This is a genomic window from Oricola sp., from assembly GCF_022763245.1.
In the GTDB taxonomy this organism is placed as follows: domain Bacteria; phylum Pseudomonadota; class Alphaproteobacteria; order Rhizobiales; family Rhizobiaceae; genus Oricola.
On record NZ_JALEGV010000030.1, the window covers coordinates 1 to 57289 of the forward strand.

Below are 57289 nucleotides of genomic sequence, written 5' to 3' on the forward strand. Positions count from 1 at the left end.
GTCGCTGTCTCCGGTGCTCGCGCTGCCGACGCCGTCATCATTCCGGAACCGGAAGTCGTCGAATACGTCCGCGTCTGCGATGCAGCCGGCACCGGCTTCTTCTACATCCCGGGCAGCGAGACCTGCCTGAAGATCGGCGGTTACGCTCGCTTCGAAATCAAGAGCGACTGGTACGACGATGGTGATGATGCCGCGACGTTCTTCAGCCGTGGTGCGCTTCAGGTTTCGTCCTGGACGGACAGCGAATACGGTCCGGTGAAGACGTTCTTCGAATACCACATGGACAGCGATCGCACCGAAGACAACGACGTCGCTGACGCGTACGTCAATCAGGTTTACTTCACCATCGCCGGCCTGAAGATGGGTTACTTCGAGGGCTTTCTCGATAACGGCATCAACGGCGAATCCGACTCTTCTGGCTTGAACTCCAAGTTCGACTCCATCCAGTACACCGGCACTGCCGGCGCCGTTTCCTTCGGTGTCGCCATCGACGAACTGTACAACGATGAAGGCGTCTGGACGGATTGGTACGGCGCAGAATTCGGTATCGAAGCCATGCTCGGCTTCTCTGCCGGCGCGATCGACGCTCAGATCATCGGCTTCTACGATGTCTACTACGAGTCCTTTGGTGTTAACGCTCGCGTGTCCGCCGATGTTGGTGCAGGCACCCTGCAGGCTCGCGGCATCTGGGTTGAGGACAAGTACAGCGGTTACGTCTCCGATTACGGCAACAACGGCTGGAGCGGTCCGGCCAAGTGGGTTGCTGAAGTGTCCTACGCCATGCCGGTTGGCGATAAGCTGACCCTGACGCCGGGCTTCTCGTACCGTGAATACTACGGTGACGACACCAAGTGGAAGGCTGGTCTGACTGCCGACTACGACATCACCGAGACCCTCGCTCTGAAGACCAGCCTGCAGTACACGGACTTCAACGACGATTGGAACTCCAATCTCGACTACAACGGCTGGGATTTCTTGGCTCGTTTCACCGCGTCGTTCTAATCTCCTGACGTAGGGTGATTTGTCTAGTGTGATTTGTTACGCAAGGTAAGCATAATCAACTAGATATGACGTTACGACAGCCCGGCGATACTTCGCCGGGCTGTTGAATTGGTCCGATTTTTCGTTTACGCGGCTTGGCTCGATGGGGAGCTCCTGCAGAAGGACTGCCGTCCGCGTTTATACGCTTGATCGGAAGGCAGGATTTGACAGTCCCATTACATAGCGTCAACACGCCAGACCTGAAGTTTCTTGCAGACCGGTATGCCGATACGCTTTGGGAACCGGGCAAGCACAGGGCCAGTTCCCTGTCCTTCGTGATGGAAATCCACGAATACATGATTGCGCATGGCCTGGCGTCTTTTGACGACAGCCTGATCGATTCTTTGATCAGCAACTTCCGCAGCAAGAAAAACAGAAATTCCACTATAAACAGAAAGCTCGCCGCGCTATACAAAGTGCTGAAAAAAGCAGAGCGCAGTGGTTTGATTACGCGGTTACCCTCATATGTTCGCCTTCAGGAGAAGAACGGACGAATCCGGTTCTTCACCAGGGACGAAGAAGCGTCCTTCTTTTCCGAGATGGCAAAGCGCAATGACGACCATTTTCGGTTGTGCGTGTTCCTGATCGACACGGGCGCGCGCGTCGGCGAGGCGCTGTCGCTGAAATGGAGCGACGTGACGCCCGACCGGGCCACTTTCTGGATCACCAAGTCGGGCCGCAGCCGCACCATTCCGCTCACCGCACGCGCAAGCGAAGCCGTCTTTTGCAGGGATTCCACCGGCGGCCCCTTTGCAATGATCAAGTATCCGAAGTTTCTCTATGACTGGAATGCGGTCAAGAAAACGATTGGACTTGAGAGCGACAAGCAACTCGTCCCGCATATCCTGCGTCACACCTGTGCCTCCCGCTTGGTCCAGGCTGGTATTGATCTGCGCCGTGTCCAGACGTTTCTCGGGCATCAGACGATCCAGATGACCTTACGCTACGCGCACCTGGCCACGAACGATCTCAATCAGTGCGTGGCTGCGCTGGAGGATTTCGGGCAGGAAAAGCCTGTCTTGTCCAGGACTTCCGACCGCGAGGGAACCTTCGATCGCCGCGCCCCGCAGCCTTCGACACCGACCGAGCCGCCTGCGAGCAACCAACGGTCCGACGACGCGATCCTGCCCCGCAAGACGGTTTGACCGAGCGCGCGTCCCGATCTCAGACGTGTCAGTCTTTATTTCGTAATACTTTGACGTTTCCAACAGTCGCATGAGAGCGACGGTTGAGACTATCGCCGCGCAACGCTGGGTGTCGTCTCAATTCCGCGTCGATTTCGTCGCCGATCCGCGGTGACAGCCCTTTTCGAGACGCCCCTCAAGCCCGCCAAACGACCATCCAACGACGCATTGCGGATGACCGCTCGAATGATTCGCAGCCTGGCCGGTTCGAATCACCGTTGTTCCGGCGCTGTTGATTAAGCGTGACATCGGTCCGGTCTCACGCTACGTTGCCTGCAGCTCTCGGGCGCAAGCCCGGTCTGCCAGCGGGAGAGAGCCGAAAGGCCGCCGAAGGGGAAATCGCCCGAAATCTCTCAGGCAAAAGGAACCGCTGGCAGGGCAAGGCACTCTGGAAAGTCGGGATTCGCGTCCCGCGCCGAAGGTGTAAGCATTCTCGTCAATTGGGCGGAAATGCGAGTCTCTCAGGCTTCCGACAGAGGGGCACATCCGGTCATCGCCGATGGCCGGACAGTGCTGACTGACGGAAAGGGTGTCGATGACCGAGAGCGAATCGCTGAAACAACTGCCACTGCAAGCCCTGCACGAGCGTGCCGGCGCGAAATTCGCGCCTTTCGCCGGCTGGTCAATGCCTGTCTCCTATCCGCTCGGCGTGTTGAAGGAGCATCTGCACACACGTGAGCATGCGGGCCTCTTCGATATCTCCCACATGCGCCTGATCGAGGTCGCGGGCCCGGATGCGGCCGACCTGGTCGCTCGCCTGTGCCCTGTCGAGGTGGCGAGCCAGTCTCTGGGCGCCTGCAAATACACGTTTCTGCTGAACGACAATGCGGGAATCATCGACGATTTGATCGTCACGCGGCTAGCCGATGATCGCTTCATGATCGTCGCCAATGCCGGCCGCGCCGAGACCGACGAGGCGTGGATCAGGACGGTCGCCGCGGAGCATGACGTCTCGATCGAGGCGCTCGACCGCGTGTTCCTCGCATTGCAGGGACCCTACGCGGCTGCCGTGATGGCGGAAACGGGCTTCGACGTGTCGGACATGCGCTTCATGAGCGGTGGCGAACCTCGCCCGGGCTGGTTCATGACCCGGTCCGGCTATACCGGAGAGGACGGGTTCGAGATCGCCATGCCGCTCGATCGCGCCGAAACCTTCGCCGAAACGCTTGCCGCCGACGAACGCGTGTCCTGGATCGGCCTTGCCGCTCGCGACAGCTTGCGCCTCGAGGCCGGACTTTGCCTCTATGGCAACGATCTTGACGAAACGACAGATCCGGTCAGCGCCGGTCTGACATGGGCAATCCCGAAGACCCTGCGCGCGGGCGGAAGCTATGTCGGCGCGTCACGGCTCGCGGAAATATTCGCGTCAGGACCCGATGAGAAGCGCGTGGGCCTTCAGGCCGAAGGTCGCCAACCGGTGCGCGCCGGCGCACCGCTCACCGTTTCCGACGGCAAGCCGGCCGGCCGGGTCACCTCCGGCGGTTTCGGACCCTCAGTCGAACACCCGGTCGCCATGGGCTATGTGCGCGCGGACCTCGCGCAAACCGGCACCGTGCTGTCCGCCGACGTGCGCGGCCGCCCGATCGCAATGCATGTGACCAAGCTCCCCTTCATCACCAAACGCAGCCAGAAAGGATGACCCCCTTGAGCACCACCTATTACACGGAAGACCATGAGTGGATCCGCGTCGAGAACGGCGTGGCGACGGTCGGCATCACCGATCATGCGCAGGAGCAGCTCGGCGACCTCGTCTTCATCGACCTCCCCTCGCCCGGCGCCAGCGTTTCGAAGGGCGACGCGCTCGTGGTGGTGGAATCGGTCAAGGCGGCGTCCGACGTCTATGCCCCTGTCGACGGTGAGGTGAAGAGCGTCAACGAAGCGCTGACCTCCGAACCGGGGCTCGTGAACTCTGCCGCCGAGGGCGACGGCTGGCTCTGGTCGATGAGCATCGCCGACGAAAGCCAGCTCGAAGGGCTGATGGACGCCGAAACCTACAAAAAATCGCTGGATTGAGGCGCGCGATGACCGGATTTGCAAGCCGTCACATCGGCCTGTCCCAGGCCGACATTCGCGCCATGCTGACCACGATCGGCATTCCTTCCGTGGAGACGCTCGTCGCCGAAACCGTGCCGGCGGCCATCCGGCTGAACCGGCCGCTCGACCTGCCCGAACCGGCCAGCGAAGCCGAAGCGCTCGCGGAGTTGCAGGCCATGATGGCCCGCAACACCGTGATGAAGAGCTTCATCGGCCAAGGCTATCACGGCTGCCACGTGCCGCCGGTCATCCAGCGCAACCTCTTCGAAAACCCCGCCTGGTACACGGCCTACACGCCCTACCAGCCGGAAATCAGCCAAGGCCGGCTGGAACTTCTCTTTCATTTCCAGACGCTTGTGGCTGAGCTGACCGGTCTTCCGGTCGCATCGGCCTCGCTGCTCGACGAAGCGACCGCGGTGGTCGAGGCCATCGGCGTGGCGCAGCGGCAGCACCGCGACAAGCGCCGCGAGATCGTGTTCGCCAACACGCCGCATCCTCAGACGCTGGACGTGGTCAAGACGCGCTGCCATGCGGTCGGGCTGTCGATAGCGGACGAAATCGGCGCCGACACCGCGGCGCTGATCGTCTCCTGGCCGGACACGGCCGGTGTCTTCGGCGAGCATGGCGACGCGATCTCGCAGGCGAAGGAGGCTGGAGCGCTTGTCGTCGCCGTCGCCGACCCGTTGGCGCTGACACTCGTCGAGACCCCGGCCTCCTGGGGTGCCGACATCGCGGTCGGCTCGATGCAGCGTTTCGGCGTCCCGCTCGGATATGGCGGTCCGCATGCCGGCTACATGGCGGTGTCCGAGCCGCTGACGCGCCTGCTGCCCGGCCGCCTCGTCGGCGAATCGGTCGATGCCAAGGGGCGTCCGGCCTATCGCCTGGCGCTGCAGACACGCGAACAGCATATCCGCCGCGACAAGGCGACCTCCAACATCTGCACTGCACAGGCGCTCCTCGCCAACATGGCCGCGGCCTTCGCCATCTGGCACGGGCCGGACGGATTGCGCGCCATCGCGAACCATGCGCATGGCTTCGCCGCGCGCTTCGCAGCCGCCATGGCCGCAAAAGGCCATACGGTCGTCGGACCGCGTTTCTTCGATACCGTTTCCGTAAGCGTGCCCGGCAAGGCGCTTCAGATCGCGCTTGCCTCAGAGCAGAACGGCCGATTGCTGAGAGTGATCGACGGCGGCACCGTCTCGGTCGCTTTCGACGAAACCGCCACCGAGAGTGACCTCGTGGAGATCGCGGCGCTGTTTGGTGCCGAAGCGCCCGAGACCGCCGATCCTGTGCTGCCGTCCCTGCGTGACGGCGCGCAGTTCCTGACCCAGCCGGTCTTCCACGAGAACCGCTCGGAAACCGAGATGATGCGGTTCCTGCGAAAACTGGCCGACAAGGATCTGGCGCTCGACCGGGCGATGATTCCGCTCGGTTCATGCACGATGAAGCTCAACGCAGCCGCCGAGATGGCGCCGGTGAGTTGGGAGACTGTGGCTGACATCCATCCCTTCGCGCCGCGCTCGCATGCCGAGGGATATCGCGACATGTTCGTCGATCTGGAGCGCTGGCTCGGCGAGATCACCGGTCTCGACGCCGTGTCGCTGCAGCCAAATGCCGGCAGCCAGGGCGAATATGCGGGCTTGCTTGCGATCCGCCGCTATCACGAATCGCGTGGCGACATGGCTCGCACGGTCTGCCTGATCCCCTCCTCCGCTCACGGCACAAACCCGGCCTCGGCGCATGTCGCGGGGCTGGACGTGGTGGTGGTCAAATGCACCGACACCGGTGACGTCGACATCGCGGACCTGCGCGACAAGGCACAGGCCCATGGCGACCGGCTGGCCGGCCTGATGATCACCTATCCCTCGACGCATGGCGTGTTCGAGGAAGGCATCGGCGAGATCTGCGACATCGTCCATGAGCATGGCGGACAGGTCTATCTCGACGGCGCCAATTTGAATGCGCTGGTCGGGCTTGCACGGCTTGGCGACTTTGGCGCTGACGTCTGCCACATGAACCTGCACAAGACATTCTGCATTCCGCATGGTGGCGGGGGCCCGGGCATCGGCCCGATCGGCGTGAAGGCGCATCTGGCGCCGTTCCTGCCGGGGCATATTTCCGAAGGCACGGAAAGCGCGGTCGCGGCGGCCGACCATGGCAGCGCCTCGATCCTGCCGATCACCTGGATGTATATTCGGATGATGGGCGCTTCGGGGCTGAAGCGGGCGTCGGAGATGGCGATCCTGTCGGCGAATTACATCGCCACCCGGCTCGAGCCGCATTTTCCGGTGCTCTACAAGGGCAAGAGAGGCCGTGTCGCGCATGAATGCATCCTCGACACGCGCGTCTTCAAGCATTCCGCGAGCGTGACGGTCGAAGACATCGCCAAGCGGCTGATCGATTACGGCTTCCATGCGCCGACCATGTCGTGGCCGGTGGCCGGCACCCTGATGGTCGAACCGACCGAATCGGAGCCGAAGCGCGAGCTCGACCGCTTCTGCGACGCGATGATCTCGATTGCGGGTGAAGCCGACCGGATCGCCAAGGACGACTGGCCGCGCAGCGACAACCCGCTCGTCAACGCGCCGCATACGGCCGACGACGTGATGGCGGATGACTGGTCGCATCCCTATCCGCGCAAGCTCGCAGCGACTCCGGACGGGGGAGACGCCGTCTCGAAATACTGGCCGCCGGTGTCGCGCGTCGATAATGTCTATGGCGACCGGAACCTGGTGTGCACCTGCCCGCCGGTCGAAAGCTACGCCGCGAACGGTTGACCGCCGCGCGCGCCTCAAACGCGCGCAAATGTCGGGGGCGTCGGCTGACACATTGATTCAGCCGGCGCGCTCAACCTCTTGTTCCTGAGTCCCTTTCGCTGAATTTGGCCGAGCGCCAGCGGGTCTTTGCTTTCAGACCACCGCGAATTGCGCTTCACCGTTCGGATACCCTGTGAAAATATGACGATGCGAAGCTGATCGGCAGGAGTCCGCTGCTTCGACGGAGCCGCGAGGGGCACAGGGACAGATGCAAAGCGACACGGACACCACGCCAGTCACCGCGGATGCGATGACGGGACAGCGGGAGACCGCGGCCACGCATATGGTGGGCGGGGTTCCGGTGGCGACGATGAACATGACTGTCGAAGAAGTGATCGGCTCGCTGCGCGGGCGCAAGTTCGACTGTGCCGACACCGTGTTCGTCACCGACGACGAGGGACGGCTGGAGGGCATCGTGCGGGTCAACGACCTGTTCTCGGAGGCGGATTGCCGGATCGGCGAGATCATGGAGGAGGAGCACGAGGCGGTGCGTCCCGACGACGACCAGGAGGCGATCGCCGTCCTCGCCATGGAACTCAACATGATCGCGGTTCCGGTGGTCGGCGACGACGGACGGCTGCTCGGGGCGGTGCCGCCGGAAGCGCTGCTGAAGATCCTGCGCGCCGAGCACATGGAAGACCTGCAGCGCCTTGCCGGCATCAATCCGCATGAGCGCGGCGGTGACGTCGCCCTGAACGCGCCACTTGCCAACCGCATCCGCCGCCGCCTGCCCTGGCTGCTGTTCGGCCTGTTCGCCTCGTCGATCATCACCGTCGTGATGGCCGGCTTCGAGCATTCCCTGTCGACGAATGTCTCGGTCGCCTTCTTCGTGCCGGCCATCGTCTACATCGCCGGCGCCATCGGCACGCAGGCGGTCTCGGTCGCGGTGCGCGGCCTGCTCGACGAGGACATCCACATCTTCAGCCTGTTGCGCGGCGAATTGCTGGTCGGAACCGGCATCGGCACGGTGCTCGGGCTGATCTCGGCGGTTCTCGTCATGGCAAGCTTCGGCGATCACCGGCTGGCCGCGGCGGTCGGACTGGCCGTGCTCGGCGGCGGCATCGTCTCGGCGGTGGTCGGATTCGGACTGCCTTGGGCGTTCACGCGGTTCGGCTCCGATCCCGCGCTCGGCAGCGGCCCCATCTGCACGATCATCCAGGACGTCTCCAGCCTGCTGATCTACTTCTTCTTCGTGACCGTGTTGCTGTAGACCGGCTGACAGACGCCACGATCGCGCAGGTTCGGGGCCAGGCGCGTGCCCCGATACTCAATTCCTCTTCGTCACAGTTGGCAAAAGCGCAGCGGCATGCGTAGAAGAACGCAGCATCGCGACGAACAAACCAGCCGGGCGGACCATGGAAACAGACCAGAATTTCAATCTCGCCGTCTTGTTCATGGAAAGCGCACGACGACGGCCGAACGACATCGCCGTCCGGGCCGGCAAGCGGCAGTTTACCCGCGGCATGATCGCCTCGATGGCGCTGAAGATTGCCGTGGAACTGCAAAAGCACGGCATCAAGCGCGGCTCGCGCGTCGCCATCGAGCGGAATTTCGCGTTTCTCGAACTGGCCGCCACGTTCGCGGTCGGGATGCTCGGCGCGACCTGGATTCCGGCGAGCGCCAGCCTGCGCAAGCATCGTGAGAGCCTTGGCGTGAACCTTACGCTGTGCGAGGCCGGATTGCGCGGCAAGTCGGATTGGCCGGCCTTCGCGGCCGAACACAACAAGGCTCTCGTGATGGAGCCGGGCTGGTTCAAGGCCGACCAGTCGGTGAACAAGCGATTCGAGGATTTCGAAGGCTATGCCAGTCCCGACGATTGCTGCTGCATCGTCGCGTCGTCGGGCACGACGGGGACGCCGAAGCTCATCCCCTACTCCCACCGGCTCGTCCACGGGCGCTACATGTCGATCAGCCGGACGTCGGACATCTATCCGGGGAAACGCCATTTCATCGGGTTTCCCGTGCTGGGATCGTTCTGGCCGGAAGTCATGGCGATCCTGTTGTGCAACGGGACGTTTCTCGCCAAGGCCAATGTGAACGCTCCGGACCTGGACACCGTTCTCGGCTCGCCCCAGCAACTCACCGGCCTCTTCCAGCAGCGCGACAAGCACAATCTGACGCGGCCTCTGAGCATGGTGATCGTCGGCGGCGGTCGGCCAAGTCCGGCTCTGTTCAAGACCCTGCAGGCAAAATCGAAGGCGATCAGGCTTCGCTACGGCTCGACCGAAGCGGGCACGACCTGCACCAAGGACATCGCGCCCGGCGATCCGCTGCCCGACAGCACCGGCGCGCCGGTGCCGGGCAGCGAGGTCCAGATCGTCGATGGCGACACCGTGCTGCCGCCCGGCGAGACCGGCGAAGTGCGCGTGCGCTCCAACCGGCTGATTTCGGGCTACCTGATCGGCGGGGACGCCAACAGCCTGCGCGACGGCTGGTTCTACCCGGGCGACCTTGGCAGCCTCACCGAGGCGGGCGAACTCGTGATCGAAGGGCGCATCGACGACGTCATGAACATCGGCGGGATCAAGGTGAACGCCCAGCAGGTCGACCAGGCCCTGGAAGGGGTCGCGGGCGTGGCCGACGGCGCCGCCTTCGCCGACTTCAACGAGGCGCAGAACTCGTTTCTCGCGGTGCTGGCCGTTTTGGAACCGGGCGCCGACATGGAGACCGTTCGAACGCCGATCATCGACGCCGTCAACGAGGCACTGGGCCGGCCGGTCAAGTTCCGGCTCTATTCCGGCCCTTCGGTTCCGCGCAACGAAAACGGCAAGGTGATGCGCAAGGCGGTGACCGAGATGGCGTCGGAGCTCACCCCGGTCGAACTCGCCAACAGGACCTGACGGGACGCCGCATCCCGGCGCGTTGCCGGCTGACTTGGCCCTGCGCTAACTCCCGGGCGCCCAGTCGGAGCAAACCGGCAGGGACCGGTCGAGCGGCAGCGTGACATGCGCCGCCGCACGCGCTGCGTGGTAGATCGCCGCGACAAGCTCGATGGAACGCACGCCGTCCTCGCCCGTCACCAGAGAAGCGGGCTTGCCGTCGAGATGATCGGCAATCGCCTCGAACTGGCCGACATAGCCGGAGGGGCGTTGCGCGATTTCGGCGTCGATCTCCTCTAGCGCCGCGTCGATCGCAGCCTGCTGGCTGCGGTCGCGCGCGGAGAATGTCCAGGTGTCCGCGCCCGGCGCATAGGGGTTGGAACCGCTTTCCGCGCTGAGACGGTCGAAGACGAGGCGCAGCCGCGAGCGGTCGTCGGCGCCGCCGAGCGTCACCGACGAGGTGACCAACCCGCCGGACGCAGTGCGCATGGAAATCGCCGCGCAATCCTCGGTCTCGATCGGGTTGACCCGCGTGTCGAGGATGGCCGAGACCTCCGTCACCGGACCGAAGAAGGCGGTGACGAGATCATGGATGTGGATGGCATGGCCGAGAACCGCGCCGCCGCGCTCGCTCGCCCATTTGCCGCGCCACGGCACGGCGTAATAGTCCGCACCGCGGTTCCAATGCGTCTCCAGCGTCGCGACCAGCGGCTTGCCGACAAGGCCTCGCTCCTGCAGCGCGGCCAATTGGTAGAGGCCGCGGCCGTAGCGATACTGGAAGATCGGCGCGAACAGGCGGTCAGCGGCCCGCGCGGCCGCCAGCATGCCGTCGGCCTCGGTGACGCTGCCGGCGATCGGTTTCTCGCAGATCACATGCTTGCCCGCCGCAAACGCCTTCAGGGCGACAGGGCCGTGGAGATGAGGTGGCAGGCAGATGTCGATGATGTCGATCTGCGGATCGGCGACAACCGAATCCACGTCGGAAACGACAGCGCAGCCGGCGGCCTTCGCGGCGAGCGCGCCGGCCTTGTCGGCGTCGAGATCGCAGATCGCGACGACGCGGTAGCGGTCCGGCAGGGCGAGATAGCCGTCGAGATGCTGCGCGCCGATGCCCGCGCCGAGGATGGCGACGCCGTACATCACGCGTCCGCCTTCAGGTTTCCGAGCTTCGCCGCGGCCGCCTGCGCCTTCAGCGCCAGTTCCATCACCTTGAAGCAATGCGCCTGGCTCATCGCCGTCTCGGTGCGGTCGCGCACGTCGTTGGCAAGCGCGCCGAAATAGGTGAGCGGCGTCGAGGCGGCGTCGAAGTGTTCGTAGCGCTCGCCATTGACGAGGAAGACGTGATCCGTGCCCGGCCGGCCGACGATGTCGACATATTTGCGCAGTTCGATCGTGCCTTCGGTGCCGAGAATGGTCAGACGCCCGTCGCCCCAGGTCGGCAAGGCGTCGGGCGTGTACCAGTCGACGCGGATATAGCCCTGGCCCTTGTCGCTGCGCAGCAGGATCTCGCCGAAATCCTCAAGCCCCGGATCGCCCGGATTGGCGAAGTTGCCGACGCTGGAGGCGACGATCTCGGCGTCGGTGGAGCCGGTGAAGAACAGGAACTGGTCGATCTGGTGGGAAGCGATGTCGCAGAGGACGCCGCCATACTGATCCTGTTCGAAAAACCAGTCCTCGCGGGTGTGGCGGTTGAGGCGATGGGGGCCGAGGCCGACGGTCTGGACGACCTTTCCGATGGCGCCGGCTTGCACCAGTTCGGCCGCCTTGCCGACGGCCGGCACCTCGAATCGCTCGGAAAAATCAATCGACCAGATGCGGCCCGTCTCGGCGACGCAGGCTTTGATCGCGTCGAGCTGTTCGAGCGTCGTGCAGCCCGGCTTGTCGCTCATGACGTCCTTGCCGGCCTGCATCGCCTCGATGGCGCGGTCGGCGCGCCGCGCGGGGATGTCGGCCATCAGGACGAGGTCAATCTCGGGATCATCGAGCAGTTCTCTACGGTCAGCGACGCGGGGGATATCGGGGAACCGCTTCAGGAAGCCCTCGACGGGCTGCGGATCGCCTTCGGTCCACCAGCCCTTGCAGGTGCAGCCCTGTTCGAGCATGCCGGCCAGCTGGCCGTAGATATGCCGGTGATCGACGCCGATCACGGCGAGTTTGAGGTCACTCATGAGACACCATCGTTGTCAGGTTGAAGTCGAAATCTGTACCGCACGGCCATCGCGCGACGACGCGACCAGCGCGTCGATCAGGCGGTGCACGTCGAGCGCGTCGCGGCCGGAGGGCTCGGGCTCGCCTCCCTGGCGCACGGCGTCGGCGAAACTCGCGATGAGATCGCGATGCCAGCCATGCGGAAAGGCCATCGGGTCGGCGCCGCCGCCGGTTCCCCCGGTTTCGCCGAAGGTCTCCACCCGCCCGTCGCGCCACGACACCGTCAGCGTGCCGGATTGCAGATGCGCGCTCGCCTTGTCGCAATCCAGCGTGATCGATTCCGCGTCTCCGGGGAAGGAGGCGGTCGTCGCCATGACGGCGCCGGGAATGCCGCTTGCGAACCGCATGCCGCCGGCGACGAAATCCTCCGATTCCATCGTGTGGAAACGGGTCGTCGCCGCGACCGCCTGAACCTCGGCCACCGGACCGGTGAGGCTCAGCATCAGGTCGAGCGTATGGATCGCCTGGCTGATCAGCACGCCGCCGCCGTCGCGCTCATAGGTGCCCCTGCCCGGCTCGTCGTAATAGGACTGCTCGCGCCACCAGGGCACGTTCGCTCGCGCAAGGCCGATCTCGCCGAGCGCGCCCTCCGCGAGCAGGCTCCTGAGCTTCTGCGACGCTTCGCGGTAGCGGTGCTGGAATACGATGCCGAGCTTCACGCCGTTCTCGTCGCAGATCCGCACGATCTCCTCGGCCGCCGCCGTCGTGCGCTCGACCGGCTTTTCCATCAGCACGTGCTTGCCGGCTTCGGCGAAGCGGCGGACGATCCCGGTGCGCTGGTTCGGGGGTGTGATCAGAAGGACCGCATCGACCCGCGGATCGGCGGCCAGCGCCTCGATCGAACCGGCCGCCGGGAAGCCGAATTCACGGGCGAATGCCTCACGCTTTTCCGCCGTGCGCGAATAGACGCCGCGCACCTCGATGCTGTCGGCCAGGTCCTGCAGGGCGCGGGCATGCGGTGTCGCCGCCATCCCCGTGCCGATGACGGCAAGCCCGAACTTCGCGTCGCTCATGATGCAAATCCGTTGACGATCACCTTGCCCGAGGCATCGAAGAGATGCATCGACGACCGGTCGAAACGCAGGTGAATGGTCTCGCCGCGATGCACCGGCAACTGGCCGGCCTGATGCACGGTGAGCTGCGGCAGGCCCTCGACGGTGCAGTAGACATAGGTCTCGCCGCCAAGCTGCTCTGTCAGGTCCACCGAAGCGACGATGTCGCCCTCGCCTTCGCCGACGATGACGATGTGTTCCGGCCGCGCGCCGAAGGTGACCTTGTCGCCCGGCTTCATGCCGTCGGCCGCGGGAATGGCGATGCCCTGACCGCCCGCGGACAGCGCCAGTCCGCCATCCTTCGCGACGATCTCGGCGTCCAGCAGGTTCATGCGCGGCGAGCCGATGAAGCCGGCCACGAAGGTGTTCTGCGGCTTGTTGTAGAGGTCGAGCGGCGCGCCGATCTGCTCCACCCGGCCGGCATTGAGGACGACGATCTTGTTGGCGAGCGTCATCGCCTCGATCTGGTCATGCGTCACGTAGATCATCGTGCCGCCGAGCTTGGTGTGCAGGGCCGCGAGCTCCTTGCGCATGGCGACGCGCAGTTCGGCGTCGAGGTTGGAGAGCGGCTCGTCGAACAGGAAGGCCTTGGGATCGCGCACGATGGCGCGGCCGATGGCGACGCGCTGGCGCTGGCCGCCGGACAGCGCCTTCGGCCGGCGCTTCAGGTAGGGCGTGATCTGCAGCATCGCCGCCGCCTCGTTGACGCGGTTCTCGATCTCGGCGCGCGGCATGCGCGAATTCTCGAGCCCGAAGGCCATGTTCTTGTAGACCGACATGTGCGGATAGAGCGCGTAGGACTGGAACACCATAGCCAGCCCGCGCTCGGACGCCGGGATCGTGTTGACGACGTTTCCGTCGATCACCACGTCGCCGCCGGTCACCTTCTCGAGGCCTGCGATGATGCGCAGGAGCGTGGACTTGCCGCAGCCGGACGGGCCGACGAAGACGACGAATTCGCCGCTCGCGACATGCAGGTCGATGCCGTGGATCACCTCCACGTCGCCATAGGCCTTGACGACGTTGTTCAGCCGAATTTCCGTCACGGGTTGGGTTTCCTTTTCACTATCGGCTCCGGGCCATGGCGGCCTGGCGCGGCTCGGCGCGTTGCATGCGCAGGGGCGGCATGCCGGCGAGGATCTGGCGGATGTCGTCCATCATGACGTCCCGGATGCGCGCATAGGACGCTTCCAGGCCGCCGGCGAGATGGGCCGTGAAGAGCACGTTCGGGGTGTCGCGGAAGGCGGCGTCGGGCGCAACCGGCTCCTCCGGGAACACGTCGACGGCGGCGCGGAACCTGCCCTGTCCGGCGAGTTCGAGAAAGGCGTCGAACGCCACGACCTCGGCGCGCGAGCCGAGGATGACGCATGCGTCGTCCGGGATCGTCTCAAGCTTCGCGCGGTCGAGAAAGCCCTCGTTCTCGCTGGTCACGCCGGCCAGCACGAAGAGGAAGCGGCTTTGGCCCAGCACCTCGTCAAGCGAGGCGGGCACGACGCCCTGGGTTTCCAGATAGCGGTCCGACAGCCACGGATCGTGCACGGTGACGCGGCAGCCGAAGGGCTTGAGCAGAGGCGTCAGCGCCCGGCCGAGATTGCCGAAGCCGATCAGGCCGACCGGCGCGTCGTAGAGGCTGTAGGCACGGCCGTTGCCGGCGATGCCGTATTTCTCCTCGCCCGCCCTGAACAGCCTGTCGCCGGCCGGCAGGCCGCGCGCCAGCGCGATCGCCTGGCCGAGGCAATATTCGGCGACAGCAGGCGCCATGGCGGGCGCCGCCGACAGGACATGGATTCCGCGGCGCTGGCATTCGGCGTAGTCGACATTGGGTTCCCAGTTCGCCTTGACGTTGAGGATCGCCTTCAGTTTCGGCGCGCGATCGAGGCGGTCCTTTCCCATCGCGGTCTGGCCGACGACGATCTCGACATCGGCGAGCACGCTCTCGACGAGATCGTCCGGGGCGCGCGAGCCGAAATGGGTGACCAGCGTGGAAATGCGGCCGAGCTCGTCGGCGACGTCCGGCGTGAACACCATCGCCTCGTTGCGCGGAAAGGGATCGAACAGGATCAGGGGCTTTTCGTGGATCATTTCATGCCGCTCGATGCGATGCCGGTGGTGATGAAGCGCTGCAGGAAGGCGAAGACCAGCGTTACCGGAATGAGCGCGATCACCGTCATGGCGAGGACGTAGTGCCATTGCACGTCGAGCTCGCCCTGGAAGGCGTTGAGGCCGATCTGCAGCGTGTAGACCTCGGAGCGGTTGAGCACGATCAGGGGCCAGAGGAAGTCGTTCCAGCGCCACATGACCGAGAAGATCGCCAGCACGGCAATGGCGGGCAGCGACAATGGCAGAACGATGCGCCAGTAGATCGACCATTCCGACGCCCTGTCCATGCGCGCCGCCTCGATCAGGTCGCGCGGGATGGTGAGCATGTATTGGCGCAGCAGGAAGACGCCGGTCGGCGTCGCCGCGCCGGGCAGGATGACGGCCCACAGCGTGTTGACCATGCCGAGCTCGGTCACGACCAGATAAGCCGGCACCAGGATGATCGTGATCGGGATCATCAGCGTGCCGATGACGAACAGCATGACCGCGTTCCGGCCACGGAACTCGTAGATCGACAGGCCGAAGGCGGCCATGGAGTTGATCAGCAGCGTGACCAGGGTGGCCACTGTCGTCACAACCACGGAATTCTTCAGATAGGTCAGGAAGTTGAAGCGCTCCAGCGGGCGCGTGTAGTTCTCCCAGGCGACGCGGAACTCGCGGATCGGCTCGCGGCTGGCGATCGGCACCTTGATCGTTTCGCCGGGCACTGCCGGATCGACCATCTGGGCGATGATGCCGATGCGGCGCACCTGCGCCAGTTCGCGCACGGAGCCGTCCTCCATCGTCACCTTGAACATCAGGAGCGGATCGTCATAGCCCTCCACCGTCTGCTCGATCTGGCCGAGCGGCAGAAGCGTCGGCGGGAATTCCAGCAGGCCGGCCGGCGTCTTGAAGGACGACAGCACCAGCCAGACGACTGGGAAGAACATCAGGAACACGCCGAAGACGAGATAGGTCCAGGTGAACACGTCCGTCCAGTGCCAGGAACGGCCGCCGCGACGGGCGGTCAGCATCGCGCCGAGACTACGGGGTTGGGTAACGTCAGCCATGGCCTAGCCGTCCTTGCGCCGCGTGGCGGCGAGTTGCATGAGGGTCAACACGAACAGCACGACGCCGAGCACCACCGAGGCGGCGGCCGCGAGGCCGAAATTCTGCACCTGGTTGGTGAAGCCGGTGTTGTAGATGTACTGGACGATGAACTGCGTCGCCGTGCCGGGGCCGCCGCCGGTCAGCACGAAGACCTCGTCGAAGATCTGCACCGACTTGATGAGCGCCAGGACGAGCACGACCAGAAGGTTCGGCCACAACAAGGGCAGCGTGATGCGGAAGAAGACGCGCTCGCGCTTGGTGCCGTCCATCTCGGCCGCCTCGTAGAGGTCCGGCGGGATCGCCTGCAGGCCGGCCAGCAAGATCAGCGTGTAGAAGCCCATATGCGCCCAGACCGAGACGAAGATCGCCCAGAACATCGACCAGGCGGGATCGACGAAGAACAGCATCTTGTCGATGCCGAAATTGGCGAGGAACGCGTTCAGGACGCCGTCGCGCAGCAGGATCCATTTCCAGATCAACGCGACGACCACCGGCGAGAGAAGCACCGGGAAGAAATAGACCGAACGGAAGAAGCCGCGCGCGCGGATGTTCTGGTTGAGGATCAGCGCGGTGATCAGCGAGAACAGCACCATGAAGCTGACCTGGAAGAACACGAAGACGATCGTGTTGTAGACGGCCTTCCAGAAGCGGTCCTCGCGGCAGGTGTTGGCGTCGAGATAGCTGCCGCAATCCATCAGGTAGCCATATTGCTCGGCGCCGACATAGACCCGGTTCTGCAGGAACAGTTCCGCGCCGCCGGTGAGCGAATAGGCGAAGTTGATGAAGAGCGGGACGACGACGAACAGGCCGAAGAAGGCGAGGTTCGGAAGCAGGAAGATCCACGGCATGCGCGGGATGCCGATCGTGCGCTGCACCCATGACAGCGGGATCTCGAACAGACGGAACAGGAGCTGCACCGGCCATGCGAATACGGCGTTCAGCCGCTCGCCGAAACTGAGCGAGGTGTTGTCGCTGACCGCCATCGGCCAAGTCCTCCGGGAAAGGGTGTCCCGGGCGCCATCGGCGCCCGGGGCAGAGTTCGGGATGATCCGCGCCGCTTACTGGCGCTCTTTCTCCGCGATTTCCTTGGCGACGTCGGCTTCCATGCGGTCATAGGCCTCGTCGAGGGTGATCTCGCCGACGATGGCTTCGCCGAGACGCGAGATCAGCGCGTTGAACATCACGCGGTTGAAGACGTAGCCCTGCAGATCGAAGGCGATCGGCGAGATGCCCGGCACGGCGCCGGCGAAGGTCTCCAGCGCATGCTTGGCGCGCGGATCGTCGGTGGCGAAGTCCACGCCGCCGGCGGCCAGCCCGAGGTGACCCGGGATGAAGAGCGTCTTGCCGTAGAACTCGGCCAGGTTTTCCTCAGCCGACAGGAAGTCCATCAGCTTGCCGACTTCTTCCGGGTGCTCGGTCGTCTTCAGCGCGACGAGCGCCGCACCGCCGGGCATGCCCGTGCAGGCAGCCGGGCCGCAAGGTGCGGGAACCGCCCACCAGTCGAAGGCGTCGCCGATCTTGTCGGCGAATTGCGGGATCTGCCAGGAGCCGGACATGTAGAGGACGACCTGGGCGTTGGCGAAGTCCTCGTTGGCGCCGAGATACTGGTTGCCGGAGACCGACCCCCAGAGTTCCTTGGCCATGGTGCCGTCCTGGTGCCAGTCATAGAGGCGCTGCGTCATCTCCTTCAGGCCATCGTCGACGAGGGCGGGCTTGCCGTCGGCGTCGAACATTTTGGCGCCCATGGAGATCGCCGGACCGGCGACGCGGTGGCCGGAACGGTCCCAGGCCATCGGGATCGGGATGTCGAGCTTGTCGGCGACGGCTTTGGAGGCGGCCGCCCAGTCGTCCCAGGTCGCGCCCTCGCCCGGCATGTCGACTTCAGCCTGCTCGAACAGGGTCTTGTTGACATAGGGACCGGTGACGGTGAGCTGCGTCATGAAGCCGGAGATCGCCTCGCCGTTCGGGTCGAGCCATTTCAGGAACGGTCCGAAATTGTCCTTCCAGTAGCCGGCGTCCGAGATGTAGGGCGTCAGGTCCAGATAGTATTGCGACAGGCCGCCGAGGTCGGTGACGCGGGCAAGGTCCGGGCCCTCGCCGGCGGCGAGCTGCACCGGCAGGCTTTCCAGGATGGCCTTGTAGGGCACGACGTCGAGCGTGACCTTGATGTCCGGATTGGCGGCCTCGAACTTGTCGAGCAGGCCCTGCATGACCTCGCCCTCGATGCCGTCATTGTACCAGGTCATGCGCAGTTCGGTCTCGGCGAGCGCGTTGCCGGCCATCAGGCCGAGCGCCGCGACGCCCAGAACGAGTTTCTTGTGAAGTGCGTTAGTCATGGCATTTCCTCCCTTGGTAACTGGTATACTAGTACACTAACGTGTTTCAGACAAGCCGCTGAACGGCTCTAGCCGGTTTTCTCCCCGTTGCGATGCCCGGTTTCGAAAACGGAATCGACATGCGCCCGAATGACTTCCGCGGCCCCCTCGGCGTCATGGGCGCGGATGCATTCCAGAAGCGCGACATGATCGCGATAGGCCTGCATGGACCGCCCCTTGATCGACGACATCAGCTTCAGCCGGCGTCGATCGACATGCGCCTTGACCGACTGGACCAGATGCCAGGCATTCGGCACGCCCGCCATTTCGGCCAGCGCCTCGTGGAACTGCTCGTCATGGCGAAAGAACGTCATGTAATCGTCGCGCTCCGCCGCCAGCCGCTGGGCCGCAAGGATCGGGGCGAGCACGGCCTCGTCGATGCCGACCGCGGCGAGCCGGCGGGCGACCGCCTCCTCGATCGCGCAGCGGATGAAGACGGATTCGCGCAGCCGCCCCTCGTCATGGGGCGCGACGACGGAGCCCACCTGCGGACGCACGATGATCAGCCCCTCGCCGGAGAGTTGCTGCAGGGCGGCGCGCAGAGGCGTTCTGGAAATGTCGCAGAACCGCGCGATCTCGCTCTCGCTCAGGGCGGCGCCCGGCGGCAGGCGATTGTCGACGATGCGGGTGCGCAAGGCGTCGTAGATCTGCGGCGCGATGGACCGGGACCGGTCGATCTCGATGTCGTCGAGCGCCGGGCCGGGATCGAAACGTTCGGATTCGGAGCTCAGCCGAGGCATGGATGCACCATAGCAGGATTGGCAGCCGACCGACGCGCGGCAAGACATCCATTGCTGGCGTCGGTTTTCGGCAATTGCTCCTCCCAGAGTACCGAAGTACTAGTATACCAGCTTAACGGGGAATCCGCCGATTGCAAGAACGAATGAACCATGCGGGCCTTGATGTCACAAGGCTGTGGACGCTTCTCGGCCATCCGGACGGACCGCAGCCTGCGCGTGGCTGCGACGTCACACAGTGCGCCACCTTTGCCGATCACGCGGTCGAGGAGATTCGCATCGAAACGGCAGGCGGTCGCATTCCCGCGACGCTGTTCCGGCCGCTCGACCCGGGGCCTCATCCGGCGGTGCTCTACTGTCACGCGCATGGCAATCGCTACGACATCGGCCGGCGCGAACTCGCCGAGGGGCGCCCTGCCCTTCAGCCGGCAGCCTACGGACCGCTGCTCGCCGCGCGCGGGTTTGTGACCCTGTGTGCGGACATGCCCGGTTTTGGCGACCGGCAGGCGGAGGGGTCCGAAGCCGCGCTCGCCAAGGCCGCGTTCTGGCAGGGCCGCACGCTGTTCGGCGACATGCTGGCTGACCTCTCCGCCGCTCTCGACGTGCTCACCGGACGCGCCGACGTGGACGACACCCGGATTGCCACGTTCGGCATCTCGATGGGCGCGACGCATGGCTATTGGCTGGCGGCGCTCGACGCCCGGGTCGTCGCGACGGCGCATCTCTGCGCATTCGCCGGGATCACCGGCCTGATCGAGGCCGGCGGCCACGACCTGCACGGCATCTACATGACGGTGCCCGGCCTCTTGCGGCATGGCGACATGGGCGACGTGGCGGCGCTTGTCGCGCCGCGGCCGCAAATGGTCGGCGCGGGCGGGACCGACCCGCTGACCCCGCCGCGGGCCTTGCAGCCGGCACTCGCCACATTGTCTGCGGCCTATGCGGAGGCAGGCGCGGCGCAAAGGCTGACGACGCTGGTGTCGGCTGAGACCGGCCATGTGGAGACGCCGCAAATGCGCGCCGCCGTGCTCGATTTTCTGGAAAAGGCGCTCGTTCAGCCCTGATCGGGGCGGATGTCCTTGTAATCCTGGGTCAGCGGACGTCCGCGGAAAGCGACCCACACGTAGTTCAGCGCATAGCGCAGGCCGACGGTCGCCAGGCCCTCGCCCTTCATGCGGCGGGCCGACGAGTAGATCGGCAGGCGGAAGGTCCACTTGATCCGCCCGACCCGGCTGACCCGCTGGGCGACGTCGGTGTCCTCGCCGTAGAACTCGATCGTCGTGTCGTAGCCGCCGATCTCGTCGAGCACGGATTTGCGCAGGACGAAATTGCCGCCCTGGATCATCGCGCCGGCCCCCGTCATCCGGTTGCTGATCGACGACACCAGATAGCCGACGGAATAGAACAGGCGCACCATCGCCCGGCCGACGAACGACATGTCGAAATAGATGAGCGGACCGCTCAACGCCGCCAGGGCCGGATCGCGGCGGAACTCCTCGAGGACCGTCTTGAGCCACCCTTCCGGCAGGCGCGTGTCTGAATCGATATTGGCGATCAGCTCGCCGGATGCCGCGAGATAGCCGGCCTGGCGGGCCCGGACGAGGCCCTTCTTCGGCTCGTCGACCACCCGGACGCCTTCGACGGCAAGCGCGCGGGCGCGGGTGTCGTCGGTGCTGGCATTGTTGACGACGATGACCTCCGCCTCGCAATCGACGGTCGCCAGTTCGCGCATCACGCTTTCGAGACAGGGGCCGACATAGTCCTGTTCGTTATAGGCGGGGATGACAAAGGAGATCTTCATGCAGGATCGACGGCGCCGTTCATCTTGCCGCGCGCATGGCGGTGGCCGTGCCATAACCCAATCGGGCGGTCCTGCAAATCCCGGCCGCGCGGAATGCGTCGCCGGCGCAGACCGCCGGCGACGCGGATGCGATCACCACTGATTGTATTTGAGGAACTTGCCCGTCATCGACACCTTGACGCGATCGCCCTTCGGATTCTCCTCGCGATCGACCTTCAGGTCGAAGTCGATGGCGCTCATGATGCCGTCGCCGAACTCCTCGTGGATCAGTTCCTTAATCGTGTCGCCATAGACATAGATGATCTCGAAGAAGCGGTAGATCAGCGGATCCTTGGAGACGGTTTCGGCTTCCTGGCCCTTTTTCGGCGGCAGCTGCAGGGCGATTTCGACATCCTTCGCGCGGTTGCCGAGATCGAGGAAGCCCGCGACCTTGGCAGCGGCTTCGGCCGGCAGGGAGTTCTGGCCGAGACAGGCGGAGACGACGAAGACCTCGGACATGCCGGCAGCCGCGGAGATGTCCTTCCACGTCTTCTGCTGAATGAATTTCGACGCCATGATCAACTCGGTCATCTCGACCTTCGACATCAGGGCCGCCGGTGCACTGTCAGACATGTTCACTCTCCTGTCTTGGTTGAATCGTGATTGAGAATTGGAGACCGCATCGCGCTCACGCGGCCATGGCCTGCGCCTGCGCGGCGAGCTGCTTGCGCGCCATCATGTGCGAGCGGGGATCGTTGACCGCGTCGACGGCGAGCAGCGTGTCGCCGGCGAAATAGCGGAGGGCGAAACGCCCCTCGCCCGGGTCGCCGACCAGTTCGGTGCGGTCATAGCCCTGCGCCAGGCCGGCGATCTGCAGCTTGACGTCATACTGGTCCGACCAGAACCACGGCACCGGATCGTAGACGACCTCTTCGCCGAGCATGGAGAGCGCGGCGGCTTTGGCCTGGTCGGCCGCGTTCTGGACGCTTTCCAGGCCGATGCGCCGGCCGTAGCGCTGCGACGGAAACACCGTGCAGTCGCCCGCGGCGAAGATGTCGGGGGCGCTGGTGCGGCAGGCCTCGTCGACGACGATCCCGCGATCGACGGCAAGGCCGGCGGCATCCGCCAGTTCGGTGACCGGCGCCGCGCCGACCGCCACCAGCACCAGATCCGCCGGCACGATCTCGCCGGAGGCCAGTTCGACGCCTTCGGCGCGTGCGGTGCCCGCGATGCCGGCGACGCCCTCGCCCAGCACGAGGCGGACGCCGTGGCGCGCATGCAGCGTCTGGAAATAATCGGAGATTTCGGGTGCCACCGAGCGTTTCAGGATGCGGTCCTGCGCCTCGATGACGGCAACCTGCTTGCCCATGGACCGCGCGACGGCGGCGAATTCCATGCCGATATAGCCGCCGCCGATGATGGCGACGCTTGCCGCACGCGCCAGTTCGACGCCGATGCGTTTCGTGTCGTCGATGCCGCGCAGCGTGTGGACGCCCGAAAGGTCCGCGCCCGGCAGCGGCAGGATGCGCGCGCGGGTGCCCGTGGTCAGCAGCAGTCTGGAATAGGACATCGACTGTCCGTCGGACAGGGTGATCGCATGGGCGGCGGGATCGACGGCGGCGACGCGCGCGCCCGTCATCAGCGTGATGTCCGCAGTTTCGAAATAGTCGTCGGCCTTGAGGAACAGGCGCTCCTCGGCGAGTTCGCCCTTCAGATAGGCCTTGGAGAGCGGCGGGCGCTGATAGGGCGGCCAGGCCTCCTCGCCGATCAGAAGGATGTCGCCGTCATGGCCCTTCTGGCGCAGCGTCTCGGCTGCCTTGATGCCGGCCTGGCCGGCGCCCACGATGATCGTCAGTTCGTTCATGATACGTCCGCACTCGGTCATGCCGGGGCGGCGCGCGGCCGCCCCTGCTTCGTTGATCTCGACCGGTCTCCTCCCCGCAGGCTGCCGTCAGAACGGCAGGCCTTCCTCGATCGGCAGCGACGGATCGCGCGACCATTCGTTCCAGGATCCGAAATAGATGCGGACATCCTCGATGCCCGCCTCCTTCAGCGCCAGGAAGGTGTTGGAGGCGCGCGCGCCCTTGAAGCAGTAGATGTAGACGGGCGTCTTCGCGGAGATGCCGGCGGTCGCGCATTCGGCGAGGATCTCGTCCCTGGACTTGAACATCGGGCCTTCCGCCGACGGCTTCATCAGGCGGTACCACTCGATCCATTTGGCGCCCGGCAGGCGGCCCTTGCGCGGGCAGAAATCCTTGCCGTAGGGCGACGAGGATTCGGCGATCCACTCGTCGACGTCGCGCACGTCGAGCTTGACGATCGCGTCGTCGCCGATGGCCGCCTGCATGTCGGCGACGTCGAGCATGAGGCTGTGGCCCGTGTCGGTGACCGGGAAGGTCTTCGGCGTCGGCGTGACCGGCTCGGTCGACACCGGCATGCCTTCCGCGACCCAGGCCTCGTAGCCGCCATGCAGCACCTTGACCTTCGGATAGCCGAGGAACTTCAGGAGGAAGAAGCCGCGGCAGGACTGGCCGAAACCGGTGTTCATCGACTGCTCGTAGATGACGGCGGTTTCTTCGCCCGAGAGGCCGGCCGCGCCGAACTCGGCGGCGAATTTCTCCGACAGTTCCTGCATGCCCTCGGAGGACGAGGTGGCCAGGTAGGTGAAGATGTCATGCATGTTCACCGCGCCGGGCAGATGTCCGGCGGCGTAGCTGTCGCCGTCGCGCGTGTCGATGAGAACGCAAGGCTCGCTGTCGACGAGGCTTTCCAGCCCCTTCGGCGTGATCAAGGTGGACTCAGTCATGGGCATGCTCCTTTCCATTCGGAGTTGGCGGGGGAGAAGTACGGGTCAGGCTGCGTCGAGTTCGGCGATCATCTTGCGCAGATGCTTGGTGGCCGGCGTCACGATCGCCACGAAATAGGCCTCGCGCAGGCGGCGTTGCGCCGCGCCCTGCGTGACGTATCCGCGTGCGCCGCAATGCAACTGCGCCCAGTGCGCCGCCTCGACGGCGAGTTCGCCGCCCTTCAGGCGCGCCTGCAGCACGCGCTTGTAGAAGGCGTCGGAGGTCTCGTAGGGCGTCTTGGCCATCGCGAGCACGTCGGCGACCAGCGCGTCGTACTCGGCCTCGATGTCCTCCGGCTGCTTCTCCAGGTACTTGTTGACGTGGCCGAGCGGGCCCTGCACCTGCTTCATCAGGTCGATGCAGTTCTTGACGATGCCGGCGGCCATGCCGCATTGCAGCAGCGTGAAGCCGGCGCGGATGCGCTTGATGAAGGGTTCGGCCGGATCGCCGAGCAGGTATTCGTCGGGCACGAAGACATCGCGGAACTGCACGTTGCAGGTCGCGGTGCCGCCCATGGCGACGAATTCGTGGTCGAGCCTGAGGCTGATGCCTTCCCAGCCCGCATGGATGATCGCCATGACGCGCTTCGGCTTGTCCTGCCCGTCGACCTCGACGTCGAAGACCGTGCCGAAATAGCCGTCCTCGACCAAGTTGGAGACCCAGGGCAGCACGCCCTTGACCTTGTAGCCGCCCTCGACGCGCTCGCCTTTCAAGCGCATGCGCTCGATCTCGCCGATGGCCTTCATCGGGTTGGACATGCCGGTGCCGCCGAGGGACTGACCCTTGGCGACCTTGGGAAGCACCTCGGTCTTGAGAAGGTCATTGTCCGACGAGGCGATGTACCAGGCCAGCGTGTCCTGGCACCACACGCAGAAGCCGGTGGACAGGCACACCTCGGAGGCGCGCGCCATGGCCATGATGGCGTCGGTCAGATCGACATTGCCGTTCACGCCGCCGACATGGGTGCCGAACGCTCCCGCTGCGCCATATGCGCGCACGATCTCTTCCGGGTAGACGCGCTCATCGTCGATCTTGCGGACGAGAGACGTCAGGTCGTTGGACGAAATCCGCTCGATCTCGTCAAAATCTAGGGTGCTGATGGGAGCGACGATGTTCATCTCGGATCTCCTGGACAATGGGTTTGGCAGGGGCCGCGCCCGCCGGGCGGCGGACGCGGCCCGTTCGGATCACGCGGACTTGGCTTCCATGTTCACCGGACGCGAGAAGGTGTTGAACACCGGCGACCACTGGCAGACATGGGCGACCAGCTCGTCGATCGTCTCCTGCGGCGCGTCGGCGTCCATGTGGACGATGATGCGCACGTCGGTGAAGCCGACCGGCTTCTCGGACACGTCGCCCGTGCCCCAGACGGCGGTGATGTTGAGATCGCCTTCCAGTTCGACTTCCAGCGAGTTGACGGTGATGCCGCGATGGACGGCGTTGGCGTGCAGGCCGACGGCGATGCAGGAACCGAGCGCGGCGAGCGAGGCTTCCGACGGGTTTGGCGCGGTGTCGTCGCCAAGCAGGCCCGGCGGCTCGTCGACGATGTAGGGCTCGAGATCGCGGATGTAGTTGGCGTGGCGGAAGCGACCTTCGGCCACCGTCTTGCACTTCAGCGTCTTGACGGCCTTGGGGTCGGCCTTGCCCTTCTCGATGAGGCCTTCGAGACCCGTCTTGTCGATGGGCGCGAGGCAGCCCGTCAGGGCGGTTGCGGGTTGGCTGGACATTTGGATTCTCCTCTTTCTGTCCCTGATTGGTTGACGTTCGGCCCGCGTCAGTCTTCGCGGTGCCAGCTGAGTTTCGCGATCGCCTGCTGGCAGGCGAAGTCGAGCAGGAAGCCGATGACCCCGATGATCACGACGGTCGCGGCGAGCCGGTCATATTCGAGCGTGTCGCGGGCATCGTTGATCGAGTAGCCAAGGCCGGAGGTGACGCCGAGATATTCGGCGGGCACCAGCACGATCCAGGCGACGCCCAGCGCCAGGCGGATGCCGGTCAGGATGTCCTGGCTGATCGCCGGGAAGATGATGACGAACAGCATGTGCCAGGGACGTGCGCCGAGATTGCGCGCCACCTTGAACCAGGACGGATCGACCCGGCGCAGGCCGGCGGCCGTCGAGAACAGGATCGGCCAGACGGCGGCCACCGCGATCAGGAAGACGATAGCGCCGTCCCAGGTGGCGAACGCCATCACGGCGATCGGCATCCACGACAGGGGCGAGATCATCCGCAGGAACTGGAACGGGATGTTGGTGATTTCCCGCAGCACCTGCACGCGGCCGATCAGGATGCCCACCGGCACGCCGATCGCGATGGCGATAACCATGCCCTGCAGCACGCGCTGCAGGCTGGGCACAGTCATCTCCCACGCCTCGCCGCTGGACAGCATGTCCTGCAGACGGCTGAGCGCGGGGCCCGGCGCGAAGTCGGCGAAGGCCGTCGTCGCCGGATTGTTCTGGACCGCGTAACCGCCGACCCACCACATCGCCAGAAGCAGCACCATGCCGACCGCCGCGAAGCCGAGGCCCCGGAGCAACTGGAAGTGGTTCACGCGGTCGGGCTCCGATCCGGCCGCAAGCGCGGCCGGATCGGCTGTGATGTCCGTGCTCACAGCTCGAGAACCTCTTCACGGTTGAACGGATCGCCCGGGTTGACCGACGGATCGTCCTTCCATTCCGGGTATTTCTCGAGCGCGTTCCTGACGAACTCGTAATCGACGAGGTCGTCGGCCACGAATTGCGGATCGAGATTGTCGAGGAAGGTCGTGTCGCCGCCGACCACGGTCTTGTTCATTTCCTCGACGATCAGCTTGGTGGCCGACGGATAGGGCCAGGGCTGGAAGTCGATGCGGCCGTTGCCCCACTCGGCGGCATGCTTGATCGCGCCGCTTTGCGCATACGACTCCTCTTCGGTGTAGAGGGTCATGGCGCGCTCGACGACCTCGGCCGGCATCGGCAGGAAGCCCTCGCCGTCCTTCGACATCAGCCTTGCGGCTTCCTTCTTGTTGTTGGACGCGTAGATCTGCGCGCGGACGACCGCGTTCATGACCTTCTGGGTCCACTCCTTCTTTTCCGTCGTCGCCTGCTCGTGCATGCAGATCACGCAGCACGGGTGGTTCTTCCAGATGTCGCCGGTGAAGCGCAGCATGCGGGCGCCGGCCTTGATCTCGCCCAGCGCGTTGAACGGCTCGGCGACGATGTAGGCGTCGATCTTCCTGGAGGCGAGCGCTGCGGGCATCTCCGGCGGCGGCAGGATCTGCAGGTTGCACTCGTCGGCGGCGAGCGCTTCACCCTCGCCCTTGATGACCGCCTTCACGCCCGATTTGCGCAGCGCATATTGCAGCACGATGTTATGCATCGAATACCAGAAGGGCACCGCCACCTGCTTGCCGCCGAGCTGGCTGAAATCGGTGATGTCGGTGTGGCCGCCAACCACCAGGCCGGAACCGTTGGTGTGCGCCCAGGCCATCAGCTTGACGGGGATGTTGTTGTTGTAGCGCATCCAGACCGGGATCGGCTTGAGGAAGTGCACCAGGTTGAACTTGCCGGAGACGAAGCCCTCGACGAGCGGCGACCAGCCGCGGATGAGCGTCGGCCGCTCCGTCTTAAGGCCCTCCTCCTCGAAGAAGTTCATGCCGTGGGCGACGAGCAGCGCCGTGGCGTCGGTGATCGGGAGGTAGCCGGTGCGCACGACCTCGTCGCTGGCGGCAGCGAAAGCCGGAGTGCTCATGGCGCCGATCAGCGGGCCGAGGGCCGCCATCAGGCCGCCGGCGGCGAACATGTCGAGGGTCTGACGACGCGTGAAGTCGGTGGGAAAATACTCGTCGTCCCAGTCGGTGACGTCTGTCGGGGTCTTGGACTTGTCGGTCATCGGTCTTCCTTTCGCTGCTGGTTTGGGTTCAACGGGCCGCGGGCAGAGCGGCGTTGCGCCCCTGCCCGTCTTCACCGCCGCCGGTGGCGGCACGTTTCGCAGAGGCCGGTTCGGCGCCCGGTGCGAGGCCGAGGCCGGCGGCATGTTCGTAGGCGGCCGCGAGCCGTCCGCGCGCCTTGGCGTATTCGGCCGTGCGGAGATCGTCGCGGTTCTCCAGTTCGATCGGCACGATCTCGCGAATGCGGCCGGGATTGGCCGACAGGACCACGGCACGGTCGGCCATGGTCACGGCCTCCGGCAGGTCATGCGTGACGAGGATCAGCGTGATGCCCAGTTCCCGCGCGATGCGACGCACGTCGCGCTGCAGGCTGCCGCGAGTGAAGGCGTCGAGGGCGGAGAAGGGTTCGTCGAGGAAGAGGATCTCGGGCGACGGGGCGAGCGAGCGCGCCAGCGCGACGCGCTGCTGCTGACCGCCGGAGAGATCCTGGACGTTGCGGTCGGCGTAGTCGGACAGTTCCACCAGCTTCAGCATCTCGGGGACACGGCTGGCGATCTCGCGCGACCGACCGGTGAAGCGCAGGCCGAGCGCGACGTTCTGGGCGACCGTCATCCAGGGATAGAGCGAGGGCTGCTGGAACATCACGACCCAGCGCGGCGACGGTTCCTCGACCTTCGCGCCGTCGATCCACACCTTGCCGGCGCTCGGCGCGAGCAGGCCCGACATGATGTGAAGAAGCGTCGACTTGCCGCAACCGGACCGGCCGACGAGGGCTAGCGCCTCCCCCGGCTTCACTTCAAGGTCGATGTCGACAAGGGCCTGCTGGCGACCACGTCGGTAGGTGTGGCTGACCTTCTCCACAGCTAGATGCGCGCCCTTCAACATGCTTCCCCTTATGCAACAAACCGTTCTGTTTTCTCTTATGCAGAATGCGTGCCAGTTCGCATGAGGAAACATAACGGTCTGTTTCCTTTGATTCTTTTCGAAAAACCCCGGAAGACCGGGATTTTCGCGCTGCACAAAGATGAGGCGCTGCCTTCAAAAACGTCAGAATCCGCGTCGCGGTGTACGTCAGGTACACTGCCGGGCCGGACGCGTCTTTTCGTTGAAAATGCCCGCGCGGCCCTCTAAGGGAGAATGATCGTTCTGTTCACCCCGTTCATTCGGAACACCTGCGAGGGCACCGTGACCGCCACGACAGCACAGACACCCGCGGACAATATCGCCCAGTATCCGGGGGCCGCGCGCGAAAGGCTCCTGCTCGCGGCGAGCGACCTCTTCTGCCGGTACGGGATCAACGCGACGGGCGTGGACGCCATCGTCGCGGCGGCGGGAACCGCCAAGACCACGCTCTACAAGGCGTTCGGCTCCAAGGAGGGCCTGATCGAGGCCGTGCTGGAGCGCGAGGGCTCAACCTGGCGCGACTGGTTCTCCGACGAGGTGGACGCCCTGCCGGGCGACGCCGCCAACAAGCTGGTGCATCTCTTCGACGTGCTGAAGACGTGGTTCGCGGAGGAGAATTTCTACGGCTGCCCGTTCATCAACGCCGTCGGCGAGCATGACAAGGAAGACGACCGGATCCGCCTCCTGACGCTCAAGCACAAGAAGATCGTGCTGGGAAAGATCAACGAACTGGCCCAGGTGGCGCGGCCGCAGGATCCGGACGGGCTGACGCATGAGCTCAACCTGCTCATCGATGGCGCCATCGTCGCGGCCCTGATCACGCGCGATCCCGGCGTCGCCGACCATGCGCGCAACGCTGCCGCCCGCTTGCTGACCGCGGAATAGGACGCCCCCCACGCGCGTCCCCGACTGTCGCTATTTCGTCGGCGGCAGGCTGACGACGGAAAACCAGAAATCCTCGATCGACTTCACGATCTCGAGGAAGCCGTCGAAGTCGACCGGCTTGGAGATGAAACAGTTCGCGTGCTGCTCGTAGGCACGGGTGCGGTCGGTTTCCGACTCGGACGATGTCAGCACCACGACCGGAATGGTTCTCAAGTCCGGATCTGCCTTGACCGCGATCAACACGTCGTAGCCGCTGACCCCAGGCAGGTTGAGATCGAGCAGGACAAGGTCGGGTCGACTGGCATCCGCATAGGTGCCGCGCTGGAAGAGGTAGTCCAGGGCGTCCTTGCCGTTGCCGACCGCGTGCATGACATTGGACACCTTGGCCTCCTTGAGACCTTCCTGTGTCAGCCGGACATCGGCAGGGTTGTCTTCGACGAGCAGGATTTCGATCGGGCGGCCGAATGAGCGGTTGGGCACGGCGCTAGGCTTCCTTCGTTTGCGCGGGCAAGGTGAACCGGAAGACGGATCCTACCGTTTCCGAACCCTCGGCCCAGATCTCTCCGCCATGACGCTCGACGATCCGTTTGCAGGACGCCAGCCCGATGCCGGTTCCGTCATATTCCGCCCGGCTGTGCAGCCGGGTGAAGATCTCGAAGACCTTCTGCCTGAACTCGGGTGCGATGCCAATGCCGTTGTCGCGCACCGAGAATTCGTACATGCCGTCTTTAAGCTCGACAGTGATGTCGATCTTCGGCGCGTCCTCTCCCCGGTACTTGATCGCGTTGGAAACGAGGTTGACGAAGAGCCGTTCGAGCTGACCCGGGTCGGCGGAGACCGTCGGCATGTCGGCGACCGTGATGACGGCGTCGGCCTCCACGATCCGGTCATGCAACAGGTCCGTCACGCGGGTGACCATCGCGCCCGTATCGACGCTCGCCAGCTTCAGGGGCCGGTTGCTGACCCGCGAATAGTCGAGCAGCTCGTTGATGAGCTGTTTCATCCGGCGGGCGCCGTCTGTGGCGAAGCCGATGAATTCGTCCGCCTCCTCGTCGAGCTTGCCCTTGTAGCGCCGCGCCAGCAGGTTGACGTAGCTGTCGACCATGCGCAGCGGTTCCTGCAGGTCGTGCGAGGCGATGTAGGCGAATTGCGAGAGTTCGGCGTTGGACCGCTCGAGTTCCGCGGCATAGCCGGAGAGCGTGCGTTCGAGTTCGCGGCGTTCGCTCACGTCGCGGATGATCGCGAGGGTGACGCGGTCGCCCTGCAGGTTCGCAGGGCCGAGGCTCACCTCGACGGGGATCGACGCGCCATCCTTCGCCTGACCGACAATGTCCAAGCCCGACAGCATGTTCCTGCGGGTCGGAGCCATCGCGTATGCCGCCCGCGACGCCCTGTGCTTCTGGCGCGCTGCGTCGGGAACGAGCATCTCCACCGGCTTTCCGATCAGTTCGGATTGCCTGTAGCCGAAAGTGCTCTGCACGGCGGAGTTCGCCAGGACGATCATTCCGTCCGCATCGACGATGAGCAGGCCGTCCGGCGCGAATTCCACCGTCTCGCGAAACAGCGCCTCGGATTGGTAGAGTGCGTTCTTCTGCTCGATGAGTTCGCCTTCCCGCCTGGCGATTTCCCCGGTCATCGTCGCGAAGGAGTTGGCGAGGTTGCCGATTTCGTCGCGACGGCCGGCGAAGCCCGACACGTCGATGGCGCGGTCGCCCGCCGCAATGCCCATCGCCATGCGCGTCATGCCGGTCAGCGGCCGGACGATCAAGTCCACCAGCCAGACGATCGCCACCATGCTCAAGGCCAGCATCACGGTGCCGGCCAGAAGGGCTCCCTTCTGGAGGGCGCGGGCTTCCGCCGAGAGGCCGGCCTCGCGCGCCACCGTCGCCAGGATGATGTCGTGCTCGCGGTCGGAGGGATCGTAGGAGACGGCCTCCGCCACGGCGAGATGACGACCGCCCTCCACGTCGATCAGGCCGGCGAACCCAGCGACCCTGTCGGCGACGACGCCAGCCATTTGCGGCAGCTCCTCCTGGAGCAGGTATCGGTGACCGAGATCGAAGCCGAAGGCGCGTGCCGCGATGGGATGGTCGAGGAAATCGCCATGGGAATTGGCGACATAGAGGGAAAATTGATCGGGGATTTCCCCCGCGGTCCTGTCGAGGAGGAACTGGAAGTCGATGTTGATGACGACCATCCCGAGCAGTTTGCCATTGCCGTCGCGGATCGGGGTCGCCGTCCTCACGACCGGGCGATGCGGCACTTCGATCGCGCCGAAGTCCCGGTTCAGGTCGATGTCGGAAAAATAGACCATGCCCGCGTTCAACAGTGCGGCGTCCATGAAATAGGGACGGTCCGCCTTCGCCTGCAGCAGTTCGGGCGGCGTCGTTTCGATCGCGCCGGACGTCCGGCGGTCCACGCGCACCAACTCGCGACCGCCGTTATCGACGCCGATGTAGCGGGCCTGGATGTATTCGGGCCGCGCCTCCAGCAAACCAGTGAAGATGGTTGCGAGCCGGTCCCGCCACAAGACGTCCGTCGAGCCGTCGGCAGGATCGATGCCACCGGCGTCATGCGCCCGGTGAATCCCCATGATGGGCGGCGTCTTGGACAGGAACAGCGTGTCCTTGCGGTAGTTGTCCATTTCGGCGGCAAGCCGCGACGCCGTGATGCCGACGCTCCTCGACAGGCGCGTCAGGTCGCGCTCGGTCAGGAGATCGACCCCGCGATACATGTAGAAGGTCAGCGACGCCAGCGAGACAACGCTGATGGCGATCATGGCCAGCGTGATCTTGGCGCGCAGGCCGAACCTCACCTTGCCGGGAGCAAAGACGCCGGCCAGCGCGCGGGACGCTTTCGCCGCGCCCGGCGCGATTTCGTAGTCCACCATGGTCCGTACTCTCGGTTCCGTCAGGCTACGAATTGCAGGCCGATCTGGTTCTGCGCCTGCCAGCGTTTCTGGGCGACAAACCGCTGCCCGCTCTCCACGAAGAGCAGTTCGAAGCGGTCGGGCGCCACGAACTGGCCGTCGGCCACGATGCGGGCGCCGCCCTCCGAGACGTCGCGGATCGTGCAACTCACCGTGCTGAAGCCGTTGTTGAGCACGATCGCGCCCCGCTTGAAGACGCGGCGGCGATGCTCCGCGCGACGGTTGGAGTTGCGGTCGATCGCTCCGTCCGCGTCCACAGGTGCCATCTTGGCTTGAACCTGAGGATCGGCCTGCGATGCCATCACCCGGGAAGGCGCCTCGCCCTCGGCAGAAGGCCTGAACCGCAGGCCGCCTCGCAGCTCTGCAATGAACGCATCGGGCGCCAGTTCTCCCGACGGGAAGGACGCCATCGCCGTTCGCGCGGAAACCGTCACCGAAAGTTCATCTGTCTGCACGGAGACCGCCATCGCTCCTGCCAGCCGGTCAACGAGCGCGTCGAGGTCCGGCGTACCGATCGCATTGTCGAGGAGATAGAAGAACGTGTCGAAATCGACCCGCCCGAAATCGTCGGAATTGCGCGCCGTGGCCCGCAATGCCGCACCACAGTCGTAGACGATCCTTTCGGCGGCATGAAACCCGAAACGCGCCGCGACCTCTCCCGCTTCCACGATGCGGAGCAGCACAAGCTGGTAGCTGACCTCGCATCGGTTCGAGAGAGCCCGGAGCTGTCCCAGTCTTTCCTCAAGGAAGCAACGGTTCGGCAAGCCGGTCAGCGCGTCACGCTGGGCCAGCCGCTCCAGCCGTTCTATCTGGCTGCGCTTCTGCCGGGCGCTGCGGAACACCGATGAGGCGTAGGCGATCGACCGGAACAGCCCGTCGTCGAGCGGATCATCGGCGCTGATGACGTCGCTGAAGCCCAGGCGGAACGCCCTTCGCATCAGCTGGGAGGAATTCTGGCCGCCATACATGATCGTTGCCGGCGGCGTTTCAGCGAGATCCTTGAGCCGCTCGTTGACACCGAAGGCGGTGTCCTCGCCGATGCCGCCGTGAATGATGGCGACGTCGTAGACGCCGCCCGTGAGCGCCGTTCTCACCTGATGCCATTCGTTCGCATAGGCGATGTCCAGCGTGCGATCCTTGGCGAGAAGCCGTTTCAGCCGGCTTGTCGAAGGCTCGCCGTTCTCGATGACGATGACCCGAATGGGGCCGTCATACTCCGCGTCGGGTTTCCACATGACACATCCTCCCGATCAACCATTGGATTCCGCCGCCGCGCGGCTGGCGCGGCGGTCGGACAGGGACAGAATCCGTGCGGACTTGCCGCTGTTGATGCATCCGCCATTCGCAAGGCAATGCTTGAGATGGGCGACAGAGACGGGGCGCGAAAAATAGTAGCCCTGCAGGTAGTCGATCCCGAGATCGGCCAGAGCCTGCGCCTGCTCCGCGCTTTCGACGCCTTCCGCGACAGTCTTGAAATCAAGCGTCTTCGCCAGTCCCGCAACCGCCGCGACGATACGGCGGGAGCCGGTCTCATTCATCATCTCGCTGACGAAGCTGCGATCGACCTTCAAATGGTTCAGCGGCAGGTCCTTCAGATGGGACAGGGAGGAGTAACCCGTTCCGAAATCGTCGATATGCACGCCCAGACCCGCATCCTTCAGCAGCCTCAGGCTGCGGCTCGCGGTTTCGATGTCCTGCATGATCGCCGATTCGGTGATCTCGATGTTGATCAGCGCCGGATCGACGCCGTGGCGGAGTATCGTGCTGGTGACCTCAAGCGCGAAGCCGGGCTCCCGGCACTGCACCGGAGACACGTTGATCGAGATCGGGATCGCCGGCAGAGACGCCTCCTCCATCTCGAGGATGAACTTGCAGGCCTCGTCGATCAGCCAGGCGCCGAGCGTCGAGATCCAGCCGCACTCCTCGGCAATCGGAATGAACTCGCTCGGCGCGATGATCTTGTCGTCAGCGTCCTTCCAGCGCGCCAGCCCCTCAAGGCCGACGATCCCATGAGTCGTCGCATCGACGATCGGCTGATAGTCGAGATAGAACTTGCCGCCCTTTATGTCGCTGATCATGTTCGTCTTGATCTTGTGACGATGCACGGCCTCGCGATGCATGGCCTCGTCATAGTAGTAGGCCGCGCCGGCCGGATCGCGCTTCGACCGGTACATTGCCGTGTCGGCATGGGAGACGAGAACGTCGGCCGGCGAATTGTCGTCCGGGTAGACCGCGATCCCGATGCTGGCCGACGGGCGCAGCGACGAATCCTTCAGCGCGCCGATCTCGCGGACCGACCTGCGGATCTTCTCGGCGATCTCGAGCGCGCTGTTGGGCGATTTGAGATTGGTCGCGATCACCGCGAACTCGTCGCCGCCGAGCCGCGCCACGGTGTCGGTGCGGCGCAACTGAGTGGTGAGGAGACCGGCGATGGTCTTGAGCAGGTCGTCGCCGGCGCTGTGGCCCAAAATGTCGTTGACCTGCTTGAAGCCGTTGATGTCGATCATCAGCACGGCGAAACACAAATCCGTCCGGCGGGCGTTCTCGAGCGACCGTTCGAGGATGTCGAAAAACGCGCGGCGGTTCCTGACGCCGGTCAGGGCATCCGTCTTCGCCAGGCGCATGAGTTCGTGCTCGTGCCTCTTGCGCTCGATCGCGTAACGCACCGCGCGCCAGAGCGACCGCGCTCCCAGCTCGGATTTCTCGACATAGTCGGACGCGCCGTGCTTGAGCGCCTCGCCGGCCAGGAGGTCGTCGGATTCGCCGGTGAGGATGACGACGGGAATGTCGGGATCGGTGTCGCGCAGGCCCCCAAGGGTCTCGATGCCCTTGGCGTCGGGCAGGCCGAGATCGAGAAGCACGATGTCGAACACGCGATCATCGTCCTCGAGCAGCCGCTTCGCCTCCTTGAGGGAACCGACCGGGGACAGGTCGCATGAGGCATCTTCCGCCTCTGCACCTTGCATGAGCGCGAACTCCGCAAGGCGGCGATCACCGGGATTGTCTTCGACGAGAAGGACGGAAAACCGACCCGACACAGCGGACTTATTGTTATTGTTCATTGTCCATTGCCTCACGCTCCTCCGAGTGGCGAGGTTTTCTGAGCCTAAAACGGTACAAATCAGACCCTAACATATTGTGAATCGAATATTCACAATAGGACCGAAAATGGGCCGTCACCTTGTCTTCTGAAAAGTGAGACTTAAGTCGAATTCATCTTGCCCGAGACATGCTGCAGCGCAGCAAAGACGACAAACACTCGGAGCGGGACGTTCAATCGCGTTCCCATGGCGGCATCGGCTGCGACGCGGACACGAGGGCCTCGACGATCGCCCGGACCGTGGGGCTGGTCTTGCGGCTCTCGGGCACCAGCACCTTCATGTAGAGTTCCGGCACCTTGTAGTCGGGAAGTATTTCCACGAGCCGACCGGCATCGAGCGGCAGTCGCGCCATGTATTCCGAGACGATCGTCACGCCGACGCCGGCCACGGCCGCGTCGCGCAGAATGCGGCTGTCGGTCGTGCTGAAGACGCTGTTGACCTCCACGGAGGACTCGCCGGACGGGCCGTCAAACGTCCAGCGCGTACCGCTGGCCGGGAAGATGATGCAATCATGGTTGGCGAGGTCGCGCGGATGGGTAGGAAGCCCGCGGCGCCTCAGATAGTCGGGCGAAGCCACGATCATCCGCGGCAACGGGCAGAGCGGGACGTCGAGCACATGCGGATAGGTCGCGGGCAAGGCGCCGAGCGCCAAATCATAGCCCTCCTCCAGCGGGTTCACCGTCCGGTCGATCATGATCAGGTCGATGCGCACGCCGGGATTTTCGATACGGAACTTGATGAGCACGTCGCTCAGATGCATCGCGAGCAGCGTCGAGGGGCACTTGATGCGGATGTGTTCCTGTGGCAGCGCCGCACCGTCGCCACCCGCCAGCGCGGAATCGAGCTCGTCCATCAGCGCGATGAAGCGCTGCTGGTAGCCGTAACCGGCCTCGGTCAGCTCCAGCCCGCGGGTGGAGCGCATGAAGAGCTGCGTCTTCAGCTGGTGTTCGAGCTGCGAAATGCGCTTGGAAATGACCGACGGCACGGTGTGCGCCTCGCGGGCGGCAGCGGAGAAGCTGCCGAGCCGCGCGACGGTCAGGAAGGCCTTGATGTTTGAAAAGACGTCCATTTCAGGGGATCGGAGCCGCAATCACCCCGCGAGTCAACGCCGGGAGCGGAAAACGGACCGATGAAGACGCGTCCACGCCTCAGCCCGCCGCCTCGGCGAGCACCCGGCTGCGCACCACCGCGCCCTGCTTGCGCAAAGTCTCCTGCACTTCGCCGATATCGACGTTGCGCGGCTGAACGCCCCGGTTGGCGGCCACGCCCGCTGCCGCGCCGGCGGCCTGCCCGGTCAGCCAGCATTGCGGGATCTCGCGCATGAAGCCATGCGAGTTCGCGTCGCAGGAAATGTGCCGCCCGGCCGCCAGAACCCCATCGAGACGGGCCGGCACCAGCGCGCCATAGGGCACCGAGATCACCGGGAATTTCGGCGACACCGACGGGCTCACGCCGATCTCGTCGGGCAGCACCTCGCCCTTGTCCCATTGCGCCCGCTCGACGCGACCGACGCCCTGCAGGCGACGCGTGTGGCGCACGCCGAGCTGCGACGCGCTGAGCATCATCCAGGCCTTCTCGAAGCCGGGCGCATGCTTGCGGAAGAACTCGCAGTGGGTGCGCATGAAGCGGTGCGAGCGGATTTCGAGCTCGGTCTGGTCGTCGACATTGACGGCGGACAGGCCGGACTGGCGCGGCCCGAGGAACAGCGCGACGTCATTGCGCCAGGACACGTAGGGCGCCTGGAAGAAGCCGAGCGTCTCGCGGCCGAGCTTGTTGAGTTCGGCGAAGGCCTCCGGTTCGTTCAGGCGGAAGTCGAGCCAGGTCTCCATGTCCACGCCGCACAGCATGAAGCCGGTATTGGCCGAATGGTGGACGTCGCCCTCCTCGATGTCGGTGTCGAACCCGCCGCCGGCGCGCGAGAAGACGTCGCCGTCGCCGGTGCAGTCGACGACGACCTTGGCCATCAGCGCCTGGCGGCCCTCCTTGCTCTCGAAGACGACACCCTTGACCGCGCCGTCCTCGACGACCGGGACCGACATCCAGGAGTGGTAGACGATGCGCACGCCGGCCTCGATCAGCATCTCCTGGGTGGTGAGCTTCATCCGTTCGGGATCCAGCGTCGGCGCCCAGGTGACGATGCCGTGGAAGGCGGAGGTGCGCAGCCGCCAGTATTTGGCCAGCGCGTCGTCCTTGACGCCCCAGAGCTTGCGCTCCGGCCCGGCGACCGCATCGGCCGGCAGGCGGTCGATGACTTCCTTGGCGAAGCCCTGGATGACCTGGTTGCCGTCCCAGTCGGTCATCCGGTCGATCCAGATGACGGCGCCGCCCGTCGAGAGGCCGCCGAGATGGTTGTAGCGCTCCAGCACCACGACATCGGCGCCGGTGCGCGCGGCGGCGAGCGCCGCGGCGGTTCCGGCCGTGCCGCCGCCGACCACGAGCACATCGCAATTGTGGTAGATCGCGATCTCGCGCTGCGGTTCGATCATCGTGCCCTTGCCGTTGCGCGGCGCGAAGGTGTGGCTGCGCTCGTCGAAGATGTCGGAGGAGAGGAACCGGTCTTCCGACTGCCGGATCTCCTGAACGCGAGGTTTCTGGTCGCTCATGGTGAGGCCTTTCTGTCTTCGCCGGGAGGATCATCCCGCGGCGTCTGTCTTTCCATTCCCCATCGTAACTACGTGCGGTCGCGCGTCCGATGAACGGCCGGTGTCGCGAACCCGCCTTTCGCGTTTCGCAACAGCTCGGGAGAGCTGCGCGCCGCCCGTCAGGCGGCGGCGCGGATCAGGTCCGCCGCGCGTTCGGCGATCATCACCACCGGCGCGCAGGTGTTGCCCGACGGGATCGTCGGCATGATCGAGGCGTCGACCACGCGAAGACCGTCCATGCCATGGACCTTCAGCTTCGCGTCGACCACGGCGTCCGCGCCCTGCCCCATCTTCGCCGTCCCGACAGGATGGAACGTGGTGGCGACGGTCTGGCGCGCATAGTCGATCAGTTCCTCGCGCGACGTCTTGGCGGGACCGGGCGAGGTCTCTTGCGGCGCGTATTTCGCCATGGCCGGGGCCGCGGTGATCTTGCGGACGAGTTCGACCGAGCGGGCCGCGATCTCGCAATCATAGTCGGTAGCGAGGAAGTTGTGCACGATTTCGGGCTGCTCGGCCGGCTCCGTGCTGGTCGCGTGGCAGTGGCCGAGGCTCTCGGGCCGCAGGATGCAGACCGACGAGGTGATGCCCGGATAGTCGTGCATCGGCCCGCCGACGCGATCGTAGCTCGCCGCCGAGGTGTGGATCTGCACGTCGGGTGCCGGCGCGTCCTCCATGACGCGGGCGAAGACGGCCAGAAGCGGCGGTTGCGCCGACATCGGTCCCGTTCGGAACAGCCCGTATTCGGCCGCCATCAGCGCCTTGCCGAAGAAGCTTCCCGCGCGGCCGTTGAGCGTCGTCGTGTTCTGGACGCGATGGGTGATGCGGATGTGCCAGTGATCCTGCAGGTTCTCGCCGACGCCCGGGAGGTCGTGGACCACCTCGAGGCCGAGCCCCTTGATCCTGTCGGCCTGGCCGATGCCCGACCGCTCCATGAGGGCCGGCGTGCCATAGGCTCCCGAAGACAGGATGACTTCGCGCGTCGCGGTCGCCGTGACGCTTTGCCCGTTCTGGCGAAAGACGAGGCCCGTCGCGCGGCGCCCGTCGGTGACGACGCGTTCAGCCATCGCGCCGGTGACGACGGTCAGGTTCGGCCGGTCGGCGGCCGGGCGCAGGAAGGCCTTCTCGGTCGACTGGCGGCGGCCCTTGAGGATCAGCGACTGGAAATACTGGGCGCCTTCGTTCTCGCCGCAATTGTAGTCGCGCGTCTTCTTGATGCCGATCTCGTCGGCGGCGTCGAGATAGCCGTCGAGCACCGGCCAGCGCATGCCGGGATCGGAAATCTTCCATTCGCCGTTGCGGCCGTGGCCCTGAAGGTCCTCGCCGACCCAGCCCTCGGAGCGCATGAAATAGGGCAGCACGTCCGACCAGGCCCAGCCGTCATTGCCCTGCGCGGCCCAGTTGTCATAGTCCCAGCGGTGCCCACGCACATAGACCATGCCGTTGATCGCCGACGAGCCGCCGAGCACCTTGCCACGCGGCAAGGTGATGGTGCGCCCGCCCAGATGCGGCTCGGGTGCGGTCTTGTACATCCAGTCGAATCGCGGATTGCCGAGCAGCTTGGGCAGCATCAGCGGGATCTCGATGAAGGGATGCCGGCCGGAGCCGCCCGCCTCGACCATCAGGACGCGGGTGTCGGGTTTCTCGCTCAGGCGGTTGGCGAGGAGGCACCCCGCGGTGCCTCCGCCTGCGATGATGTAGTCATAGGTCTGTTCGCTCATCGCGACGCCTCACTCAATTCATGAAACTTGGAAGGAACAGGGACAGCTGCGGGAAGGCGATCAGCAACGCCACCACGACCAGGTCGCAGACCAGGAACCAGCCGACGCCACGGAAGATCGTGAACAGCGGGAAGTCCGGCCCGGCGACGCCCTTGACCACGAAGACGTTGAAGCCGAGCGGCGGGGTCAGCATCCCCATCTCGATGAACTTCACCACGAGGACGCCGTACCAGACCAGGTCGAAGCCGAGCGCCTTCAGGAGCGGGATGAACACCGGCATGGTGATCAGCATGATGCCGATCGGGTCGAGGAACATGCCGAGGATGAGGTAGATCACGGTCATCGCGATCACGATCATCAGCGGATCGAGCGCCAGCGGGGCGACGAGATCCGTCAGCATGTTGGAGGCGCCCGAGAAGCTCAGCAGGCGGGTGAACATCAAGGCGCCGACGCCGACGAAGAAGATCTGCGCGGTCGTCGTCACGGCGTCACGCACCGCTTCCCACAGTTTTGCGAAGGTCATGCGACGCTGCACCACGGCGATCAGGAGCGCGAGGGCCGATCCGCCCGCGCCGGCTTCCGTCGGCGTGACGATGCCCGCATAGAGCCCGCCGATGACGCCCAGCACGAGGACGAAGAGCGGCCAGATCTCGGCCAGCGAACGCCAGCGCTCGCCCCACAGATCGTCGCCTTCATAATGGGTCGGCGGGGCGATCGACGGATTGAGCCGGCAGCGCATGATGATCATGATCGTGTAGGCGCCCGCGGTCATCAGGCCGGGGATGATGCCGGCGATGAGCAGATCGACGATCGAGGTCTCCGCGAAGATGCCGTAGAGCACCATCAGGATGGAGGGCGGGATGAGCGCGGCGATCGTGCCGGCCGAAGCGACCACGCCGGTGGCGAGCCCCTTCTCGTAACCCGCCTTGCGCATCTCCGGGATGGCGAGCCGGCCCATGGCGGCGGCGGCCGCAACGGACGAGCCGCAGCCTGCGGCGAAGCCGGCGGAGGCGATGTTCGCCGCGACCGCGAGACCGCCGGGCAGCGCCAGCAGCCACACACGGGCCGCCTTGAAGAGCGCGCTGGCGATGCCCGAGACATAGACGATCGAGCCCATCAGCAGGAACATCGGGATCGCCGAGAGGTCCCAGTTGGCGGCGAAGTAATAGGGAATCTCGCGCAGCTGACCGAGCGCGACATTGAAATTGCGCAGGTACCAGAACCCGCAGAAGCTGACGACGCCGAGCGCCACGCCGATCGGCGTGCGGATGGCGATGAGCGCCAGCACCGCGCCCAGGCAAACCAGGCTGAGTATCAATCCGTCCATCGATCAGGCCTCACGCGTCCGGAATGCGGGAATGATGTTCTTCGTCCACGCCCTTGTGCAGGAGCAGACGAGCGACGCGCAGCGCCAGGCAGAGGAACAGGCTCGCGCCGGCGATCGGCAGCAGCCAGCGGCCGGGCCACACCATCATGTAGCCGCCGGAGATTTCCAGAACCTCGCCCTGCGCGGTGCGCCGGCCGGCGGAAATCCAGCTCTGCCATGTGAAAACATACATGTAGGCCATGCCGAGAATGTTGGTGAAGATCAGCAGCACGTGACGCAGCCGCGGGCCCATGTAGTCGGTGAAGACGTCGGCCGTGATGTGGTCGTCATGCTTGCCTAGGAAGGCGATCGGGAGGAAGGCGGCGGCGATCATGTAATAGGCCGCGACCATCTGGTTGGTCTGTTTGAGTGGGGAGTGGAAGACCGTGCGGGCGAAGACATCCACGGTCACGTGGATCATCATCGCCAGCCCGGCGAGGATCGCGAGCGCCAAAAGCGCCCGCGACCACCATTCCAGAACACGATCGATCCGGTCGAGCATCTATTTACAGGCTTTCCGGATCAACCTTGGAGTAGACCTCGTCCCAGAGCGCCTTCTCGAATGCTTCGACATCGGTGCCGATCTCGGCGGACAGACCGCGCCACTTCACGAGGGCTTCCTCGTAGGCATCGAGAAACACTTCCGGCTCCTCGACACCGAAGCCCTTGGCGAAGTCGGTGGCGATGTTGCGTTGTTCCGTGATGAAGTTGTCCATCAGGGACTGCCACTCTTCCGGGTTCTTCGGCTCGATCATCTTCACGCCGTTGTTGGCGATCTGGTCTTCGAGCGTTTCGCGCGTCTTGATGATGAAGTTGTTGATCGTGTGCGCGGCGGAGAGATGCACGATGGCTTCCAGATGCGCGCTCTTCTGCTCGGTGGTGAAACCGTCCCAGACATCATGGTTGATGATCATGCCGAGGATCGGCGCGGACACGCCGAGCGAGAAATCGGTGACGTTCTTGGCGAAATCGCCGTAGCCGAAGGTCTTCAGCCAGTCGCCGATGCCGGTGGTGCAATCGACGCCGCCGCGCTGCAGCAGCGACACGGTCTCGATCAGCGACACCTGGACGGTGTTGGCGCCGGCCATCTGCATGATGTTGAGCGGCGCGCCGGAGGCACGAACACGCAGGTTCTTCAACTGGTCGACCGTCTCGATCGGCTCGCGGCAGATCAGCAGGTAGGGGGCGGACGCGTAACCGCCGAGACCGACCATGTTGAGCGCCTTCAGCTCCTTCACGCAGGAGGGGCAATGCAGCATCACCACCTCGTTGGCGGCGCCGGCTGCGGCGACGGGATCGTCACCCGGCACGGCGAGGCCGTAGAGCGTCGCGGTCGAGGGCAGCAGGTTCGGCACGTAGTTGGTCGCCGCGACACCGGCATCCATCAGCCCGTCCTGCACGGCGGCGAAGGTCTCGACGCCACCGGCCAGCTGACCGCCGGCGATGAGGTTCCACTTGACCTGGCCGTCCGTGGATTCCTCGATGCGCTTGAAGACTTCCGGCAGCGCGTGGGCGTTGATGTAGTCGGAGGCCGGAACCCACGAACCATAGGTGTATTCGGCAGCCGAAGCGACCGTGGTGGAAAGAGCCAGGGCCATGGCCGAGGCGATTGCAGGCAGTTTTCTCATCGTAAAAGTTCTCCTCCCTTGGATGAGCGCCCTCCCCGTGCTCAGCGCACGGTTCGAAACAGGTTAGCCAGCGTGCCGGGCGGCGATTGCCGTCCGATGCGCAAGGCCGATCGTCAAATGGTGAAAGCGGCAGGCCCTGTATACAGGTCGCAGGCGACACAAATGCGTGGCTTTCGCCCGCGCAATGTCGTCGTCTTGCTGAATACCGGCATGGTGATGCTTCCTCCCGCAAAGAAGCTAGTGAATCTCGCGTTGTCAGGGAATGACTGAAATCGCGGTAGCGCTTTTCGCAATTTGCGAAAAGCAACACTTTGAATCGCCTTCACGCGCAATTTGTATACATGCAACACGCGATCCGGACGCCGCTCTTTCGCGTCTGACGCGTGAAGACGGAAGGCAGGAGCCTGCCTTCCGAGGGCGGACGTGTCGTTGCGTCAGGCCTTCTCGGCCGCTTCCACACGCCTCGCAGCCTTGTCGGGGAACTCGACGACGACATAATCGCCATCGACCTCGACCGGCACGGTGTCGGCGACATAGGGGCCCTTCACCAGGTCCCCTCCGCTCACCGCCTCGACGGCGTAGGCGCGGGTGCGCGTCGATTTCGGATCGCTCCATGACTGACCGGTGCGCACGTCATATTCCCATCCGTGCCACGGGCATTTGAGCATTTCCGAATTGCGGCAAGGCCGGTAGTCGCCCGGCCCGTCGCTTTCGACCATGCCGCTCAGCCGGCCGCCGGACAGTTTCGCGCCACCATGCGGGCAGACGTCCATCAGGGCAAAGAACTCGTCGCCCAGGCGGATCAGGCAGAGTTCCCTGCCCGCGACTTCGACCCGGCGGATGCCCTTGTCAGGGAAGCCGGCCACTTCTGCAACAACGTGTCTGGTCATGCGTAACCGTAGAGTTTGCTGGCGTTGCCGCTCAGGACGGCGTCACGCTGATCGGGTTCGACCGGGAAGCGGAAGATGCGATAGGCGTCGTCATAGTCCCAGTGCGGATAGTCGGATGAATACATGAGCCGGTCCCAGCCGATCCAGTCGATCACATCGACGATGTCGCGGGGCCGCTTCGGCTCTTCCATAGGCTGGGTCGCCCACCAGAAGTGCTCCTTCATGTATTCCGAAGGCTTGCGCTTGAGATGCGGCACTTCCTTGTGGAAGGTGTCGAAATGCTTGTCCATGCGCCAGCCGAGCGCCGGCGCCCAGGAGAAGCCGCCCTCGATGATCGCGACCTTGAGCTTCGGAAAGGCTTCCAGAACGCCCTCGATGACGAGGCTCGTCACCAGCGCCTCGGCGCCGGGCACGAAGGTGTAGTGCTCCTGGAAATAGAAGCTCGGCCAGCCCGAACCGCTCGACGGCTTGCCGTTGGAGAAACCGACCGGATGCAGGCCGATCGGCAGGCCGGCTTCGGCGGCGGCGCGATAGATCGGCCAGTATTTGCGGGTGCCGAGCGTCTCGTTCGGCCGCGTCGACATGATGATCTGCACGAAGCGCTTATCGCCGGCATATTTCTCGATCTCGGCGACGGCCGAATCGGGATTGTCCTGCGCCACCACGATGCCGCCGCGCAGGCGCGGTTCCGGCTCCAGCCATTCGGCGATCTGCCACTGGTTGACCGCGCTGGCCATCGCCGCGGCGAGGTCCGGATTGCGTTCCTCCATGCCGCCGCGCGACAGCGCGATCAGGTTGCCGATCTCGATGCCGAGCGGATCGAGGTGCTGGTCACGCAGCATCTGCAGGTCGGATCCGGGCGGACCCACTTCGGGCTTGGAGTCCATGCGCATGCCGTTGGCGGTCATGCGCGGATAGGCGAGCTGGCCGACCAGCGCCTGGCGCGTATGCGTGCCGAAGGTCTGCATGTGCTCGATCCAGCGCTGCTCCATGAAGGGGAACATCGCCTCGGTGGATTTCTGCGCCGGGTGGATGTCGCAATCGATGATGCGCAGACGCGTCGCGGCGTCCGTTTCGACGATCGGCTGGTTCATGCCGTTTCCTCCAGGGTTTCGGCGGCGCGGCTTGCCATCGGATCGTCGGCAAGGCGCGGATAGGCCTTCAGGGCGTTGCCGGCCAGAATGCCCGGAATCGCGTCCTCGGGCAGGCCTTCCGGCAGTGCGTTGCCGCCATCGAATTGGCGATGCGGATAGTCCGTGGAATAGAGCAGCATGTCGGTGCCGCCGATATGCTTGATGATCTGGCGCAGCTCGTCGGGTCCGGGCGGATCGCTCGGCTGCAGCGACATGAACACACGGCCCGCCATGATTTCCGACGGCTTGCGGTCGAGCCAAGGCACTTCCTGGCGAACGCCGCGCCACGTCTTGTCGTTGCGCCAGATCGTGGTCGGCAGCCAGGCGAAGCCGCTTTCAAGGAAGACCACCTTGAGATCCGGGAACTTCTGGAACACGCCCTCGCCGATCAGCGCGGTCAGGATGTTCTCGAAGACCATGGACTGCATCACGTAATCTTCGAACTGGAACGACGGCCAGCCCGAAACGCTCGGCGGGATGCGATAAAGGCCGCCGGCATGGATGGCCATCGTCAGGCCGTGGCGCTCGCAGGCCTCGTAGATCGGCCAGTAATGGCGGTTGCCGTGATGGATTTCCTGCATCGCCAGCATGAGCACCTGCACGAAGCGCTTGTCGCCGGCCAGGCGCTCGATCTCGGCGACGGAGGCGGCCGGGTCTTCGCCCGAGACGAGGATGGAGCCGCGCAGGCGCGGCTCGGCGTCGAGCCAGGTCTTGGCGACGTAATCGTTGACGGCGCTCAGCAGCGCGGACCGCATGTCGGGATTGTGCAGGGCGACGACGCCGTGCAGCATCGATGCGACCGCGATCCCGGTGTCGAACTTGTCCAGCGCGGCGGAGACGTCCAGACCTTCGTAGGACGGGTTGCGCGTCAGCGGCGAGTTCGCCGGATAGGACGTCAGCCTGAACGGCATCGACGGCAGTTCGCGATCCGCGACCTGGCTGCGCCAATGCTCGTTGAGGAACGGCAACAAGTCGCCGATGGCTGCCTGCGGCAGATGAAAATCCGCGTCGATGCGCAACTGGGTGCGTGACGGCACGATGGCTCCTCCCGATTATTCTCGTGGTCACATATTTTATTTGGGGCGCCGTGTACGCGGAAGCATGTAATTTGCAAAAGCTGATGTCGCAAATCGTGCGCTTGCACGCGAGGCCCGCTTCGGGAATGTGTTACGACGACTGCCCCAAGGAAAACAACAGCTTGCACGGACAACCTGCGAAAGCCGCCAAGCCGGGAGGAGACGCCGCATGGCCAGACACTACAGATCGAACCTGACGCCGGGCACCGCGCTTTGGGCGGGACGGCGCGCGCATTGGCGGGCGCTCGGACTGTCGCTCGAGGACATCGAGAAACCGAAGATCGCCGTCATCAACACCTCGTCGGAACTGGCGATCTGCTTCTCGCATCTCGACGGTGTCGCGGCGCAGGTGAAGGCGGCGATTCGCGCCGCCGGAGCCATTCCCTTCGAGGTGCGCACGACCGCGCCGTCGGATTTCATGACCTCGGCGGGCCGTGGCGGGGCCTACATCCTGCCATCGCGCGACCTGATCGCCCACGACATCGAGGCCCAAGTGGAAGGCGCTCAGCTTGACGGCATGGTCTGCCTTGCCTCCTGCGACAAGACCACGCCCGGCCAGCTGATGGCTGCGTGTCGCATGAACATTCCAACGATCGTCGTGATCTGCGGCTACCAGGCGAGCGGCGAATGGCGCGGCGAACATGTCGACATCGAGGAGGTCTTCCTCAAATCCTCCCACGTCCAAGCCGGCCGGATCACGGTCGAGGAACTGGGCGAGATGGCCGACAATTCGATCCGCTCGCCCGGCGTCTGCGCGGGCATGGGCACCGCGAACTCGATGCATGTGGTCTGCGAAGCGCTCGGCATGTGCCTGCCCGGCTCCGCGCCCGTGCGGGCCGATTCCGAACGGATGCTGGAAAACGCCCGGGCGGCCGGAACGCGGATCGCCGAGATGGTCGAAGCCGACCTGAAGCCGCGCGACATCATCACGCCCGACGCCATTCGCAATGCGGTGCGCATGGTGCTGGCCGTCTCAGGCTCGATCAATTGCGTCAAGCATCTGCAGGGCATCGCGGTGGAAGCCGGGCTCGACGTCGACGTGATCGGCATGTTCCACGACATGGCGCATGAGATCCCGCTTCTGACCGACGTCCGGCCCTCCGGGCACACGCTGACCGAAGCCTTCGAGGCCGCCGGCGGAGCGCTTTCCGTGCTGAAACGGCTTGAAACGAAGCTCGACACCGCGCCGATCACCGTGACGGGCGAGACGATGGGCAAGATCGTCGGCGATGCGCCCGCCCCTGTCGGCGACGTGATCCGCCCGCTTGACGCGCCGCTGTCGCGCCGTCCGACCATCAACATGGTGCGCGGCACGCTTCTTCCAGGCGGCGGCATCGTCCGGCTCGGCGGTTCGGGCGAGCGCAAGATGAAGCACACGGGCCCCGCCCGCATCTACCACAGCCGCGACGAGGCGCTGGCCGGCATCAAGGCCGGCGAGGTCCAGCCCGGCGAGGTGCTCGTGTTGCGCGGTCTCGGCGTGCGGGGCGGACCGGGCATGGCGCTGACCTCGGCCGTGGTCTTCGCCCTCGACGGCGCCCGGCTGATCGAGGATGTCGCAGTGATCACCGAAGGCCAGGTGTCCGGGCTGGTCAACACCGGCCTGGTGGTCGGCGAGGCTTCGCCCGAAGCAGCAGCCGGCGGCCCGATGGCGGCCTTGCAGGATGGCGACGAGATCACGATCGATGTCGAGGCCGGGCGGGTCGACCTGAACGTGGCGGCCGAGGAACTGGCCAAACGCGACGACAGCGCGGGGCGCTTCGGCGTCGAGATACCCGGCGGGTTGCTCGACGTTTATCGCCGGACGGTCGAACCGGTGCATATGGGCGCGGTGATGACGCGTCCGCCCCGGGCCGCGAACGAGACCGACCAATGACGGCGCCTGCCCGCGTGCGCGTGCCGGCGCTGCCGATCGAGGGCGGGTGCCAATGCGGCAAGCTGCGCTATCGCCTCACCAAGCCGCCGCTGACCTATTACGCCTGCCACTGCACGGTCTGCCAACGGCAGTCCGGCAGTGCGTTCGGCTCGTCGATGATGATGGAGGCCGACGGGGTGGACCTCGTCGGTCCGCACGAGACCTTCGGCCACAGGGGCGGGTCCGGACGGCCGATGGAATGCGCGTTCTGCCCGTCCTGCGGGGTGCGGGTCACGCACCAGATCGTCGGCAGCGACATCATGGTGATCAAGCCGGGCACCCTCGACGACACGTCGTGGCTCGTTCCGGCCGGGCACATCTTCACCGCCACGCGCCAGCCCTGGGTCACGCTCGGCGCGGATGACGGCTTGCTCTATGAAGACGCGCCGGACATGCCCGCCTTGAAGGAACGCTGGCGGCAGATGACCGAATAGCGCACAAGGGTGCGCCACAGATTTCAGATTTCAAAGGGAGAGAATCGATGACCGTGACAATTTCGGGAGCCGACCTCGCGATCGGCCAGATCGCGGCGGTGGCGCGCGGGGCCAAGGTCGCGATCACCAACGATCCCGCGGTGCTCGACCGGATCGAAAAATCCCGCGCGGTGATCCAGCGCGCCGTGGAGACCGGCGAGCAGGTCTACGGCGTCACGACGCTGTTCGGCGGCATGGCCGACCAGTATGTCGGGCCGGAACTGCTGATCGACGTGCAGCGCGTCGCCCTCTGGCAGCACAAATCGACCACCGGGCCCAGACTGCCGGACACCGATGTGCGCGCCGCCATGCTGTTGCGCGCAAATTCGCTGCTGAAGGGCGCGTCCGGCATCCGGCTGGAAATCATCGAACGCTATGTCGCCTTCCTGAATGCCGGCGTGCACCCGCACGTCTATCAACGCGGCTCCATCGGCGCGTCGGGCGACCTCGTGCCGCTCTCCTATATCGGCGCCTCAGTGCTCGGGCTCGATCCGGCGTTTATCGTCGACATGGATGGTGAAACGCTCGACTGCCACACTGCGCTCACGCGGCTCGGCCTCGACCCGCTGCCGCTCGAACCGAAGGAAGGGCTGGCGCTCAACAACGGCACCGGCGCCTCGACCGGCGTCGCCGCCAATGTGATCGCGCGCGCCACCGATCTCGTCGCCCTGTCGCTCGGCGTCCACGCGCTCTTTGCCCAATCCATGCTGGCGACGGACCAGAGTTTCGCCCCCTTTATCCATGCGATGAAGCCGCATCCGGGCCAGGTGTGGACGGCGGCGCAGATGCTGGAACTGCTCGAGGGTTCGAAGGCCATTCGCTCGGAGCAGGCCGGCCAGCGCGCGCACCGGGCCGGCAAGCTGATCCAGGACCGCTACGGCCTGCGCTGCCTGCCGCAATTCCTCGGGCCCGTGGTCGACGGCCTCGTCACCGCCGCGCGCCAGATCGAGGTCGAGGCCAATTGCGCCAACGACAACCCGCTGATCGACCCGGAAACCGGCGAGGTGTTCCACACCGGCAATTTCCTCGCCCAATACACGGCGATCGCGATGGATTCGCTGCGCTATTTCATCGGGCTGATGGCCAAGCACATCGACAGCCAGATCGCGCTGATGATCACGCCGGAATTCTCCAACGGTCTCAACCCGTCACTGGTCGGCAACATGGAGGGCGGCGTCAATGTTGGGCTAAAGTCGCTGCATGTGGGCACCAACCAGATGATGACCCACCTCTCCTTCCTCGGCCAGTCGGTCGCCGACCGCTTTCCGACGCACGCGGAAATGTACAACCAGAACATCAATTCGCAGTCGATGAACGCTGCGAACATCGCCCGCGACCAGCTTGATATCCTTGAACATTTCCTGGCGGCGGCGGCGATCACTGGCGTGCAGGCGGTCGAGCTTCGCTCCGGCGCGGATGCCGGCAGCTATGACGCGCGCGAAATCCTGTCCCCGGCGACGGTGCCGCTCTACGAAGCCGTGCGCCGCGCCGCCAAGGGCGAACCTGAGGCCGACCGCTGTCTCGTCTGGAACGATTTCGACGGCTTCATCCAGGACAAGGTGGAAGGCACGCTGGCCTCGATCTCGACGCGGGGCGCCGTCATCGAAGCCGTGCGCCCGATCGCCTCGGCGCTGGAGGCCTTCGGCAAGACTTGAAGGCCCGGTTCAGAGCGCCATGCTGCCGACGCTGGCGCCGCCGCACACATAGAGCGTCTGGCCGGTGACGAAGCTGCTGGCCGGATCGCAGAAGAACAGGAAGGCGTTGGTGACGTCGTCGACGGTGCCGAGCCTTCCGACGGGGATGCGCTTGGCAAGCTCGGTCTCGCGGTCGCTGCCCTTCGGGATGATGCCCCAGAAATTGTCGGTGAGGATCGGTCCGGGCGCGACGACATTCACTGTGATGCCATGCGGCGCCAGTTCCAGCGCCCATGTGCGCGCCATGCCGACCATTCCGGCCTTCGTCGCCGAATAGGCCGTGCGCGTCGGGACGCCGAGCGCCGCGCGTGACCCGTTGAACAGGACGCGGCCGAATTGGCGCGCCTTCATCGCCGGCAGGCAGGCCTGCACGAGGGTCAGCGCGGAACCGAGATGCAGTTGCGCGAGACCGGCGATGTCTTCCGGCTTCGCCTCCTCGATCAGGCTCGGCCAGATCAGCCCGGCATTGTGGATCAGGTGCGTCACCTCGTGGCGCGCAACGATGTCGGCAGCCACCCCGGCGACCGCGTCGGCGTCGAGCAGGTCGACGGCGACATGCTCCAGCCGTTCATGCGACCAGTCGGGCACGTTGCGGGCCAGCGAGATGACACGGTAGCCGCGCTCCAGCAGGCGCTGGCCGAGATCGGCGCCGATGCCCTTGCTGCCGCCGGTGATGAGAGCGGTATGGTCGGTCACGATCGGTCTCCCGGAACGAGGGCGAGGACGCGCAGCGGGCTGCCGGTGCCGCCCTTGATCTTCAGCGGCGCGGCGATGAGGAGCGCGCCCGTCGGCGGCAACTGGTCGAGGTTGGCGAGGCATTGCAGTCCGAACCGGCCCGCGCCATGCAGGAAATAATGCGCCGGATAGGGCGGCGTGTAATGGGCGCCCTGCCCCGCATCGGTGCCGACGGTCTCGGTGCCGAACCCGCGAATGCCGCGCGCGAGCAGCGCCTGGATCGCCTCGGGTGTCGGGCCGGGCGAATGCGGGCCGTCCTCGCGCATGTTCAGGTAGTCGATGGGCTCACGCTTCGACCAGTCGGTGCGCATCAGAACCCATGCGCCCTCGGGGATCGTGCCGTGCTCGGCTTCCCACGCCTCGATGACCGCCGGCGTCAGCTCGAAATCCTCGTTCTCGGCGGCACCCTGCGAACAATCGATCACCACGACGGGGCCGATGAAATTCTCCGGGGCGATCTCGTCGACAGCGCCGTTCGGAACGTCACGGCCGGAAATCCAGTGCACCGGCGCGTCGAAATGCGTGCCCGTGTGCTCGTTCAGTGTCAGATTGTGCCACTTCCAGGCCGGCCCGCGATGATCGTAGGCGGAGACCTCTTCCATGCGGAAGCGCGCGCACTGGCCGAATTCCGGCGGCAGGACGATCACCGGAAAGTCGGGATCGAGCCTGTGCGTCAGGTCGACCACCCTGACTGCGCCGCTCGCCAGCGCCGTCGCCATGTCGGTCAAAACGCTCATGCCCCGCCTCCCGTCAGTTCGCGTTCGAGAATGCCGGGGTCATGCCGCCAGCGTTCGGCCAGGTCGCGGGCCACGTCGCCGCAGAACACCTCTTCGCGTCCCTCGACAAGCCCCTCGACGATCGACCGGGCCAGCGCCTGCGGCGCGACCTTGGGCGGCGGCAGCGGCTGGTGCCATTCGTCGTCGATCGGACCGACATAGACATTCATCATGCGCAGGCCCGACTGGTGAAACTCGGCGCGCAAGGTCTGCGACAGCGACCGCGCCGCCGCCTGCGACGCCGCAAACGCGCCAAAGGCCGGATCGGGCGAGAGGGCATGGGCCGACAGGATGTTGACGAAGGCGGCGGCACTGTTGGCGCCATCGGCCGTGCGAGCCGCCATGCTGGGTCCGAAGGCCTGCGCAAGTCGCATCAGGCCGAGCACATTGACCTCCATCTCGTCCCGGGCGAACACCGTGTCGGAGCCGAGCACGCCGCCCGGCCGAACGAAACGCGCGGTGTTGACGAGAATGTCCGTCTTGCCGCCGATCTCGCCGGCAAGGCTTTGCAGGCTGTCGGCGTCGGTGACGTCGAGAGGCATGATCGAGACGTTTTCCAGCGCCGCGATCGCATCGCGTCCGGGCCAGCGGCGCCATGATTCCGCCTCGCCGACGAAGACATGCGCAGCGCCGGCTTTCTGCAGTGCCTGGATCAGCGGCAGGGTCACGGGCGCGCGGGCGTCGGTGATCAGAACGCGCCGATGGCGCGGATGGGCGGTGAGACTGCGCATCAGCGGGTCATCTTCCATCGCATCGGTCCTTTCAACGGGCAGAGCGACGATCACGCCCTGCGCGGCCTTGTCGAGATGAAGCGCAAGCCGGACACGGTCGCCGCGCGCGACATCGCCGTGCAGATGCGCCAGCGCAATCGGGCCGGCGTCCAGCTTCACCGTGCCCATCCGCCAAGGCAAGCGCTCACGGAAATAGGGATCGGGCGACGCGTGGATGCGGGTCTCGGCGATCACCACGCCGCCTGTCTCGGTGTCGCGCCAGACGAGATCGCAGGACAGGCAGTGGCCGCAGGCGTCGCGCGGCGGATATTGGACGGTACCGCATTCGGCGCAGTGCTGCAGGGCGAAACGGCCCTCCGCCGCCGCGACCGTCAGCCCAAGCGCGGCGCGCGAGCGGCCGAGCGGCGGCAGGGTCGGGACCGTGCTGCGCTTCTGCGGATCCTTCTTCTTCGGCGCTTCGAGCGGCGTGCTCATGACGTCACCCCGCTGATGATGGCGGCCGCCGAACAGACGCCGCGATCGTAATTGATCATGCCGAAGCCGGAGACGAGCGCGCGTCCGGCGCCCTCCACCTGCGTCGGGCCGGCTTCGCCCGTCACCTGGCGGAGCGCCTCGACAAGGCCGAGATAGCCCCCCGCCGCGCCTGCCTGGCCGACCGACAATTGTCCACCCGACGTGTTGTGCGGAAAATCGCCCGTCACCGTGAGATCATGCGCGCGCACGAAGGCCGGTCCCTCCCCCTTGGCGCAAAAGCCCAGATCCTCCATCTGCATCATCGATATCACAGGGTAATCGTCATAGGTCTGCAGGAGGTCGATGTCGTCCGGGCCGCAATCGGCCATCGCGTATAGTTCGTCCACATCCATCGCCCAGCCGCCGCGCAACTGGATCGGATCGTCGGGAAAGGCGTTGTGGCGCTCGATGGTTCCATCCAGCCGGGCGAAGGCAAGGCCACGACGCTCGGCCTCGTCTTCCCGCATGACAAGGAACGCCTCCGCCCCGGCACAGGGCATGACGCAGTCGAACAGCGCGACCGGATCGGCCACCGGGCGCGCCGCGAGATATTGCTCCATCGTAAGCGGCTTCTTCATCAGCGCATGCGGATAGCGGAGCGCGTTGTCGCGCTGGGCAACGGCGATGCGGCCGAAATCCTCTCGCGTGGCACCGTATTCGGCCATGTAGGCGTCGGTCAAAAGCGCGAAATTGGCGTTCGGACCGCCATAGCCATATGGGTAGACTGCATCCATGGAGAAGCGCGAAAAGGACGACAGCAGGCGGCGGAAGCTGTCGATGCGGTTGGCGTCGCCGGCGACGCAGGCCACGACATCGACGTCGCCCGCCTGCACCGCCCGCGCCGCGCGCCTGGCCGCGGCCACGCCGCTCGCGCCGCCCATCGGGATCGTGTCGAGATAGCGAATCGTCAGGCCGAGATGCTGGGTCAGCCCCACCGGCGTGTCGGGAAAGAGCGAAAAGCTGGAGACCGAGAAGCCGTCGAGCTCGCGCGGGCTCATCCCGGCCCGGTCCAGCACCGCCCGCAGGCCGCGCGCGATCCACCAATGGGCGGTTTCCTGGCTGTAGCGCTGATAGGGGATCGTCACCGGTGCGGTCAGTACCGCGCCGTCATAGGCGCGCCGGTTCATGCGGCACTCCGCTTCTTCATGCCGCGCAGGTCGAGCGTTTGCGGGGCTTCCAGCAATTCGGCGGCCAGGGTCTTCAAGACACCGCGCTGGATCTTCTGGGTGGCGGTCAGCGGCAATGTCTCGACGAAGGCGATGAAGCCCGGCGCCTTGTAATAGGCCAGCTGCGTCAGGCACCAGCCGGTGATCTCGGTCGCCAGTTCCGGGGTCGGATCGCGGTTGACGACGAGACAGGCGAACACCTCGTCGCCGCGAACCGGGTCGGGCACGGCGGCGACGGCGGCGGCCGTCACGGCCGGGTGGCGCATCAGCGTGCTTTCGACTTCGACGGCGGCGATGTTCTCACCGGAGCGGCGGATGACGTTCTTCTTGCGGTCGACGAAGAACATCGAGCCGTCCGATTCCCGGCGCACCACGTCGCCGGTGTGGAACCATCCGCCCTCCCAGGCTTCGTCGGTGGCCGCCTCATTCTTGAAGTAAGCGGCGAAGAAGCCGCGCCTCGGATCGTCGCCCGCATGACGCACGAGCAATTCACCCGGCGCGCCGCCCGTGTCGTTGCCAGCCTCGTCGACGATGCGGACCTCCAGCTCCGGTTCCGGCCGCCCGAGGCAGCTTTCGCCAACCCGGCGCGGCAGGCGATTGGCGCAGATCACCGCGCCCGCGCCTGTTTCCGTCATCGCCCAGGCCTCGACCAGCGGAAAGCCGAAGCGGTCCTCGAAGGCGGCGTGCAGCTTCGGATCGACGCCCGCGCCGAAGCCGAAGCGGACGGCATGGTCCCGGTCCGCAGCCGAGGGGTCGGCGCCCATCAGCATGGAGGGCATCACGCCCAGATAATGCAGGCAGGTCGCGCCGCTGTCGCGCACGCTCGCCCACCAGCTGCGCGGATGGAAGCGATCCAGCACGATCAGGCAGCCGCCCACCGCGATCATCGCCATGAAGGAATAGGCCATGGCGTTCATGTGGAAGATCGGCAGCGGCGTGATCATGCGCTCGCCGTCCTCGCCGAGCGCGCAAAGCCCGCCCGTTCCCGCATACCAGCGCCCGGCCATCAGGAAATAGGTGTTGGTGAGCACGCAGCCCTTGGGCTGGCCCGTGGTGCCGGAGGTGTAGAGCAGCGCCGCCTCGGCATCGCGCGCCGGCCCGTTGCGCAAGGCGATGCGGACATTGTCGCGGGGTGCGGGAATCGGGTCGCCGGGGCTGATGACGGGCATCGCGATGCCGGCCTTTTCGGCGGCGGCGCGCAGATCCGCGACGCGCGCCGGAAGGGACACGGCCAGTACAGGCTCGGCATGGCCGGCCATGTAGGTGAGTTCGGCCTCGCGCAGATCCGGGTTCACCGGCACGACGGAGGCGCCCAGCCGGTTGAGCGCCAGCCACCACAGGAAGAAGGCCGGACGGTTCTCGAGCAGCAGCATGACGCGGTGGCCCGCGCCGTAGCCCGCAACCTCGAGGTCTGCGGCCAGCGCATCGACCTCGCCCGCCGCGGCCTCGTAGGTCAGGGCTCCCGCGTCGATGCCGTAGATCCCGGCGGTCTCCGGCAGGATGTTCAGCATTTCGCGCGCCGGCCAGCGCGCAGCGGCGGCGGCGAAGGCCGCGTGGACCGTTTCCACCATGTCGGCGATCATGGCAGCAGCTGAATGTTGCCGAAGGCGGCATCGCAGTTGAGGATGTCGACGCGCTTGTTGGCGATCATGATCCTGCCGTCCACCAGCGCCAGTTCGTGCCGCGCGGTGAGCGCCAGCAGGAACTGCTCGTCGAGCCGCGTTTCGACGTAATGCATGAATGTCGTTGTCACGTAGCGGCCGGCGACCTCGTCCATCTCGTCGACGAAGGGCCGCGACAACACGTGGTGGCAGCGGCTCTTCGGCTTCTGGCTGAAGGTGCGCGCGCCGTTCAGGCGCTCGACGCGCAGCTTGAGCATGAAGATGTCCTCATACATCAGCGAGGTGACGTGGAGCGGGTCGGCCTGCTTGTAGTCGAGCGGCATCCAGTAGTGGCCGTCCTTCAGCCAGAGCGCCAGCCATTCGTCGTACCGGCCCTCGTCGAGCATGCGCGCCTCGTCATAGATGAAGTCGATCAGGTCGTCGCGGGTCACGCTCATTCCGCCGCCTCCTTCTCGTCAGCCTGCGCCGGCTGCATGTCGGCGGTCATGAACTTCACCCAGGCGTGGAAATGGTTGCGCATCTCGCGCTCCGTCGTGCCGTTCTCGACCCGCTCGGTGTCGAAATCCTCGTCGTCCTCGTAAAGCCGCTGCATGTTGACCCATTCGAGCCCGTCGGCGGCGAGGCCCTCCTGCGCGCGTTCATACATTTCCAGGTCGTCATGGCCGACGATCGACGTCGGCGCGTTGATCATGCGGTTGTACATGGCTGTGCGGGCGGTCAGTTCGTCCGGCGCATCAACGAGGCGGTAGATGTAGCTTTCCACCAGCGTCTTGTCGGCCGCAAGCGGAATGAACACCCGCAATTGCTGGATCGGGCCCTTGATCATGATGTTGGGGAAATAGACCGTGTTGTGCCGGTTCTCGCCCAAGATCTCCTTGGCTCTTTCCTCTCCATAGGCCTCCGTCATGGCTTCGAAATAGCCGGGAATGGCGGAGTAGTTGGAATGGATGGAATGGTGCACGCCGGTGTGGCCGTGGCCGTTCGGCCAGGTGCGGATGCCCATCTTCTCGAAGAACTCGTAGGCCGACATGAAGGGCGCGATGATCTCCATGGCGGGCGGGAGCGGCGTGCCTTCCGGCATGTCGAGCTCTTCCCAGAGTTTCACCGCCGTGCCGGCGCTGCTCTCATGGGCGACCATCGGGTGGCAGGTGTCGGTCTGGTTCTCGACCAGCATCTTCCAGTTGCATTTGTGCATGTAGCGCAAAGGCGGTCCGGCCACTTCGAGACGACCGGCCGGCGACCGGTCGATCATGTTGTCAAGCGAGGACAGCGAGCCGTCGAAGAACGCCTCGAACGAGATGCCTTCATCGGCGAGGCGCGCGAAGACGAAGCCGCGATAGTTCTTCACCGCGCCGACCGCGCGCATACCCTTGGCGCCCTCCGCCTGCTCGAAGCCGGTGTTCTCGTATCCCTTCTTCAGCGGGATCGCGAGCAGGCAGCCGTCGGT

Annotated in this window: 50 protein-coding genes and 1 riboswitch (1 of these 51 cut by a window edge); of the genes, 12 read left to right on the top strand and 38 right to left on the bottom strand. The window is 65.3% G+C overall.

Annotated elements, in window-relative coordinates:
- The 7 genes from MRY80_RS13240 to MRY80_RS13270 all read left to right on the top strand — a co-directional run.
- The coding region (locus tag MRY80_RS13240) for a porin (protein ID WP_293291496.1) at positions 1-1002 on the top strand (1002 nt) is incomplete at its 5' end.
- Between the two features lie 203 nt (positions 1003-1205).
- Positions 1206-2186 (top strand): site-specific integrase, encoded by a 981-nt coding sequence (locus MRY80_RS13245; protein WP_293291497.1) that lies wholly within the window; start codon positions 1206-1208, stop codon positions 2184-2186.
- Between the two features lie 335 nt (positions 2187-2521).
- Positions 2522-2605, top strand: a riboswitch (glycine riboswitch).
- A gap of 155 nt (positions 2606-2760) precedes the next feature.
- Positions 2761-3864, top strand: coding sequence for a glycine cleavage system aminomethyltransferase GcvT (gcvT, locus tag MRY80_RS13250; protein ID WP_293291498.1), 1104 nt, complete (start codon positions 2761-2763; stop codon positions 3862-3864).
- A 5-nt stretch (positions 3865-3869) separates the two neighbouring features.
- Positions 3870-4238, top strand: a complete 369-nt coding sequence (gene gcvH / locus MRY80_RS13255; protein WP_293291499.1) for a glycine cleavage system protein GcvH — start codon at positions 3870-3872, stop codon at positions 4236-4238.
- 8 nt (positions 4239-4246) lie between these two features.
- Positions 4247-7036, top strand: coding sequence for an aminomethyl-transferring glycine dehydrogenase (gene gcvP / locus MRY80_RS13260; protein ID WP_293291500.1), 2790 nt, complete (start codon positions 4247-4249; stop codon positions 7034-7036).
- Positions 7037-7283: 247 nt separating this feature from the next.
- Positions 7284-8285, top strand: a complete 1002-nt coding sequence (locus MRY80_RS13265; RefSeq protein ID WP_293291501.1) for a magnesium transporter — start codon at positions 7284-7286, stop codon at positions 8283-8285.
- A 145-nt stretch (positions 8286-8430) separates the two neighbouring features.
- On the top strand, positions 8431-9915 hold the full coding sequence (locus MRY80_RS13270) for a class I adenylate-forming enzyme family protein (protein WP_293291502.1): 1485 nt from the start codon (positions 8431-8433) through the stop codon (positions 9913-9915).
- A 45-nt stretch (positions 9916-9960) separates the two neighbouring features.
- On the opposite strand, the gene MRY80_RS13275 is transcribed toward MRY80_RS13270, so the two are convergent.
- The 9 genes from MRY80_RS13275 to MRY80_RS13315 all read right to left on the bottom strand — a co-directional run bounded on the left by MRY80_RS13275 (position 9961) and on the right by MRY80_RS13315 (position 19458).
- Positions 9961-11034, bottom strand: coding sequence for a Gfo/Idh/MocA family oxidoreductase (locus tag MRY80_RS13275; protein WP_293291503.1), 1074 nt, complete (start codon positions 11032-11034; stop codon positions 9961-9963).
- Positions 11034-12062 carry a Gfo/Idh/MocA family oxidoreductase gene (locus tag MRY80_RS13280; protein ID WP_293291504.1) on the bottom strand — a complete coding sequence of 343 codons (1029 nt, stop codon included), beginning with the start codon at positions 12060-12062 and terminating at the stop codon, positions 11034-11036. The genes MRY80_RS13275 and MRY80_RS13280 overlap by 1 nt, the downstream gene beginning before the upstream one ends.
- Before the next feature lie 15 nt (positions 12063-12077).
- Entirely contained in the window at positions 12078-13115 is a 1038-nt protein-coding gene (locus MRY80_RS13285) for a Gfo/Idh/MocA family oxidoreductase (RefSeq protein WP_293291505.1), read from the bottom strand.
- Entirely contained in the window at positions 13112-14200 is a 1089-nt protein-coding gene (gene ugpC, locus MRY80_RS13290) for a sn-glycerol-3-phosphate ABC transporter ATP-binding protein UgpC (RefSeq protein ID WP_293291506.1), read from the bottom strand. Before ugpC ends, MRY80_RS13285 begins: the two co-directional genes overlap by 4 nt.
- 19 nt (positions 14201-14219) lie before the next feature.
- Positions 14220-15236 (bottom strand): NAD(P)-dependent oxidoreductase, encoded by a 1017-nt coding sequence (locus MRY80_RS13295; RefSeq protein ID WP_293291507.1) that lies wholly within the window; start codon positions 15234-15236, stop codon positions 14220-14222.
- A complete protein-coding gene (locus tag MRY80_RS13300) occupies positions 15233-16267 on the bottom strand; it encodes a carbohydrate ABC transporter permease (protein WP_293291589.1) in 1035 nt (344 codons plus the stop codon). Before MRY80_RS13300 ends, MRY80_RS13295 begins: the two co-directional genes overlap by 4 nt.
- Positions 16268-16306: 39 nt before the next feature.
- Positions 16307-17326: a sugar ABC transporter permease gene (locus MRY80_RS13305; protein WP_293291508.1), complete on the bottom strand. Its 1020-nt coding sequence runs from the start codon at positions 17324-17326 to the stop codon at positions 16307-16309.
- Between the two features lie 75 nt (positions 17327-17401).
- Positions 17402-18679, bottom strand: coding sequence for an ABC transporter substrate-binding protein (locus tag MRY80_RS13310; protein WP_293291509.1), 1278 nt, complete (start codon positions 18677-18679; stop codon positions 17402-17404).
- 68 nt (positions 18680-18747) lie between these two features.
- Entirely contained in the window at positions 18748-19458 is a 711-nt protein-coding gene (locus tag MRY80_RS13315; protein WP_293291510.1) for a GntR family transcriptional regulator, read from the bottom strand.
- A 143-nt stretch (positions 19459-19601) separates the two neighbouring features.
- On the opposite strand from MRY80_RS13315, the gene MRY80_RS13320 reads away from it, so the two are divergent.
- Positions 19602-20519 (top strand): CocE/NonD family hydrolase, encoded by a 918-nt coding sequence (locus tag MRY80_RS13320; protein WP_293291511.1) that lies wholly within the window; start codon positions 19602-19604, stop codon positions 20517-20519.
- Here the strand turns inward: MRY80_RS13320 and MRY80_RS13325 are convergent.
- The 9 genes from MRY80_RS13325 to MRY80_RS13365 form a co-directional block, all read right to left on the bottom strand.
- On the bottom strand, positions 20510-21256 hold the full coding sequence (locus MRY80_RS13325; protein WP_293291512.1) for a glycosyltransferase: 747 nt from the start codon (positions 21254-21256) through the stop codon (positions 20510-20512). The two genes, MRY80_RS13320 and MRY80_RS13325, sit on opposite strands and share 10 nt — an antisense overlap.
- A gap of 132 nt (positions 21257-21388) precedes the next feature.
- Complete coding sequence (gene cynS / locus MRY80_RS13330) at positions 21389-21868, bottom strand: cyanase (RefSeq protein WP_293291513.1); 480 nt, start codon at positions 21866-21868, stop codon at positions 21389-21391.
- A 55-nt stretch (positions 21869-21923) separates the two neighbouring features.
- Complete coding sequence (locus MRY80_RS13335) at positions 21924-23099, bottom strand: FAD-dependent oxidoreductase (RefSeq protein ID WP_293291514.1); 1176 nt, start codon at positions 23097-23099, stop codon at positions 21924-21926.
- Positions 23100-23186: 87 nt separating this feature from the next.
- Positions 23187-24041, bottom strand: a complete 855-nt coding sequence (locus MRY80_RS13340) for a sulfurtransferase (protein ID WP_293291515.1) — start codon at positions 24039-24041, stop codon at positions 23187-23189.
- A 45-nt stretch (positions 24042-24086) separates the two neighbouring features.
- Entirely contained in the window at positions 24087-25199 is a 1113-nt protein-coding gene (locus MRY80_RS13345) for an acyl-CoA dehydrogenase family protein (protein ID WP_293291516.1), read from the bottom strand.
- A gap of 69 nt (positions 25200-25268) precedes the next feature.
- Entirely contained in the window at positions 25269-25808 is a 540-nt protein-coding gene (locus MRY80_RS13350) for an OsmC family protein (RefSeq protein ID WP_293291517.1), read from the bottom strand.
- A gap of 47 nt (positions 25809-25855) precedes the next feature.
- Positions 25856-26632 carry an ABC transporter permease gene (locus MRY80_RS13355; protein WP_293291590.1) on the bottom strand — a complete coding sequence of 259 codons (777 nt, stop codon included), beginning with the start codon at positions 26630-26632 and terminating at the stop codon, positions 25856-25858.
- 56 nt (positions 26633-26688) lie between these two features.
- Positions 26689-27951, bottom strand: a complete 1263-nt coding sequence (locus MRY80_RS13360; protein WP_293291518.1) for an ABC transporter substrate-binding protein — start codon at positions 27949-27951, stop codon at positions 26689-26691.
- A 28-nt stretch (positions 27952-27979) separates the two neighbouring features.
- Entirely contained in the window at positions 27980-28834 is an 855-nt protein-coding gene (locus tag MRY80_RS13365) for an ABC transporter ATP-binding protein (protein WP_293291519.1), read from the bottom strand.
- Between the two features lie 300 nt (positions 28835-29134).
- On the opposite strand from MRY80_RS13365, the gene MRY80_RS13370 reads away from it, so the two are divergent.
- A complete protein-coding gene (locus tag MRY80_RS13370; protein WP_293291520.1) occupies positions 29135-29737 on the top strand; it encodes a TetR/AcrR family transcriptional regulator in 603 nt (200 codons plus the stop codon).
- 30 nt (positions 29738-29767) lie between these two features.
- Here MRY80_RS13370 and MRY80_RS13375 read toward each other — a convergent pair whose 3' ends face one another.
- The 13 genes from MRY80_RS13375 to MRY80_RS13435 form a co-directional block, all read right to left on the bottom strand.
- A complete protein-coding gene (locus tag MRY80_RS13375; RefSeq protein ID WP_293291521.1) occupies positions 29768-30217 on the bottom strand; it encodes a response regulator in 450 nt (149 codons plus the stop codon).
- 4 nt (positions 30218-30221) lie between these two features.
- Entirely contained in the window at positions 30222-32627 is a 2406-nt protein-coding gene (locus tag MRY80_RS13380; RefSeq protein ID WP_293291522.1) for an ATP-binding protein, read from the bottom strand.
- 20 nt (positions 32628-32647) lie between these two features.
- Positions 32648-33901 (bottom strand): diguanylate cyclase, encoded by a 1254-nt coding sequence (locus MRY80_RS13385; RefSeq protein WP_293291523.1) that lies wholly within the window; start codon positions 33899-33901, stop codon positions 32648-32650.
- Positions 33902-33916: 15 nt separating this feature from the next.
- Positions 33917-35728, bottom strand: coding sequence for an EAL domain-containing protein (locus MRY80_RS13390; protein WP_293291524.1), 1812 nt, complete (start codon positions 35726-35728; stop codon positions 33917-33919).
- A 211-nt stretch (positions 35729-35939) separates the two neighbouring features.
- The gene (locus tag MRY80_RS13395) at positions 35940-36836 is read right to left on the bottom strand and encodes a LysR family transcriptional regulator (protein WP_293291525.1); all 897 of its coding nucleotides are present in this window, start codon (positions 36834-36836) and stop codon (positions 35940-35942) included.
- Positions 36837-36915: 79 nt separating this feature from the next.
- Positions 36916-38370 (bottom strand): FAD-dependent oxidoreductase, encoded by a 1455-nt coding sequence (locus MRY80_RS13400; protein WP_293291526.1) that lies wholly within the window; start codon positions 38368-38370, stop codon positions 36916-36918.
- A gap of 158 nt (positions 38371-38528) precedes the next feature.
- Positions 38529-40127: a GMC family oxidoreductase N-terminal domain-containing protein gene (locus MRY80_RS13405; protein ID WP_293291527.1), complete on the bottom strand. Its 1599-nt coding sequence runs from the start codon at positions 40125-40127 to the stop codon at positions 38529-38531.
- 13 nt (positions 40128-40140) lie between these two features.
- Positions 40141-41454: a TRAP transporter large permease gene (locus tag MRY80_RS13410; RefSeq protein ID WP_293291528.1), complete on the bottom strand. Its 1314-nt coding sequence runs from the start codon at positions 41452-41454 to the stop codon at positions 40141-40143.
- A gap of 10 nt (positions 41455-41464) precedes the next feature.
- A complete protein-coding gene (locus tag MRY80_RS13415; protein WP_293291529.1) occupies positions 41465-41995 on the bottom strand; it encodes a TRAP transporter small permease in 531 nt (176 codons plus the stop codon).
- 4 nt (positions 41996-41999) lie between these two features.
- Positions 42000-43121, bottom strand: a complete 1122-nt coding sequence (dctP, locus tag MRY80_RS13420; RefSeq protein ID WP_293291530.1) for a TRAP transporter substrate-binding protein DctP — start codon at positions 43119-43121, stop codon at positions 42000-42002.
- Positions 43122-43555: 434 nt separating this feature from the next.
- Positions 43556-44011, bottom strand: coding sequence for a Rieske 2Fe-2S domain-containing protein (locus MRY80_RS13425; RefSeq protein WP_293291531.1), 456 nt, complete (start codon positions 44009-44011; stop codon positions 43556-43558).
- Positions 44008-45105: an amidohydrolase family protein gene (locus MRY80_RS13430; RefSeq protein ID WP_293291532.1), complete on the bottom strand. Its 1098-nt coding sequence runs from the start codon at positions 45103-45105 to the stop codon at positions 44008-44010. The genes MRY80_RS13425 and MRY80_RS13430 overlap by 4 nt, the downstream gene beginning before the upstream one ends.
- Positions 45102-46181, bottom strand: coding sequence for an amidohydrolase family protein (locus tag MRY80_RS13435; protein WP_293291533.1), 1080 nt, complete (start codon positions 46179-46181; stop codon positions 45102-45104). Before MRY80_RS13435 ends, MRY80_RS13430 begins: the two co-directional genes overlap by 4 nt.
- Positions 46182-46389: 208 nt before the next feature.
- Here MRY80_RS13435 and ilvD point away from each other — a divergent pair, with 208 nt between their 5' ends.
- From ilvD to MRY80_RS13450, 3 genes are read left to right on the top strand one after another with little or no spacing between them, the layout of a single operon-like run.
- Entirely contained in the window at positions 46390-48093 is a 1704-nt protein-coding gene (ilvD, locus tag MRY80_RS13440; RefSeq protein ID WP_293291534.1) for a dihydroxy-acid dehydratase, read from the top strand.
- A complete protein-coding gene (locus MRY80_RS13445) occupies positions 48090-48566 on the top strand; it encodes a GFA family protein (RefSeq protein WP_293291535.1) in 477 nt (158 codons plus the stop codon). The genes ilvD and MRY80_RS13445 overlap by 4 nt, the downstream gene beginning before the upstream one ends.
- Positions 48567-48613: 47 nt before the next feature.
- Positions 48614-50260: an aromatic amino acid ammonia-lyase gene (locus tag MRY80_RS13450; RefSeq protein WP_293291536.1), complete on the top strand. Its 1647-nt coding sequence runs from the start codon at positions 48614-48616 to the stop codon at positions 50258-50260.
- Positions 50261-50269: 9 nt separating this feature from the next.
- Here the strand turns inward: MRY80_RS13450 and MRY80_RS13455 are convergent, their stop codons facing one another.
- The 7 genes in view from MRY80_RS13455 to MRY80_RS13485 are tightly spaced (each overlapping or abutting the next) and all read right to left on the bottom strand, a layout consistent with a single transcriptional unit that may run on beyond the window.
- Positions 50270-50995, bottom strand: a complete 726-nt coding sequence (locus MRY80_RS13455; RefSeq protein WP_293291537.1) for an SDR family oxidoreductase — start codon at positions 50993-50995, stop codon at positions 50270-50272.
- Positions 50992-51771: a cyclase family protein gene (locus MRY80_RS13460; protein WP_293291538.1), complete on the bottom strand. Its 780-nt coding sequence runs from the start codon at positions 51769-51771 to the stop codon at positions 50992-50994. Before MRY80_RS13460 ends, MRY80_RS13455 begins: the two co-directional genes overlap by 4 nt.
- Positions 51768-53015 (bottom strand): SDR family NAD(P)-dependent oxidoreductase, encoded by a 1248-nt coding sequence (locus MRY80_RS13465; RefSeq protein WP_293291539.1) that lies wholly within the window; start codon positions 53013-53015, stop codon positions 51768-51770. The genes MRY80_RS13460 and MRY80_RS13465 overlap by 4 nt, the downstream gene beginning before the upstream one ends.
- The gene (locus tag MRY80_RS13470) at positions 53012-54181 is read right to left on the bottom strand and encodes a thiolase family protein (RefSeq protein ID WP_293291540.1); all 1170 of its coding nucleotides are present in this window, start codon (positions 54179-54181) and stop codon (positions 53012-53014) included. The genes MRY80_RS13465 and MRY80_RS13470 overlap by 4 nt, the downstream gene beginning before the upstream one ends.
- Positions 54178-55803: an AMP-binding protein gene (locus MRY80_RS13475; RefSeq protein WP_293291541.1), complete on the bottom strand. Its 1626-nt coding sequence runs from the start codon at positions 55801-55803 to the stop codon at positions 54178-54180. Before MRY80_RS13475 ends, MRY80_RS13470 begins: the two co-directional genes overlap by 4 nt.
- A complete protein-coding gene (locus MRY80_RS13480; RefSeq protein ID WP_293291542.1) occupies positions 55800-56279 on the bottom strand; it encodes an aromatic-ring-hydroxylating dioxygenase subunit beta in 480 nt (159 codons plus the stop codon). Before MRY80_RS13480 ends, MRY80_RS13475 begins: the two co-directional genes overlap by 4 nt.
- A protein-coding gene (locus MRY80_RS13485) for an aromatic ring-hydroxylating dioxygenase subunit alpha (RefSeq protein ID WP_293291543.1) crosses the window boundary here: on the bottom strand, positions 56276-57289 show its 3' portion. 342 nt of this gene lie beyond the right edge of the window; the window shows 1014 of its 1356 coding nt (coding positions 343-1356); its start codon lies off the right edge, out of view; the stop codon is at positions 56276-56278. The genes MRY80_RS13480 and MRY80_RS13485 overlap by 4 nt, the downstream gene beginning before the upstream one ends.

What these genes read in the sequence shown, in the direction of transcription:
- dctP (WP_293291530.1), bottom strand. Translation starts at nt 43,121, where the DNA reads ATGAGAAAACTGCCTGCAATCGCCTCGGCCATGGCCCTGGCTCTTTCC.
- MRY80_RS13320 (WP_293291511.1), top strand. Translation starts at nt 19,602, where the DNA reads ATGAACCATGCGGGCCTTGATGTCACAAGGCTGTGGACGCTTCTCGGC.
- MRY80_RS13265 (WP_293291501.1), top strand. Translation starts at nt 7,284, where the DNA reads ATGCAAAGCGACACGGACACCACGCCAGTCACCGCGGATGCGATGACG.
- MRY80_RS13400 (WP_293291526.1), bottom strand. Translation starts at nt 38,370, where the DNA reads ATGAGCGACCAGAAACCTCGCGTTCAGGAGATCCGGCAGTCGGAAGAC.
- MRY80_RS13305 (WP_293291508.1), bottom strand. Translation starts at nt 17,326, where the DNA reads ATGGCGGTCAGCGACAACACCTCGCTCAGTTTCGGCGAGCGGCTGAAC.
- MRY80_RS13415 (WP_293291529.1), bottom strand. Translation starts at nt 41,995, where the DNA reads ATGCTCGACCGGATCGATCGTGTTCTGGAATGGTGGTCGCGGGCGCTT.
- MRY80_RS13445 (WP_293291535.1), top strand. Translation starts at nt 48,090, where the DNA reads ATGACGGCGCCTGCCCGCGTGCGCGTGCCGGCGCTGCCGATCGAGGGC.
- gcvP (WP_293291500.1), top strand. Translation starts at nt 4,247, where the DNA reads ATGACCGGATTTGCAAGCCGTCACATCGGCCTGTCCCAGGCCGACATT.
- cynS (WP_293291513.1), bottom strand. Translation starts at nt 21,868, where the DNA reads ATGTCTGACAGTGCACCGGCGGCCCTGATGTCGAAGGTCGAGATGACC.
- MRY80_RS13280 (WP_293291504.1), bottom strand. Translation starts at nt 12,062, where the DNA reads ATGAGTGACCTCAAACTCGCCGTGATCGGCGTCGATCACCGGCATATC.
- MRY80_RS13385 (WP_293291523.1), bottom strand. Translation starts at nt 33,901, where the DNA reads ATGTGGAAACCCGACGCGGAGTATGACGGCCCCATTCGGGTCATCGTC.
- gcvT (WP_293291498.1), top strand. Translation starts at nt 2,761, where the DNA reads ATGACCGAGAGCGAATCGCTGAAACAACTGCCACTGCAAGCCCTGCAC.
- MRY80_RS13300 (WP_293291589.1), bottom strand. Translation starts at nt 16,267, where the DNA reads ATGCTGACCGCCCGTCGCGGCGGCCGTTCCTGGCACTGGACGGACGTG.
- MRY80_RS13430 (WP_293291532.1), bottom strand. Translation starts at nt 45,105, where the DNA reads ATGAACCAGCCGATCGTCGAAACGGACGCCGCGACGCGTCTGCGCATC.
- MRY80_RS13380 (WP_293291522.1), bottom strand. Translation starts at nt 32,627, where the DNA reads ATGGTGGACTACGAAATCGCGCCGGGCGCGGCGAAAGCGTCCCGCGCG.
- ilvD (WP_293291534.1), top strand. Translation starts at nt 46,390, where the DNA reads ATGGCCAGACACTACAGATCGAACCTGACGCCGGGCACCGCGCTTTGG.
- MRY80_RS13325 (WP_293291512.1), bottom strand. Translation starts at nt 21,256, where the DNA reads ATGAAGATCTCCTTTGTCATCCCCGCCTATAACGAACAGGACTATGTC.
- MRY80_RS13475 (WP_293291541.1), bottom strand. Translation starts at nt 55,803, where the DNA reads ATGATCGCCGACATGGTGGAAACGGTCCACGCGGCCTTCGCCGCCGCC.
- MRY80_RS13360 (WP_293291518.1), bottom strand. Translation starts at nt 27,951, where the DNA reads ATGACCGACAAGTCCAAGACCCCGACAGACGTCACCGACTGGGACGAC.
- MRY80_RS13450 (WP_293291536.1), top strand. Translation starts at nt 48,614, where the DNA reads ATGACCGTGACAATTTCGGGAGCCGACCTCGCGATCGGCCAGATCGCG.
- MRY80_RS13345 (WP_293291516.1), bottom strand. Translation starts at nt 25,199, where the DNA reads ATGAACATCGTCGCTCCCATCAGCACCCTAGATTTTGACGAGATCGAG.
- MRY80_RS13315 (WP_293291510.1), bottom strand. Translation starts at nt 19,458, where the DNA reads ATGCCTCGGCTGAGCTCCGAATCCGAACGTTTCGATCCCGGCCCGGCG.
- MRY80_RS13295 (WP_293291507.1), bottom strand. Translation starts at nt 15,236, where the DNA reads ATGATCCACGAAAAGCCCCTGATCCTGTTCGATCCCTTTCCGCGCAAC.
- MRY80_RS13275 (WP_293291503.1), bottom strand. Translation starts at nt 11,034, where the DNA reads ATGTACGGCGTCGCCATCCTCGGCGCGGGCATCGGCGCGCAGCATCTC.
- MRY80_RS13390 (WP_293291524.1), bottom strand. Translation starts at nt 35,728, where the DNA reads ATGAACAATAACAATAAGTCCGCTGTGTCGGGTCGGTTTTCCGTCCTT.
- MRY80_RS13270 (WP_293291502.1), top strand. Translation starts at nt 8,431, where the DNA reads ATGGAAACAGACCAGAATTTCAATCTCGCCGTCTTGTTCATGGAAAGC.
- MRY80_RS13465 (WP_293291539.1), bottom strand. Translation starts at nt 53,015, where the DNA reads ATGAGCACGCCGCTCGAAGCGCCGAAGAAGAAGGATCCGCAGAAGCGC.
- MRY80_RS13335 (WP_293291514.1), bottom strand. Translation starts at nt 23,099, where the DNA reads ATGAACGAACTGACGATCATCGTGGGCGCCGGCCAGGCCGGCATCAAG.
- MRY80_RS13310 (WP_293291509.1), bottom strand. Translation starts at nt 18,679, where the DNA reads ATGACTAACGCACTTCACAAGAAACTCGTTCTGGGCGTCGCGGCGCTC.
- MRY80_RS13365 (WP_293291519.1), bottom strand. Translation starts at nt 28,834, where the DNA reads ATGTTGAAGGGCGCGCATCTAGCTGTGGAGAAGGTCAGCCACACCTAC.
- MRY80_RS13395 (WP_293291525.1), bottom strand. Translation starts at nt 36,836, where the DNA reads ATGGACGTCTTTTCAAACATCAAGGCCTTCCTGACCGTCGCGCGGCTC.
- MRY80_RS13340 (WP_293291515.1), bottom strand. Translation starts at nt 24,041, where the DNA reads ATGACTGAGTCCACCTTGATCACGCCGAAGGGGCTGGAAAGCCTCGTC.
- MRY80_RS13350 (WP_293291517.1), bottom strand. Translation starts at nt 25,808, where the DNA reads ATGTCCAGCCAACCCGCAACCGCCCTGACGGGCTGCCTCGCGCCCATC.
- MRY80_RS13425 (WP_293291531.1), bottom strand. Translation starts at nt 44,011, where the DNA reads ATGACCAGACACGTTGTTGCAGAAGTGGCCGGCTTCCCTGACAAGGGC.
- MRY80_RS13470 (WP_293291540.1), bottom strand. Translation starts at nt 54,181, where the DNA reads ATGAACCGGCGCGCCTATGACGGCGCGGTACTGACCGCACCGGTGACG.
- MRY80_RS13405 (WP_293291527.1), bottom strand. Translation starts at nt 40,127, where the DNA reads ATGAGCGAACAGACCTATGACTACATCATCGCAGGCGGAGGCACCGCG.
- MRY80_RS13410 (WP_293291528.1), bottom strand. Translation starts at nt 41,454, where the DNA reads ATGGACGGATTGATACTCAGCCTGGTTTGCCTGGGCGCGGTGCTGGCG.
- MRY80_RS13460 (WP_293291538.1), bottom strand. Translation starts at nt 51,771, where the DNA reads ATGAGCGTTTTGACCGACATGGCGACGGCGCTGGCGAGCGGCGCAGTC.
- MRY80_RS13480 (WP_293291542.1), bottom strand. Translation starts at nt 56,279, where the DNA reads ATGAGCGTGACCCGCGACGACCTGATCGACTTCATCTATGACGAGGCG.
- MRY80_RS13285 (WP_293291505.1), bottom strand. Translation starts at nt 13,115, where the DNA reads ATGAGCGACGCGAAGTTCGGGCTTGCCGTCATCGGCACGGGGATGGCG.